This is a genomic window from Alteromonas sp. MmMcT2-2 (genome assembly GCF_022348305.1).
Lineage (GTDB): Bacteria > Pseudomonadota > Gammaproteobacteria > Enterobacterales > Alteromonadaceae > Alteromonas > Alteromonas macleodii.
Window position 1 is genome coordinate 1 of the sequence record NZ_JAKRFA010000031.1, and the last position, 48,440, is coordinate 48,440.

At 45.2% G+C, this 48,440-nt stretch carries 42 protein-coding genes and 6 tRNA genes; 37 read left to right on the forward strand and 11 right to left on the reverse strand.

Translation table 11 applies throughout. The features are described 5' to 3' along the window. Window positions 1-140: 140 nt before the first annotated feature. Window positions 141-1,037: a LytTR family DNA-binding domain-containing protein gene (locus MHM99_RS21405; protein ID WP_014950185.1), complete on the reverse strand. Its 897-nt coding sequence runs from the start codon at window positions 1,035-1,037 to the stop codon at window positions 141-143. Between the two features lie 100 nt (window positions 1,038-1,137). Here MHM99_RS21405 and MHM99_RS15770 point away from each other — a divergent pair, with 100 nt between their 5' ends. Further along, the gene (locus MHM99_RS15770; RefSeq protein WP_239220131.1) at window positions 1,138-2,424 is read left to right on the forward strand and encodes an acyltransferase family protein; all 1,287 of its coding nucleotides are present in this window, start codon (window positions 1,138-1,140) and stop codon (window positions 2,422-2,424) included. Window positions 2,425-2,607: 183 nt separating this feature from the next. Here the strand turns inward: MHM99_RS15770 and suhB are convergent, their stop codons facing one another. Then, window positions 2,608-3,384 carry an inositol-1-monophosphatase gene (suhB, locus tag MHM99_RS15775; protein WP_014950183.1) on the reverse strand — a complete coding sequence of 259 codons (777 nt, stop codon included), beginning with the start codon at window positions 3,382-3,384 and terminating at the stop codon, window positions 2,608-2,610. A gap of 255 nt (window positions 3,385-3,639) precedes the next feature. Between suhB and trmJ the strand changes: the two genes are divergently transcribed. The 23 genes from trmJ to MHM99_RS15890 all read left to right on the forward strand — a co-directional run bounded on the left by trmJ (window position 3,640) and on the right by MHM99_RS15890 (window position 27,954). Then, on the forward strand, window positions 3,640-4,404 hold the full coding sequence (trmJ, locus tag MHM99_RS15780) for a tRNA (cytosine(32)/uridine(32)-2'-O)-methyltransferase TrmJ (RefSeq protein WP_239220132.1): 765 nt from the start codon (window positions 3,640-3,642) through the stop codon (window positions 4,402-4,404). Between the two features lie 5 nt (window positions 4,405-4,409). Further along, entirely contained in the window at window positions 4,410-5,234 is an 825-nt protein-coding gene (cysE, locus tag MHM99_RS15785; RefSeq protein WP_239220133.1) for a serine O-acetyltransferase, read from the forward strand. Between the two features lie 168 nt (window positions 5,235-5,402). Beyond that, window positions 5,403-6,857: an NAD(P)/FAD-dependent oxidoreductase gene (locus tag MHM99_RS15790; RefSeq protein ID WP_239220134.1), complete on the forward strand. Its 1,455-nt coding sequence runs from the start codon at window positions 5,403-5,405 to the stop codon at window positions 6,855-6,857. A gap of 49 nt (window positions 6,858-6,906) precedes the next feature. After that, window positions 6,907-7,818 carry an alpha/beta hydrolase gene (locus tag MHM99_RS15795; RefSeq protein ID WP_101565283.1) on the forward strand — a complete coding sequence of 304 codons (912 nt, stop codon included), beginning with the start codon at window positions 6,907-6,909 and terminating at the stop codon, window positions 7,816-7,818. Between the two features lie 257 nt (window positions 7,819-8,075). Further along, the gene (iscR, locus tag MHM99_RS15800) at window positions 8,076-8,561 is read left to right on the forward strand and encodes a Fe-S cluster assembly transcriptional regulator IscR (protein WP_014950178.1); all 486 of its coding nucleotides are present in this window, start codon (window positions 8,076-8,078) and stop codon (window positions 8,559-8,561) included. Window positions 8,562-8,579: 18 nt separating this feature from the next. Then, window positions 8,580-9,746 carry an IscS subfamily cysteine desulfurase gene (locus MHM99_RS15805; RefSeq protein WP_239220135.1) on the forward strand — a complete coding sequence of 389 codons (1,167 nt, stop codon included), beginning with the start codon at window positions 8,580-8,582 and terminating at the stop codon, window positions 9,744-9,746. 394 nt (window positions 9,747-10,140) lie between these two features. After that, entirely contained in the window at window positions 10,141-11,577 is a 1,437-nt protein-coding gene (gene sufB, locus MHM99_RS15810; RefSeq protein WP_239220136.1) for a Fe-S cluster assembly protein SufB, read from the forward strand. A 3-nt stretch (window positions 11,578-11,580) separates the two neighbouring features. Then, entirely contained in the window at window positions 11,581-12,342 is a 762-nt protein-coding gene (gene sufC / locus MHM99_RS15815) for a Fe-S cluster assembly ATPase SufC (RefSeq protein WP_239220137.1), read from the forward strand. Continuing rightward, entirely contained in the window at window positions 12,339-13,595 is a 1,257-nt protein-coding gene (sufD, locus tag MHM99_RS15820; RefSeq protein WP_075177056.1) for a Fe-S cluster assembly protein SufD, read from the forward strand. The genes sufC and sufD overlap by 4 nt, the downstream gene beginning before the upstream one ends. Next, window positions 13,592-14,809 carry a cysteine desulfurase gene (locus MHM99_RS15825; protein WP_239220138.1) on the forward strand — a complete coding sequence of 406 codons (1,218 nt, stop codon included), beginning with the start codon at window positions 13,592-13,594 and terminating at the stop codon, window positions 14,807-14,809. The genes sufD and MHM99_RS15825 overlap by 4 nt, the downstream gene beginning before the upstream one ends. Before the next feature lie 9 nt (window positions 14,810-14,818). Further along, window positions 14,819-15,175 carry an iron-sulfur cluster assembly accessory protein gene (locus MHM99_RS15830; protein WP_014979828.1) on the forward strand — a complete coding sequence of 119 codons (357 nt, stop codon included), beginning with the start codon at window positions 14,819-14,821 and terminating at the stop codon, window positions 15,173-15,175. Between the two features lie 50 nt (window positions 15,176-15,225). Then, window positions 15,226-15,759 (forward strand): putative Fe-S cluster assembly protein SufT, encoded by a 534-nt coding sequence (gene sufT, locus MHM99_RS15835; protein ID WP_014977033.1) that lies wholly within the window; start codon window positions 15,226-15,228, stop codon window positions 15,757-15,759. 59 nt (window positions 15,760-15,818) lie between these two features. Further along, entirely contained in the window at window positions 15,819-16,229 is a 411-nt protein-coding gene (locus MHM99_RS15840; RefSeq protein ID WP_049588020.1) for a SufE family protein, read from the forward strand. A 271-nt stretch (window positions 16,230-16,500) separates the two neighbouring features. Then, a complete protein-coding gene (gene ndk / locus MHM99_RS15845) occupies window positions 16,501-16,932 on the forward strand; it encodes a nucleoside-diphosphate kinase (protein ID WP_049588021.1) in 432 nt (143 codons plus the stop codon). A 314-nt stretch (window positions 16,933-17,246) separates the two neighbouring features. Next, window positions 17,247-18,365, forward strand: coding sequence for a bifunctional tRNA (adenosine(37)-C2)-methyltransferase TrmG/ribosomal RNA large subunit methyltransferase RlmN (locus MHM99_RS15850; protein ID WP_014977032.1), 1,119 nt, complete (start codon window positions 17,247-17,249; stop codon window positions 18,363-18,365). Window positions 18,366-18,389: 24 nt separating this feature from the next. Then, a complete protein-coding gene (pilW, locus tag MHM99_RS15855; RefSeq protein ID WP_049588935.1) occupies window positions 18,390-19,580 on the forward strand; it encodes a type IV pilus biogenesis/stability protein PilW in 1,191 nt (396 codons plus the stop codon). 6 nt (window positions 19,581-19,586) lie between these two features. After that, window positions 19,587-20,624: a RodZ domain-containing protein gene (locus MHM99_RS15860; RefSeq protein WP_049588934.1), complete on the forward strand. Its 1,038-nt coding sequence runs from the start codon at window positions 19,587-19,589 to the stop codon at window positions 20,622-20,624. An 8-nt stretch (window positions 20,625-20,632) separates the two neighbouring features. Then, window positions 20,633-21,751, forward strand: a complete 1,119-nt coding sequence (gene ispG / locus MHM99_RS15865) for a flavodoxin-dependent (E)-4-hydroxy-3-methylbut-2-enyl-diphosphate synthase (RefSeq protein ID WP_014950167.1) — start codon at window positions 20,633-20,635, stop codon at window positions 21,749-21,751. Window positions 21,752-21,833: 82 nt separating this feature from the next. Further along, complete coding sequence (gene hisS / locus MHM99_RS15870) at window positions 21,834-23,117, forward strand: histidine--tRNA ligase (protein ID WP_014979825.1); 1,284 nt, start codon at window positions 21,834-21,836, stop codon at window positions 23,115-23,117. Window positions 23,118-23,129: 12 nt separating this feature from the next. Beyond that, a complete protein-coding gene (locus MHM99_RS15875; RefSeq protein ID WP_014977028.1) occupies window positions 23,130-23,750 on the forward strand; it encodes a tetratricopeptide repeat protein in 621 nt (206 codons plus the stop codon). 44 nt (window positions 23,751-23,794) lie between these two features. Beyond that, a complete protein-coding gene (gene bamB / locus MHM99_RS15880) occupies window positions 23,795-25,054 on the forward strand; it encodes an outer membrane protein assembly factor BamB (protein ID WP_080752359.1) in 1,260 nt (419 codons plus the stop codon). A gap of 309 nt (window positions 25,055-25,363) precedes the next feature. Continuing rightward, window positions 25,364-26,809 carry a ribosome biogenesis GTPase Der gene (gene der, locus MHM99_RS15885; protein WP_014979823.1) on the forward strand — a complete coding sequence of 482 codons (1,446 nt, stop codon included), beginning with the start codon at window positions 25,364-25,366 and terminating at the stop codon, window positions 26,807-26,809. A gap of 419 nt (window positions 26,810-27,228) precedes the next feature. Further along, the gene (locus MHM99_RS15890) at window positions 27,229-27,954 is read left to right on the forward strand and encodes a choice-of-anchor E domain-containing protein (RefSeq protein ID WP_014950162.1); all 726 of its coding nucleotides are present in this window, start codon (window positions 27,229-27,231) and stop codon (window positions 27,952-27,954) included. 299 nt (window positions 27,955-28,253) lie between these two features. On the opposite strand, the gene MHM99_RS15895 is transcribed toward MHM99_RS15890, so the two are convergent. Then, on the reverse strand, window positions 28,254-29,411 hold the full coding sequence (locus MHM99_RS15895; protein WP_239220139.1) for a hypothetical protein: 1,158 nt from the start codon (window positions 29,409-29,411) through the stop codon (window positions 28,254-28,256). A 15-nt stretch (window positions 29,412-29,426) separates the two neighbouring features. Further along, entirely contained in the window at window positions 29,427-30,779 is a 1,353-nt protein-coding gene (xseA, locus tag MHM99_RS15900) for an exodeoxyribonuclease VII large subunit (RefSeq protein WP_239220140.1), read from the reverse strand. Between the two features lie 100 nt (window positions 30,780-30,879). Here xseA and guaB point away from each other — a divergent pair, with 100 nt between their 5' ends. From guaB to MHM99_RS15920, 4 genes are all read left to right on the forward strand, one after another. Next, window positions 30,880-32,349, forward strand: a complete 1,470-nt coding sequence (gene guaB / locus MHM99_RS15905; protein WP_014950158.1) for an IMP dehydrogenase — start codon at window positions 30,880-30,882, stop codon at window positions 32,347-32,349. A 70-nt stretch (window positions 32,350-32,419) separates the two neighbouring features. Then, window positions 32,420-33,997, forward strand: a complete 1,578-nt coding sequence (guaA, locus tag MHM99_RS15910; protein WP_014950157.1) for a glutamine-hydrolyzing GMP synthase — start codon at window positions 32,420-32,422, stop codon at window positions 33,995-33,997. A 212-nt stretch (window positions 33,998-34,209) separates the two neighbouring features. Next, a complete protein-coding gene (locus MHM99_RS15915; protein WP_014950156.1) occupies window positions 34,210-35,832 on the forward strand; it encodes a methyl-accepting chemotaxis protein in 1,623 nt (540 codons plus the stop codon). 109 nt (window positions 35,833-35,941) lie between these two features. Beyond that, complete coding sequence (locus MHM99_RS15920; RefSeq protein ID WP_239220141.1) at window positions 35,942-36,844, forward strand: histone deacetylase; 903 nt, start codon at window positions 35,942-35,944, stop codon at window positions 36,842-36,844. 81 nt (window positions 36,845-36,925) lie between these two features. Here the strand turns inward: MHM99_RS15920 and MHM99_RS15925 are convergent, their stop codons facing one another. From MHM99_RS15925 to folD, 6 genes are all read right to left on the reverse strand, one after another. After that, window positions 36,926-37,942 carry a phospholipase A gene (locus MHM99_RS15925; protein WP_239220142.1) on the reverse strand — a complete coding sequence of 339 codons (1,017 nt, stop codon included), beginning with the start codon at window positions 37,940-37,942 and terminating at the stop codon, window positions 36,926-36,928. A 35-nt stretch (window positions 37,943-37,977) separates the two neighbouring features. Continuing rightward, the gene (locus MHM99_RS15930; protein WP_239220143.1) at window positions 37,978-38,820 is read right to left on the reverse strand and encodes an MBL fold metallo-hydrolase; all 843 of its coding nucleotides are present in this window, start codon (window positions 38,818-38,820) and stop codon (window positions 37,978-37,980) included. Window positions 38,821-38,857: 37 nt separating this feature from the next. Continuing rightward, window positions 38,858-40,576: a proline--tRNA ligase gene (locus tag MHM99_RS15935; protein ID WP_239220144.1), complete on the reverse strand. Its 1,719-nt coding sequence runs from the start codon at window positions 40,574-40,576 to the stop codon at window positions 38,858-38,860. Between the two features lie 182 nt (window positions 40,577-40,758). Beyond that, window positions 40,759-41,478, reverse strand: coding sequence for a tRNA (N6-threonylcarbamoyladenosine(37)-N6)-methyltransferase TrmO (gene tsaA / locus MHM99_RS15940; protein WP_239220145.1), 720 nt, complete (start codon window positions 41,476-41,478; stop codon window positions 40,759-40,761). A gap of 237 nt (window positions 41,479-41,715) precedes the next feature. Next, window positions 41,716-42,294, reverse strand: a complete 579-nt coding sequence (locus tag MHM99_RS15945; protein WP_014950150.1) for a DUF1415 domain-containing protein — start codon at window positions 42,292-42,294, stop codon at window positions 41,716-41,718. 106 nt (window positions 42,295-42,400) lie between these two features. Then, window positions 42,401-43,255 (reverse strand): bifunctional methylenetetrahydrofolate dehydrogenase/methenyltetrahydrofolate cyclohydrolase FolD, encoded by an 855-nt coding sequence (folD, locus tag MHM99_RS15950; protein WP_014950149.1) that lies wholly within the window; start codon window positions 43,253-43,255, stop codon window positions 42,401-42,403. 346 nt (window positions 43,256-43,601) lie between these two features. Between folD and MHM99_RS15955 the strand changes: the two genes are divergently transcribed. The 9 genes from MHM99_RS15955 (at window position 43,602) to clpX (ending at window position 48,126) form a co-directional block, all read left to right on the forward strand. Beyond that, window positions 43,602-43,678: transfer RNA gene (locus tag MHM99_RS15955), tRNA-Pro, on the forward strand. A gap of 24 nt (window positions 43,679-43,702) precedes the next feature. Continuing rightward, a tRNA-Arg gene (locus MHM99_RS15960) sits at window positions 43,703-43,779 on the forward strand. A gap of 88 nt (window positions 43,780-43,867) precedes the next feature. Beyond that, window positions 43,868-43,943: transfer RNA gene (locus tag MHM99_RS15965), tRNA-His, on the forward strand. Window positions 43,944-43,973: 30 nt separating this feature from the next. Further along, a tRNA-Pro gene (locus tag MHM99_RS15970) sits at window positions 43,974-44,050 on the forward strand. 169 nt (window positions 44,051-44,219) lie between these two features. Continuing rightward, window positions 44,220-44,295: transfer RNA gene (locus MHM99_RS15975), tRNA-His, on the forward strand. A gap of 26 nt (window positions 44,296-44,321) precedes the next feature. Next, window positions 44,322-44,398, forward strand: a tRNA-Pro gene (locus MHM99_RS15980). Between the two features lie 346 nt (window positions 44,399-44,744). Further along, the gene (gene tig / locus MHM99_RS15985) at window positions 44,745-46,049 is read left to right on the forward strand and encodes a trigger factor (protein WP_014950148.1); all 1,305 of its coding nucleotides are present in this window, start codon (window positions 44,745-44,747) and stop codon (window positions 46,047-46,049) included. 98 nt (window positions 46,050-46,147) lie between these two features. Beyond that, window positions 46,148-46,777, forward strand: coding sequence for an ATP-dependent Clp endopeptidase proteolytic subunit ClpP (clpP, locus tag MHM99_RS15990; RefSeq protein WP_014950147.1), 630 nt, complete (start codon window positions 46,148-46,150; stop codon window positions 46,775-46,777). A 74-nt stretch (window positions 46,778-46,851) separates the two neighbouring features. Beyond that, complete coding sequence (gene clpX, locus MHM99_RS15995; RefSeq protein WP_014950146.1) at window positions 46,852-48,126, forward strand: ATP-dependent protease ATP-binding subunit ClpX; 1,275 nt, start codon at window positions 46,852-46,854, stop codon at window positions 48,124-48,126. A 74-nt stretch (window positions 48,127-48,200) separates the two neighbouring features. Here clpX and MHM99_RS16000 read toward each other — a convergent pair. Beyond that, on the reverse strand, window positions 48,201-48,440 hold a 240-nt coding region (locus MHM99_RS16000), incomplete at its 5' end, for a hypothetical protein (protein WP_239220146.1).

Here is a 48,440-nt window from a genome sequence, read left to right on the forward strand (position 1 = left end):
AAACGACCTGACAGGTATTACCCCAGAGTAGTGAGGAAAAGACCGACTAAATACCCCACAAAGAAAAATGCCAGTCAGCTTAACTGACTGGCATTACATCTACGATGCGGTTTTTTATGCTTTATCAAAAGTGGAATTTACTATTGATTGGGGGCTAATGCTTGTTTCAGATCATCTTTATATCGCCTGGAAAGCGCTACTGATTGACCGTTATTGAGCATTATTGTTCCATCCCCTGTTTCTTCATAACTTATAGACACAATGGCAGGTATTCGCACTGCGTGCGACCGGTGCACTCGCATAAAGCCTTGATGCGCTCCTTCTTCACAAAACCGGCCAAGGGTATAACGCAAGGGGTAAACGCCCACGTGAGTATGAAGGTTAATGTAATTTCCTGAGGCTTCTACTCGCTGTATGTCAGTGACTTGAACCAAAAACTCCTTATTGAGCTTTTTCACCAATAAATAGTCAGGTAAGGTGCTGGCCACGTTGTCATTCGTTATCTGTGATGTGTCGCGTGTAATAGGTGATGCTTCACCAATTAAGCGTTGATAGCCAAACCGTGCAATATAGTAAAAAGTAATCAGAGTAATATAGCCCCATACATCCTTTCGATATTCGTAGATGAACTCATTGAGCCATATCCCAAAGTCATAATTGCGTTCAGAGAATAAATAGACGAGCTTTCGAAATGCTACCATTAATGATACATGGGCTACCGAAAATAAACTGGCGAAGGCAAAATGCCACCCAAGCCATGTCGCTCCCACTTTTACCTTCTGATCGAGTATACGTATAGCGATAATTAATGGGATGACGAGCAAAGCGGTGCTCAAAGCACTCGAGTATTCCCAAACGTACGGCTCCCAAAGTGCTACGCTGTTATTGTCGCTTCGAGAAAATTCAGTCCAACTAGACGCAGCATTGATTGAATTGTTTATAAACAAATAGGCTGTAAGCAAAACAAATGCAGCGTATTTATGTTTTGATTCAGAATCCCTAAGAAACTGACTCCATTTTTCATCCCAGTTATTCACCGCTTAACCCTTTTTCCCTTAATTCTCGTCACTTAGGCGTTTGCTGTCGGACGTCTATCACATTAGATGCAACACGTTAGTTAAACACTATTGAATAGGAGTGAGGACATTGACGCAAGCATATGTTGGTCAGGAAGCAACGTTTGTTAATAGAACATCAAAGGGGGAGGCGAGAGAGACGGCCGTGGTCGAGAGTCCTGTCACTCAGCGTTATTTCGAGTTGGATGCGCTGCGTGTCATCGCATTTGGTGTACTCATTTTTTATCACATCGGAATGTATTACGTTTTAGAGTGGGGCTGGCATATAAAAAGCGACGTGCAATTTCCACTACTACAAGACGTGATGATATTGACCAACCAATGGCGTATGTCTTTATTATTTTTGATCTCTGCCATGGTATTTACCGTCGTGCTGCGCCGCGCTTATGGCCAAACGACCTCTCGCTGGCGTGTATCCCTTTCACTACTGGGGAAGAGGGCGTTGCGGATATTAATTCCACTTGTATTCGGTATGTTTTTTATCGTCGCGCCACAAGTTTATGTAGAGTGGACAGTAAGCGGAGCACTAGCCATGCCGTTTAGCGAGTTCTACGTTGCTTACATTAATCCAAATACTGACTTGTTTATCGACAAACAATCGGTAATTGGCTTACTGACGTGGAATCACCTTTGGTTTTTACCTTACCTTTTTGTGTATAGCGCTTTCATATTGCTGTTTTTCCCGCTTATCAGATTTGTGGAAGTAAGGGCGTTGAGAGTACTCGATAGTTTGGCGCTGTTTAGCGTGTTAGTGGTTACGATCATGACTGCCATATGGCTGGAGCTACGAGTAGCATATCCCACGTCTCACGACTTGCTTAATGATTGGTATAGTCATGCAAAGTACTTTTTTGTGATGTTGGTAGGTATTGTGATTGTGCTTAGACCCGCATTGTATGCTGCAATTTTGAGGTCCCGTTACGTAAGCTTAACCATTGCGATAGTACTTTACAGCGTCATAATTTTAGACCGTCACGACTTGCTAGGCCCTACAGGGCAGTTAATAGAGTCGTCGCCTGGGTTTCGTGTTTTGGTTGGTGTAATCGTTGTACTTAATCACTGGGCATGGTTGGCAGCAATATTGGGGTTCGGTCGAAAATATTTGTCTAACCCGAGTAAGGTGGTGAGCTATTTGAACAAAGGCGTGTTGCCATACTATATGGTGCATCAAACGATAATTGTGGTGGCGGCGTTCTTTTTGAGCTCCCGTGTATCGTCGACACTCGGAGAATTTATTTTAATAACACTAATAACCGTTGTGGGGTGCGCACTGACATACGAAGTCGCCAAGCGCTTTTTAATACTTAGATTTTTGTTTGGCTTAAAGTTAAACGAAAACTATAAGTGAGAAAAAGAAAAAGAAAAAGAAAAAGAAAAAGAAAAAGAAAAAGAAAAAGGCGCTATGTCACGTCATTCGTGTCATAGCGCCTTTACTGTCTAACTGTGCTTGGTTTATCGGCTCAGTTTATATGCTTACGGGCGATTTATTTAAGCTGCTTTTACTTAAGGTGCTTCTTACTTAAGATGCTTCTTATTTAAGATGCTTAACTAGGCCTTGAACCACCTTCACGCTACCAGCAACAATTTCGCCTTTGTGAAGCGGGTCGTTTCCGCCTTTAAAGTCTGTTACCAATCCGCCAGCTTCACGAACAATAAGCTCACCTGCTGCGATATCCCAAGATTTAATGCCGCGCTCCCAGTAACCGTCGTGGCGGCCAGCTGCAACGTAAGCAAGGTCTAGCGCAGCACTACCTGCGCGGCGAATGTCACCCACTTCGTGGAAAATCTTGTTTAAGCTTAGTGCATACTCGCCAAACTGAGATTTGTTCTTAAACGGTAAGCCAGTAGCAATAATGGTTTCAGAAAGGTCACGAGGCTTAGAAGCACGAATACGATAACCGTTAAGCTGCGCGCCTTGACCACGGCTCGCGGTGAATAGTTCGCTGCGAATTGGGTCGAAAACAACCGCTTGATCTAAGCGACCTTTGTGAAGAAGTGCAATTGAAACGGCAAAGTGAGGAATGCCTTTTACAAAGTTAGTGGTGCCATCTAGTGGATCGATGATCCACTGATAATCAGTTTCTGTGCCCAAAACTTCACCCGATTCTTCACCTAGGAAGCAATGGTTCGGGTAAGACTGCTGAATTTTGGCAATAATTGCTTGTTCTGCTTCTTTATCAACTTGAGTAACGAAGTCGTTTAAGCCTTTTGACTCTGTTGCTACTTCATTATGTTTTTCAAAACCACGAACAATAACTGTTCCAGCCGCACGCGCAGCGCGCACCGCAATATTCAGCATAGGATGCATAGATAAACCACCAATTGTAAAAGACCAATGAAACAAACTAACTGTACAAAAAATAGCTAGTTGTTTTCGAAAACGGGCGGAGTCTACCAGAATCTATGCGCGATGCAAATGAAATCCCAGCACAATAGCGTGAATAGCCATCTATACTGCCGCTGTGTTAAACTTCACGCTATTAAGGTCTGTAAGATAGTACTCCAAAAGCGCGTATTATCGAATTAAAGACGCTATCCAAATAAGTACGTAGGTATTACACGCATGCTCGAGAATATTCGCATTATTTTAGTTAACACGTCTCACACGGGAAACATCGGCTCGACAGCAAGAGCTATGAAAACCATGGGGCTGAGCAGCTTATATCTTGTCGACCCAGTAAATGAGCCAGACGGCCAAGCCAGTGCATTGGCGGCAGGGGCTGGTGATGTGCTTGCTAACGCGAAAATTGTAAGCACGCTGGAAGAGGCAGTTAAAGACTGTGGCTTGGTAGTGGGGACGTCTGCACGCTCTCGCACTCATTCATGGCCTATGTTAGGCCCGCGCGACTGTGGAGAGAAGCTGGTCCAAGAAGTAGAAAAGTATCCGGTAGCCTTGGTCTTTGGGCGTGAGAACAGTGGTTTAACTAATGAAGAGCTGCAGCAGTGTCACTTCCATATGTGTATTCCAGCCAACCCTGAATACAGCTCACTAAACTTAGCAGCAGCAGTGCAAACCCTTTGTTATGAGATTCGCATGGCCTATCTAAATCGCGAAACCTATCCAAGTGTTGAGGAAGAATATCCACTGAATGACGATTTAGAGCGTTTTTATACGCATTTGGAAACCACGCTGGAAGGCACGTCGTTCATTCGCAAAAGTCACCCGGGTGTGGTTATGACTAAGCTGCGTCGCTTGTTTAACCGAGCACGCCCTGAGTCTCAAGAGCTTAATATATTACGCGGTATATTGGCGTCTATCGATAAATCGGTGAAGAATGGTAACTCAGGCGATGCAGACCCTGCACCAGCGATAGAAGAAAAAGAGTAAACACTATGTTCGCCCGTATAAAAGATGATATTCAAGGTGTATTTCATCGCGACCCAGCGGCCAGAAACACCTTTGAAGTGCTCACCAACTATCCTGGCCTCCATGCAGTGTGGCTGCATCGCATTAGTCACAAACTATGGAAGGCTGAATGGAAATGGTTGGCACGCAGTTTATCAACCTTTAGCCGTTGGCTTACGGGGATTGAAATTCACCCTGGTGCCACGTTAGGACGACGGGTATTTATCGACCACGGTATGGGTGTGGTCATTGGTGAAACAGCAGAAATTGGCGATGATGTCACCCTTTACCACGGCGTTACTCTTGGAGGCACTAGCTGGAGAGCAGGCAAGCGCCACCCAACCCTTAAAAAAGGCGCTGTAGTTGGGGCTGGTGCCAAAGTGTTGGGGCCTATTATTATAGGTGAAAACGCTAAAGTAGGGTCTAACTCTGTGGTCGTAAAAGATATTCCTGATGGCGCTACGGCAGTGGGGATCCCGGGTCGTATCATTATCTCGAAGCAAAAAGAGATGAATGCGTCGGTAAACCCCAAGCGAGATAAAATTGCCCAGAAATATGGTTTTGATGCCTATGCTGTCGCGCCAGATAACCCTGATCCTGTGGCCAATGCGATGGGCATAATGCTAGAGCACATGCACCAAATGGACACCAAAGTGGAAGAGATGTGCAAGGTCATTCAGTCACTAGGTGGCGATGTCTGTACCGATAATTTACACAATATTAGCGCTGAAGATTTCGCAGAAACGGGTTTCGACCTAACGGAAACCCAAGAGCGAGAGAAGGCTCATTCTTCTTTCGACCCCGCTATTTAACTCTAATTTCGCATACTATTTTCGGGTGCTAAGGCCGAGAACCTTCACCCTTATATAGTAAAAATTCACAAAGGCTTGTTTTTACAAAACATTAACAAGCACATTGACTCATGCATAACTCCAACATACATTGAGATGGAAGGTTGATTATCACTTTTCAGGGACGTTATGCAAGAAACAGCGCCATTACTCGACGTACTAATTGTTGGAGCCGGAATTTCGGGTATCGGCTGCGCCTACCACATTCAAAAAAAATGTCCTGACCTTTCATATTCTATTATAGAAGCCCGCGGTGATTTGGGCGGCACATGGGATTTATTCAAATACCCGGGAATACGCTCAGATTCTGATTTATTCACCTTTGGCTACGAATTCAAACCTTGGAAAGAGAAAAAGGCCATTGCTGATGGTCGTTCAATAAAGGCTTACGTAGAAGAAACCGCGGCTGAAAACGGTATTAAAGAGCACATACGTTTTTTAACTCGTGTGGTAGATATAGATTGGCAAAGCGATAAACACTATTGGCGGGTTACGTTAAAGTCAGAAGAGAGTGGGCAGCATGAGCACATTGCCGCCAGATGGATATTTAACGCTTCGGGTTATTATCGATACGATAAAGGTTATGCACCACATTTCAAAGGGCAATCACAATTTAACGGCCAGATTGTACATCCTCAGCATTGGCCTGAAGATCTGGAATACAAAAACAAACGCGTCGTGGTAATCGGAAGCGGTGCAACGGCGGTAACGCTGGTTCCCGCACTAGCGAAAAGCGCATCGCACGTGGCTATGCTGCAAAGAACGCCATCCTACGTATTGCCTGTGCCCGTAGATGACCCAATCGCAAAACATTTACGCGCGTGGTTTAGCGAGGATACAGCGTTTAAAGCTGCGCGTTGGTTTAACATAGCGAAACAGCGTTGGGTGTACGCATTTTGTCAGCGCTTTCCGCATCGTGCGCGCAAAATAATACGCAGTCTTAATGCAAAAATGTTACCCGAAGGGTATCCAGTAGATATACACTTTAACCCACCTTACAATCCTTGGGAGCAGCGACTGTGTGCAGTTCCGGGTGGAGATTTATTCGAGTCAATTTCGAAAGGTAAGGCGTCGGTTGCAACAGATACTATAGATACGTTTACTGAAACAGGAATTAAACTTGATTCGGGCCAGCATATTGAAGCAGATATTATAGTAACAGCCACTGGATTAAACCTTCTGCCTTTAGGAGGGATAGTGCCAAAAATTGATGGTGAAGCTATTTCGCTTCCAGAATGTGTTACGTATAAAGGTATGTTACTCAGTGGTGTGCCTAATTTTGCTATTGCGGTGGGCTATACAGCTTCATCGTGGACACTAAAAATTGGCCTTCTATGTGAACATTTCACGCGATTGCTCAATCATATGGAAGAGCACGGCTTTACACAGTGTACACCTGTAGCAGACCCAAATATGGAAACACAACCGTTGCTAAACTTTGGCGCTGGCTACATCCAACGCTCTTTAGAACAGTTGCCACGTCAAGGCATGCAGTTTCCTTGGTCTATGTCGTTCAATTATGCACAAGACGTGAAAATTTTTCGGAAAGGCAGTGTAGACGATCCAGCGCTTAAGTTTGAATAGAAATTTTAATAGACGCACACTTACTTTTATTAAATCACGAGAGCTTTAAATGAGTTTAGCCCAGCATCATGAGCAATACGTAACGCTTAAAAGCGGTGATAGGTTTTGCTATGCCGAACATGGTGTCGGAAATACCGACACCATTGTACTTATTGTGGGTTTAGGTCTTCAGTTGGTTTATTGGCCAAACGCGCTTATTGAGCGTTTAGTTTCTAGTGGATTTCGCGTTATTTGCTTTGACAATCGTGATGCAGGAAGGTCAGTACGCAGCGACACACCGCATCCCAGCCTATTACAGCAGTTAAGAGGAAGGTCGCCGAAAGGTGCATATGGACTTGAACGGATGGCTGAAGATACTGCACAGTTGTTAGAGGCGCTAAATATATCAAGCGCACATATCGCAGGAATGTCTATGGGAGGGATGATTGCACAGACTCTTGCAAGTCTGCATCCTGAAAAAGTGATATCTATGACGTCTATTTTCTCAACGACAGGGAATCGCCGCGTAGGGCAACCCTCTTATTCAACGCTATGGCGAATGGCAAGAGCTAAAGCGCCAATGAACGAAAAAGACGCAGTAAAAAACTATCAGGCAATGATGACGCATATTGGCGATGTAGCTGCAAACGGAGCCGTAAATCAATGGCATCAGTACGCGCGTTTGGCATGGCAGCGAAATGGTGGCAAAAGTGATGCAAAAGCGATGTTCCGGCAAATCGGTGCTATTTTGAAATCCGGGGACCGAACGCCAATGCTTCAAAATGTCAAAGCCCCAACATTAGTGATACACGGAGATGTTGATCACATGGTGCATCCCAGTGGCGGTGTTGCGACAGCCAGGGCTATATCAGGTGCTAAACATCAAATATTGCGCGGGTTGCGCCATCAAATAGATACCGTTCAATCACATCGGATAGCAGACAGTATTCTTGCTCATATTCACTTAAATGCAAACAAATAGCGCTTATGGTCGACGTTATCATTCATTTGCAGAATAAACGATTTCTTAGCATTTAGCGTAGAAGTAACCACGCTAATTCGGCACCTATTAGCGTCTATTAGTGCTTATTTGGATCGGGCTAAAATGAAACGAAAGCCTTGATGTACAAAAGCGATTACTCGAATCAATAATACCTGACTAATTTACTGGGTCTTATACTTGACCATTTTAGTCGGGTATGTGAAAATTCCCGCACTATAAAACGGCGGGAGAATCCAATGAAACTCACTTCGAAAGGGCGCTATGCGGTTACCGCAATGCTTGATGTCGCTTTGCATTCAAAGCGTGGTCCAGTGCCTCTTGCCGACATTTCAGAACGACAAGAAATTTCTTTATCTTACCTTGAACAGCTTTTTTCTCGATTGCGTAAAGAGCAATTAGTAGACAGTGTTCGCGGGCCTGGCGGCGGCTATTTGTTAGGCCGTGAAGCAAGCAAAATTGCGATAGGCGAAGTCATTCGCGCCGTCGACGAGTCCATTGATGCGACACGTTGCCAAGGACAAGCAGACTGTCAAGGCGGCGATCGCTGCCTAACGCACAGCTTGTGGCAAGACCTAAGTGATCGCATTGCGGCGTTTTTGAATTCAATTACGTTGGGCGAATTAATGGCAAAGCGTGATGTGCAAGAGGTAGCCGACCGTCAAGACGGTAATGCATCACTTCGTCATATCACCAAAGATATCGAAGTTAGTATTCAACTTTAAATTGGTATTGAGTAACGCATGGCTTTATCAACACCCATTTATTTAGATTACGCAGCAACAACACCAGTAGACCCGAATGTGGCCGAGGCAATGGCAAAATGCCTAACCCTGGATGGCAACTTTGGTAACCCAGCTTCTCGTAGCTATCGCTTCGGCTGGATGGCAGAAGAAGCGGTTGATGTTGCTAGAAATCAAATCAGCGACGCGCTTAATTGCGACCCTAGAGAAATTGTTTTTACTTCGGGGGCCACTGAATCGAACAATCTTGCTATAAAAGGCGTCGCCCAAGGTTATGCCAATAAAGGCAAACATATCATTACCGTTAATACCGAACACAAAGCGGTTTTAGATACCTGTGAGTACTTACAAAGCCAAGGCTTTGAGGTTACGTATCTTGAAGTACAGCCGAACGGGTTAATTGATTTATATGCGCTTGAAAATGCGTTGCGCGACGACACTATTTTGGTGTCGGTGATGCACGTTAACAATGAACTTGGGGTTATCCAAGACATTCAAGCTATTGGCCAGCTTTGTCGTGACAAAGGCATTCTTTTTCATGTGGATGGTGCGCAAAGTGTGGGCAAAATTGCCATTGATTTAGCTGAGCTTCCTATAGATTTGCTGTCTATATCGGCGCACAAGATATACGGCCCGAAAGGTATGGGGGCACTATATGTGCGTCGCCGTCCCAAAATTAATCTGGTGGCACAAATTCATGGCGGTGGCCACGAGCGCGGCATGCGGTCGGGTACATTAGCCACCCATCAAATTGTTGGAATGGGTGAAGCCATCGCGCTAGCCTCCTCAAAAATGGAAGAGGACAGTGCGCGCATATTAGCGCTGCGTGAATCGCTGTGGCAGGGCCTTCAGCAGCTCGACGATGTCTATTTAAACGGACACGCCACACAGCGAATCCCAGGCATTCTAAATGTGAGTTTTGCGGGTGTAGACGGCGAAAGCTTGATGATGGGCTTAAATGATATTGCCGTATCTTCAGGGTCGGCATGTACGTCAGCGAGTTTAGAGCCTTCGTATGTGTTAAAAGCGATTGGCCGCAGCAATGAATTGGCACATGCAGGAATTAGATTCAGCGTGGGGCGTTTTACGACCCAAGAAGACATCGATTACGTAATACAAAAAGTAGTGGATGTAACAACAAGACTACGCCAAGCGGTTTCAGCATAAACGCCTATACCGTCGTTGAGCGCGGGTTTTTGTAGTAGGCAAAGCGTAGTTAGTGTTAGCGCATTCTTTTTTATTTTAGTGAATGTGGAAGAAAATTAATGCGCGTTTGAAGGAAATTGACCTTTAAGCAGCGTTTAAAACGCGTAAGTGGCCATAAATTAATGGCTGAATATTTGAGTGAAATAGTCGGGTATTATATACTACGGCACCAAAATTTTAGGCTGTCCGCAATGTAACTGGCAGTTTTGGCAACTCTTTTGGGCGTAAACCCAAATAAATGACGTTGTTGAAGTTGAAAGTCGATATAAATTACCAAGACCGTGGGGTGATTTATTTGCCAGTTAAATAGAAAGGTTAGTGGCAGCAAATGCAGGCAAACAAGTGAGATCCCAACATGAGTGAACAGATCGAACAGGCGTTAGAAAGAAAGTACGATGCGGGTTTCTATTCAGAAATCGAATCGGAAACGTTTGAAAGCGGCCTGGACGAGTCGGTTATCCGCCGCATATCAGCAATGAAAAACGAGCCTGAATGGATGCTTGAATGGCGTTTGAAGTCTTATCATGCATGGCTAGAAATGGAAGAGCCTGATTGGGCGCATGTCGACTATCCGAAAATCGATTATCAGGCCATTTCTTATTACTCGGCACCAAAGAGTATGAAAGATAAGCCTAAGTCGCTAGATGAAGTTGACCCTGAGCTACTTCGCACCTATGAAAAGCTGGGCATTCCTCTACATGAGCAGGAAATGCTGGCAGGCGTTGCGGTAGATGCGGTATTCGACTCGGTATCGGTTGTCACTACGTTCCGCGATAAGCTTGAAGAAGCGGGAGTGATCTTTTGCCCAATTTCCGAGGCAGTACAGAAGTACCCAGACCTTGTAAAGAAATACATCGGTTCGGTAGTGCCGCGCACAGATAACTATTTTGCTGCGCTTAATAGCGCTGTATTTACTGACGGTTCATTTGTTTATATTCCAAAAGGCACACGTTGCCCAATGGAGCTTTCTACTTATTTCCGTATTAACGAAATGAACACCGGTCAGTTTGAGCGTACCTTGATTGTTGCTGATGAAGGCAGCTATGTAAGCTACCTTGAAGGTTGTACCGCACCACAGCGCGATGAAAATCAGCTGCATGCGGCAGTGGTTGAGCTAATGGCAATGGACGATGCGCAAATTAAATACTCAACGGTACAGAACTGGTACCCAGGTGACGAGAACGGTAAAGGCGGTATCTACAACTTCGTGACAAAACGTGGTGTAGCGCATACTAATGCCAAAATCTCGTGGACGCAGGTTGAAACCGGCTCTGCGGTTACGTGGAAGTACCCAAGCTGTGTACTTAAAGGCGACAACAGTGTAGGTGAATTCTATTCAGTAGCGCTAACGCGCGGTCGCCAGCAGGCTGATACCGGAACTAAGATGATCCACGTGGGTAAAAATACCAAGTCGACCATTATCTCTAAAGGTATCTCAGCGGGTAACAGTAACAACGCCTATCGCGGGCTGGTTCAAATGGGCCCTCGCGCAGACGGAGCACGTAACTTCACCGAGTGTGACTCGCTACTTATCGGTGACAAATGTGGCGCGCACACATTCCCGTATATCGAAAGCCGCAACCCTTCAGCCATTGTTGAGCACGAAGCAACAACATCGAAGGTGAGCGACGAACAATTATTCCTGTGTCAGCAGCGTGGCTTAGACACAGAAAAGGCCGTTTCTATGATTGTTAACGGTTTCTGTAAAGAAGTATTCAAAGAGCTGCCAATGGAATTTGCCGTAGAAGCCGGCAAGCTGCTCGAAATTAGTCTTGAAGGTTCAGTGGGGTAATCAATGCTTAGTATCAAGAATTTACATGCCAGCGTGGAAGAGAAAAACATCATTAAAGGTCTTAACCTTGAAGTTAAACCTGGTGAAGTACACGCTATCATGGGCCCCAACGGTGCCGGTAAAAGTACGCTAGGCTACGTCCTATCTGGTCGTGACGGCTACGAAGTAAGCGAAGGCGAAGCCACGCTTAACGGTAAAGACCTATTAGAGCTTGAAGTAGAAGAGCGTGCCCGTGAAGGCCTTTTCCTTGCGTTCCAATACCCAGTTGAAATTCCTGGCGTAAGCAATATGGAATTCATGAAAGAGTCAGTTAACGCTATGCGCGAACAGCGCGGCGAAGCGCCATTAACAGCTACTGAGTTTTTAAAGAAAGCAAAAGAAGCGTGCAAGCAGGTACAGCTTCCATTGGATTTCTTGAAGCGCGGTGTAAACGAAGGTTTCTCTGGTGGTGAGAAGAAGCGTAACGAAATCATGCAAATGATTTTGCTAGAGCCAAAGCTTTGTATTCTAGATGAATCAGACTCAGGCCTTGACGTTGATGCACTTCAGGTTGTTGCCGATGGCGTTAACAGCCAGCGCGACGGTGAGCGTAGCTTCATCGTTGTTACCCACTACCAGCGTCTTCTAGATTACATCAAGCCTGACTTTGTTCACATTCTTGCCGACGGCAAAATCGTGAAAAGCGGTGACGCGTCACTAGCGCTAGAAGTAGAGAAGAGCGGATACGCATTCCTAGGTAAAGCGTACGAGGAGGCTGAAGCATGAGTCAATGGCTAGAACAGGTCATTGATGCGGCGCAAATCTCCGATTACTTAGCGCCCGTGCGTCAGCAGGCCTTAGAAAAGTTAAAAGCTGATGGTTGGCCAGCCCGTAGAAACGAAAGCTGGCGCTTTACACCGTTAACGCCACTTGAGAAGCGTGAAGCGAAGCAAGCGGTTCAGGCAGATAGTCTACCGGTACCCGCTATCGATAACCTAGATGCTATCGACCTTGTATTTGTAGACGGTGTCTTGGTCACGCAGGTTAACACGTTAGATGTGCCAGCGGGCATGAGCATCACGTCGCTTAATAATGATGATACTGCCACGCAGCAAGCGATCAGCAGTGTATACGGTCAAGTTAAGCCAACCCGTCATATGTTTGGTCTAGTTAACGACGCGCTGTGCCAACACGGTATATTTATTAATGTTGAAGCGGGCGCGAAAATCGACACGCCAGTGCGCATTGTGAACATGGCGTCGCAAAATGTCGATGCACATACGCGTGTGGTGGTAAAACTAGCTGAAGGCGCAAGCGCCACCGTTATTGAGCAAGGTTTTGGCGATACGGAAAGCTTAACCACAGCGTTTGCTGAATATGACCTGGCTGATGATGCACATCTAGAACACTATCGTTTTGCTATGTTTACTGGCAAAGCTAAGCAATTAGGCGGCAGCCACTTTAAGCTACATAACCGCACCACGCTTAACAGCACCATGGTGGGCTATGGAAGTGAGCTTTCGCGTTTAGATGTAGATATTCATCACGCTGGCGAATTTGCCGATGCGAAAATGAATGCCATTTATCTTCTAGCGGAAGGCGAGCTATTCGACCTTCACTCTACCATTGAGCACGCGATGCCTAATGGTACGACAGAAGAAAACGCGCGTGGGATTGTAGGCGATAAAGCACGTGCCGTGTTCAATGGTCGCATTCATATTCATCGTGACGCGCAAAAAACTTTGGCTGAACTAAATAACCGCAACTTGTTGCTATCTCGCCGTGGTGTAATCAACACCAAGCCTGAGCTTGAAATTTATGCTGATGACGTAAAATGTGCTCACGGTGCAACGGTTGCTGAAATTGAAGAAGAAGCCTTGTATTACATGCTTACCCGCGGCGTTTCTCGCAGTAAAGCACTGGTAATGCTTAACTTTGGCTTCATTCAAGAGCTTATAAATGACGTGCCTAATGCGGCAGTCCGTGAATGGCTAGCACCAATTTTAAGTGAGCGCTTCGCCCAAATGGAGGTGAAATGAGCTTAGACGTTGCAGCACTTCGTGCCCAGTTTCCTATTTTATCTAAAACGGTAGACGGCAAGTCGCTGGTCTACCTAGATAATGCGGCAACAACACAAAAACCTCAGGCCGTTATCGACGCCTTAGTAGATTTTTACACGGTGACGAATGCAAACGTGCACCGCGGTGCGCACCATTTATCGGATGAAGCCACGCGCCGTTACGAAAATGCACGTACCAGCGTTGCAAAGTTCATTAACGCGAAAGCGCGTGAAGAAGTTATCTGGACATCCGGCACTACAGAAGCCATCAATATAGTCGCCAATGGTCTTGGACAGCTACTAAGCGAAGGTGACGAAGTGATGGTGACTGAGCTTGAGCACCACGCAAACTTGGTTACTTGGCAACAAGCGTGTCGCCGTTCTGGTGCAACGCTAAATGTTGTGCCTATTTTTGACAGCGGAGAGTTAGACTTAGACGCTTTCGATAGACTGCTGTCTGAAAACACTAAGCTAGTGGCGTTTCCTCACGTATCGAATGCATTAGGAACGGTTAACCCAATTAAACTGCTGACTGAAAAAGCGAAAGCGGTTGGCGCATGGGTGCTGGTTGATGGTGCACAAGGCATTGCTCATGGCGGTGTTGACGTACAAGACATTGGCTGTGATTTTTATGCATTTTCAGGCCACAAGCTATTCGGTCCAACAGGCATTGGCTGTCTGTGGGGCAAAAAAGAGGTGCTAGAAACCTGGCCTGTTTGGCAGGTAGGCGGCGAGATGATTAAAGACGTGACTTACCATGAAGCCACATGGGGTGCATTGCCAAATCGTTTAGAAGCCGGTACGCCAAACATCGCAGGTGCCATTGGTATGGGCGCTGCAGTAGATTGGTTTAGTACCCTTGATGTCAATGCTTTGCAAGAACATGAACAAAAGCTGCTTGCCTATGCTACCGAGCAGGCCGAAGCGTTTGACGGTATGCGGATAATCGGTACAGCACCTAAAAAGGTAGGCGTGCTGAGCTTTCTACTGGAAGGCGCGCACCCGGCGGACGTAGGCTTTATTCTAGACAGGCAAGGCGTTGCAATTCGTACCGGTGATAACTGTGCACAGCCGCTAATGAAGCGCTTTGGTATTCCGGGTACTGCTCGTGCTTCGTTCTCAATTTACAATACGCTTGAAGAAGTCGACAGCTTATTTGCTGCGCTTAAAAAAGCAAAAATGATGTTGGCCTAAGGAGGCATTATGAGTGTTGAAACTTTCGTACCTAGTACAAAACTCATTTCGCTAACTGACAGTGCCGTTAAGCATTTCGAAAGTAAGCTTAAAGACAAGCCTGGTCAGTTAATTCGTTTATCGACAAAAGTAAGCGGCTGTACAGGTTACGCCTATGTGCTTGATTTCGCAGATAGTGCGCAAGCCGATGACGAAATTGTTGAAATTTCGCCAGTACTTAACGTAGCCGTGGCTGCAGATGCCACCGACCTACTGCGTAATACAGAAATTGATTACGTTACAGAAGGTGTGAACGGCGTCATTAAATACAACAACCCCAACGTGGTTGATGAGTGCGGATGCGGTGAAAGCTTTAACGTAGGCTAAGTGCCACGTTAAAGGCCATCAGTGGTAGAACAAAGAGTACTAAGTAGTTTATGAAGCAAAAAATGGTGACCACCGAGCGCGACTGTAAAGCGCGCTTAGTTCCTGCGGGCAATCCTACCGTGATCCCTGAAGGCGAGTTTGTGAATATCACCCAAGAGCTCGGTGGTAACTATACGGTAACGTGGCGTGGCAACATGTATCGCATCGACGGTACTGATGCAGGTGCTATTGGCCGAAAAGCGATGACATTGAGCTTTGACGCGCCAGAAGATGGCAATATTAGCGAACAGCAAGTGTGGGACGCTTTAGAAACTATCTTTGACCCTGAGATCCCTATCAATCTCGTATCCCTTGGTCTTATCTACAAAGTGGAAATTGATCAAGATACTAGCAGCGTCAATATTGATATGACCCTGACCGCACCAGGCTGTGGCATGGGCCCAGTATTGGTTGGTGATGTTGAATACCGCGTTGCCATGGTTCCCCATGTTAAAAACGTTAACGTAGAGCTTGTATTCGACCCTGCATGGTCCCGTGATATGATGAGTGAAGAAGCACAGCTTGAAGCGGGTCTGTTCTTCTAGTCATTCACGCAGTGAAATTTAATCACACAATTTTTCAAACAAATTAAGCGGAAATAGCAATGCAACTACCTAGCAGTGACGAAATTATTGATGATTTAGCGTTCTTCGACGATTGGGAACAGCGTTATCAGTACATCATTGATTTAGGGAAATCTATTCCGGGCTTGCCTGAAGATGCCAAAACACCTGAGCGTTTGGTCAAAGGATGTCAGAGCAGCGTTTGGCTGGTGGAGTCTTACGACGGCAATAAAATCAACTTTGACGTAGACAGCGATGCAGTTATCGTTCAAGGACTGCTTGCGTTAGTACTTGCCGCTTATAATGACAAAACGCCAAAAGATATTTTGACGTTTGATATCGACGGATATTTTGAAGCACTAGACCTAGAGCGTCATATAACGCCAACCCGCGGTAATGGCTTACGCGCCATCGTGGGTAAAATTCAAGAATTAGCAAAAGCCAACGCTTAACTTTTTAAGCGTTGGTTTCTTTAAGCCGTTTTAGGGTTTCATAGTAAAGGCAGTGGGGCAGGTGAGTCCTCGATAATTAGTTCTGTGCAAAATAATCTGTACGCTGTCATCATATTGTCATCGCCAACAGGCTAACCTTTCTCTACATTTGCGCATAAAAACAGTACTTTATATCTGATTTGATAAAGGCTCTGGTCAAGCTGCTATTTATTGCCTATAATTCGCGGCCAAAATTTTAAAGATACACACACTATTTGTTTGGAGAGAGAACATGGCTCTTGAGCGTACTTTTTCGATTATCAAGCCTGATGCGGTAGCTAAAAACGTAGTCGGTGCAATTTACAACCGTTTCGAATCTGCAGGTCTTCGCATCGTGGCATCTAAGATGATCCACATGAGCAAAGAGCAAGCAGAAGGCTTCTATGCAGAACACAAAGAGCGTCCTTTCTTCGGCGCACTTGTAGACTTCATGACGTCTGGTCCTGTTATGGTTCAAGTACTAGAAGGCGAAAACGCAGTTCTAGCTAACCGTGAAATCATGGGCGCAACTAACCCAGCTGATGCAGCTGCAGGTACACTTCGTTCAGACTACGCTGCGTCAATCGACGAAAACGCAGTTCACGGTTCTGACGCACCTGAGTCAGCAGCACGTGAAATTGCTTACTTCTTCTCTGAAGAAGAAATCTGCCCACGTACTCGCTAAGATTACGTAGGTAGAATTAACGGGGCTATAAGCCCCGTTTTTTGTTTCTGAGCGTCTGAGCACGCTTTATGCTGCTTTGCTCGGCGCTCATTTAGGCAAGCTAAACCACGCTTCTCGCGCATTGCCAAACTTAACGTTTCTCTGCGTTAAATCGGCTTTTTCTCAAATCTCATCTGTGGTAAAATCCGCGCAAATTTTAATCAGCGCTTTTCTTTTTCTTAAATCTCGTTCAAGACATAGTCGAATCGCTGGTTTTTACACCGTATTCAGTAGTAAGAGGGGCATCCCTCGAAGGTAAAAGGGTCATCTTATTCATGGCAAAAACTAACTTATTAAACTTAAATCGCGAAGGCTTGCGCAATTTCTTCAAAGAAATGGGCGAGAAACCGTTTCGTGCCGATCAGGTGATGAAATGGATTTACCAGCACGGTATCAGCGATTTCGAGGAAATGAGTAACCTCAATAAAAACCTTCGCGCGATGCTCATTGAAAATTGCGAAATTAAAGCGCCTGAAATTGCATACTTTCAAGAAGCGAGCGACGGCACTATTAAGTTTGCACTTACCCTTGAAGGTGGTCAGGAAGTTGAATCTGTTTGGATCCCAGAAACTGACCGTGCAACGCTTTGCGTGTCATCACAGGTAGGTTGCGCGCTAGAGTGTACTTTCTGTTCAACGGCGCAGCAGGGGTTTAACCGTAACCTAAGTGTAAGTGAAATTATTGGTCAGGTATGGCGTGTAGCTACTTTCCTTGGTCTTTCAAAAGACTCAAGCAAACGCCCTATCACTAACGTAGTAATGATGGGTATGGGTGAGCCACTGCTTAACCTTAAAAACGTTGTACCAGCCATGGATATTATGCTGGACGATTTCGGTTTCGGCCTGTCTAAACGCCGCGTTACGCTAAGTACATCTGGTGTAGTACCTGCGCTAGATATGTTGGGTGACCAAATAGACGTAGCGTTAGCTATTTCATTACACGCACCCACCGATGAGTTGCGCAACGAGATCGTGCCTATCAATAAGAAGTACAATATCGAAGCCTTCTTAGCAGGCGTACGTCGTTATCTGGCCAAATCTAAAGCGAACCAAGGCCGTGTGACGGTAGAATACGTTATGCTTTCAAACATCAATGACAGCACTGAACAAGCGCACCAGTTGGCAAAGGTATTGAAAGACACACCTAGTAAAATAAACTTAATACCATTTAACCCTTACCCGGGTTCGCCTTATACATGTTCGAGCAATTCGCGTATTGATAGATTCGCAAAAGTGCTTATGGAATATGGGTTTACAACCGTTGTGCGTAAAACACGAGGTGATGATATCGACGCAGCATGCGGTCAATTAGTGGGTGATGTGGTAGACAGAACGAAAAGAATGTTAAAAAAACAGGTGAAGGGCGAAGCAATTTCAGTAAAAATGGCCCAATAATCATTAAGATATTAGGGTAAGACTATGGTTGCGGGATTGCGAACGTCACTTAAAATTGGCTTTTTAAGCGCGATTATTTTCACTTCTGGCTGTGTCAGTAATAGCCAGTCAGGGTTGTATGGCGGTAACTTCGATCACGAAGAAGCCGCCAAAACACGCATGTCCCTTGGTCTTACCTACCTTCAAAATAACAACTACACGCAGGCAAAAAAGAACCTCGACAAAGCGCTTGAGTTTAATCCACGCTCTGCAGACGTTCAGTTCGCTATGGCATATTACTATCAACTGGTGGGCGATAACCTTCGAGCGGAAGAGTACTATGAAACTGCTATCGACCTAGCGCCTAACAATGGCGATATTGCCAACAGTTATGGCGCGTTTAAGTGCCAAAACGGCGAATACGAAAAAGCCAAAGCGTATTTCTTTGATGCGATAAATAACAGGCTTTACGCTAACGCAGCGCAAACCTACGAGAACTTGGCATTGTGCGCGCAAAGTCAAGGTAAGCTAGATGAAGCGATCGGCTATTTTCAAGACGCATTAAAACATCAGCCTGCCAGGGGCAAAAGCCTATTCTTACTCAGTGAACTTTACACGGTTTCAGAGCAATGGGAACTGGCTGAATCTACGTTACGAAAATACGAACGTGTTGCCAAAGTTACGCCAGATTCATTGTGGTTAGCTTATGAAATAGCCAAAGGGAAAGGGGACCTAGAGACTGCAAAGGGTTATGGCGAAATGATGATGTCATTGTTCCCTGAAAGTGAGCTTACTAAACGTTACATAATGCAACGTGAAAGTATGCAAAACAGAGTGGTTAAAACCGTCAAATCTACACAGTTAAACGATTCTGAAACAGAAATAAGCGCAAACCAAACAAATACCGACGGGCTTGCACAAACATCATCAAACGATAAAGAAAATGAAAAGAGCGTCGCCCAAGACAACGACGCTCTGCGTCAATCTCAGAGCAATAACACCGACAACGCTCCTACAGCCACAGCTAACACACCGGAAAAAGCACAAAATACTGAATTATCTGTGCAAAGTGATAAATTCCATGTAGTAAAAGAAGGTGAAAACTTATATCGTATTTCTTTATTGCACAATATCAAAATGGCAACACTGCAAGAGTGGAATAACCTTGAAAATACTGGCGCTATTATTGCTGGTCAGACGCTTTGGTTAGTACCACCGAGTATGCAGGAGGAATAAGGTTTAATGGTGTCGGAAGAAAAAGCGAATCAAGAAGTCACTTCGCAACAACAAGAAAACACGCCAAGTCCAGGGGCAATGCTAAAAGCGCGCCGTGAAACGCTAGGTTTGTCTCAACAAGATATTGCTGATAAATTATTTTTGAAAGCTAAACAAATCAATGATTTAGAAAATGATGTCATTGATGAAAAGTCTTCGGTGACTTTTACAAAAGGATACGTGAGAAATTATGCCAAGCAATTAGGTATGAATTCTCAAGAAGTTATTGAGGCATTCGAACGCTTCCACAATCAAACATCTGTACCGTCTTCAGAGAAATTACAGAGCTTTTCAAAGCGTGTCGCAAAACAGACACACGATGACAGGTGGATGATGGTAACTTATGTTATTTTACTTCTTATCATTGCCGCCGTTGTCGTGTGGTGGTATCAACAGCCTAGTGACGACACGGTAGCTGAACTGCCACTTAGTGAGGCTGTTAAGCGAGAAGCCGCTAATACGCCTGTCCCATCGGCGGGCACAGATACCGACAATGTAACTACTGACGCCTCGTCGTCGCAGGGTGATACGGCTGGAAACAATCAGCTAGACACGGGCGTGAGCAATAGTTCAGACTCAGAAACCAGCGGTGCGTTCAGCGACCAAGATAGCGGTTTTAACCAAGACGGTAGCTTGAATGATGGTGCAATCTCAGCACCCGATACAGAGGTGAATGATAGCAATAACCTAACCGCTCTGGTTGATTCTGCGAATAGTAACGAACCCCAACCCAACCTTAATGTGAATAGTCAGTCTGATGCAGCGCCAATTGCTATGGTTTTCACTTTCGACGATGACTGTTGGGTTAATATAAAAGACGCGTCTGGAGAAGCTATTGCCTATGGGGTAAAGCTAAAAGGACGAGTTATGGAAATTCAAGGCGTTCCTCCTGTTGAAGTTACGCTCGGTGCACCGGATAATGTGCGCATATCAGTTAACGGCGAGTCTGTTGATATTTCTTCATACCAAAACGGTAAAACAGCTCGCTTCGCACTTCCTTTATAGGTAATTAGATGTTTGCAGAAAGCCCTATTAAGCGCAGAAAGTCTACGCGTATTAATGTAGGTAACGTCCCCATTGGTGATGGCGCTCCCATTGCTGTTCAATCTATGACGAATACGCGGACCACTGATGTGGCAGCGACCGTCGATCAAATAAACCGTATTGTTGCAGTGGGTGGGGAGATCGTTCGAGTATCTGTGCCCACGATGGAAGCGGCTGAAGCATTTAAAGAAATTAAAAAGCAGGTGAGTGTGCCACTCGTTGCAGACATTCATTTTGACTACCGTATCGCACTTAAGGTTGCTGAATACGGAGTGGATTGTCTGCGCATTAACCCAGGTAACATAGGTAATATGGAGCGTGTGCGCTCTGTGGTCGATTGTGCAAAAGACAAAAATATTCCTATTCGCATTGGTGTGAACGGTGGCTCGTTAGAAAAAGACTTACAAGAGAAGTACGGTGAGCCAACGCCAGAAGCGCTGGTTGAATCCGCAATGCGTCATGTGGATATTCTCGACAAACTTAACTTTGATCAATTCAAAGTCAGCGTTAAAGCGTCAGATGTTTTCTTAGCTGTTGGCGCCTATCGTTTATTGGCACAAAAAATAGACCAGCCGCTTCACTTAGGTATTACCGAAGCCGGTGGTCAGCGCGCCGGCGCCGTGAAGAGTGCAGTTGGCTTAGGTATGCTATTGGCTGAAGGTATTGGTGATACGTTGCGCGTATCGTTAGCCGCTGATCCGGTGGAAGAAATCAAGGTAGGCTTTGATATTCTGAAGTCACTGCGTATTCGCTCGCGCGGTATAAACTTTATTGCTTGCCCGAGTTGTTCACGACAAGAATTCGATGTAATCGGCACAGTGAATGCTCTTGAGCAGCGATTGGAAGATATTCTTACGCCAATGGATGTCTCTATCATCGGTTGCGTGGTTAACGGCCCAGGCGAAGCAGAAGTATCTGATTTGGGCCTCACTGGCGCACGTAACATGAGCGGCCTATATGAAGACGGTAAGCGCGTTAAAGAACGTCTTCCTAACGACGATCTAGTGGATAAGCTTGAAGCTAAGATTCGCGCCAAAGCATCGCGTATGAGTGAACAAAATAAAATTCAGGTCTCGGTTAAAGACTGAGACATTTTTTGTTCATTGTTGTTTATTCCCAAAGCCCCTATAATGCGGGGCTTTTCACTATTTAGCAGTATGAGAATTTCACGTGGCTAAGACTATTCAGGCAATTCGAGGCATGAATGACTGCCTACCGGAGATTTCCGGTACATGGCAGAAGGTAGAATCTGTACTTCGTCAGGTTGTGGCGAGTTATGGTTACCAGGAAATACGTACTCCCATCGTTGAAAGCACCGACTTGTTCAAGCGCTCTATCGGTGAAGTTACCGATATCGTTGAAAAAGAAATGTATACCTTCGAAGATAGAAATGGCGACAGCTTAACGCTACGTCCAGAAGGTACGGCAAGTTGCGTGCGCGCAGGAAACGAGCACGGCTTATTGTACAACCAGCAGCAACGCCTGTGGTACATGGGGCCAATGTTCCGTCATGAACGTCCACAAAAAGGGCGTTATCGCCAGTTCCATCAGTTCGGTGTAGAGACCTACGGTATGGACGGCCCTGACATCGACTTAGAAGTGATTCTTCTTAGTGCACGCTTTTGGAAAGCTTTTGGTATTGAGCAGCACGTAAAACTTCAAATAAATACGTTAGGTTCAAATGAAGCGCGTGCTGCATATCGCGATACGCTGGTTGATTTCTTAAAACAGCGTGCAGACCAGCTCGACGAAGATTCTCTGCGTCGACTTGAAACGAATCCACTTCGCGTACTCGATTCAAAGAACCCTGATGTTCAAGCTGCTATTGCCGATGCGCCAGCGCTAATCGATCATCTTGATGAAGAATCTAAAGTGCATTTTGAAACCTTGTGTTCGCGCTTAACGCAAGCAGGCATTGAGTTTGAAATAAATCCTCGACTAGTGCGCGGATTAGATTACTACAACCGTACCGTGTTTGAGTGGGTGACAGACAGCCTGGGAGCCCAAGGTACAGTGTGTGCTGGAGGCCGTTACGATGGCTTGGTAGAGCAACTCGGGGGCAAAGCAACGCCTGCAGTTGGTTTTGCTATGGGCATTGAACGTTTGGTACTGTTGCTAACCACGTTAACCGAAGAAGGTCAGGACTCGAGCTTCGCAGATGTTTACGTAACGGCGATGGGCGAAGAGGCACAGTCATACGCTATTGAGGTAGCAGAACATCTTCGAAATACGCTTCCTAATACACGCATAATGATGCACTGTGGCGGCGGCAACTTTAAAAAACAACTAAAGCGTGCAGATAAAACAGGTGCACGTTTAGCGCTGCTTTTAGGCAATGACGAAATGCAGTCTCGCGAAGTAGGTGTTAAACCACTACGCGATGGTCAAGAACAAGTTACAGTCAGCTTCGACACCTTATCTGATAAGGTTGCAGAGATGCTGAGCGCAAAATAAAAAGAGGACATCATGGAACAGTTCGCAACAGAAGAACAACAAGTAGAAGCGATTAAACGTTTTTGGAAAGAGCACGGTACTGCAATTATTGTCGGTGCAGCGCTTGGTCTAGGTGGCCTTTGGGGCTGGAGAGCGTATTCAGAAGCGCAAATTGAAACTAAAGAAGCGGCATCGGTTGCCTATCAAAATGCCGTAGAAACATTCGGTACAGAAGGCAGCGACGCAAAAGTTAAAGCTTTTATCGAAGAGAACAAAGACAGTGGTTATGCGAGCATTGCCAGCCTTCTTGCTGCTAAGCAAGCGGTAGATGCCGGTGATTTAGACGCTGCAGCTTCTCACCTAAATAGCGTAGTAACCTTTGCCGAAAATGATGAATTGAAAGTGCTTGCCTCACTTCGTTTGTCGCGTGTGCAAATTGAAATGAACCAGCTGGACGCGGCGTTGTCTACGCTTAGCAATGTAACAAATGACGCATTTTCAGCAGAAGTTTCTGAATTAAAAGGCGATGTGTATCAAAAACAAGGCAAGTTTGATGATGCTCGCTTAGCTTATTCAAATGCGTTAGAAAAAAATGCCAACAATCCGCTTTTACAAATGAAGTTAGATAACCTATCGGTATCTGCTGCGCAATAAGCGAAAGCTTTAGGGCTGGTATAAATAATAAAGAGGTACGCAATTTGTTTCACAATACGTGTGGCCGTAAAGGTCGATTTGCTCGCACGATAGGTATGGCACTCGCGGTGTCTATCACAATGTCTGGCTGCTCAACTATTTCAGACTGGTTTGCAGATGACGAAGAATTAGAGATTCGTCGTTTAAAGCCTATTGAGGCTAAATTTACACCTAAATTAGTGTGGGATCGCGATATTGGTGATGGCGTTAATCATTACTTCTCTCGTCTTCGCCCTGTTTATGCCTATGACAAGCTTTATGCTGCCGATCGCCATGGCGCCGTTGTCGCGATGGACCCTGAGTCGGGTAAGGTGTTGTGGGAGAAAGATTTCGCACAGTTTCGCTCTGAGGGCATGCTAAGCTCAGTCACTAATTTGTGGCGTAGCGGTGAGACTGCACGTATTGGTGGTATCGCCGTAGCAGACAGACACGTATTCATTGGTACAGAAAACGGCTATGTAGCTGCAATGGATGCAGAAACCGGAGAGTTGGTTTGGGATGCGTCTGTTCCCGGTGAGGTTTTAGCGGCTCCGGCAGCTGATGAAGGTATCTTAGTGGTTAACACGGGTGCTGGTAGCTTATTTGGTTTCAATACCCGCACTGGTGAACAGTTGTGGAGACACGAAGGTGATACTCCTCCGCTAACATTACGTGGTATTTCTGGCCCAATCGCATCTAACGGTGGTGCTATCATCGGCACACCTACAGGTAAAATTCAGGTTAATCTTATCGAAACAGGCGTACTTGCGTGGGAAACGGTAATTGCAACGCCTTCTGGTGCAACAGAGTTAGAGCGTATTGTTGATATCGACACAACACCTGTTTTATTTGGCGGCACGGTTTACACGGTTTCTTACAACGGAACATTAGCTGCTGTAGAGTTACGTTCAGGTCGTGTAATTTGGAAACGTGAATATGCATCGTTTCGCAATTTGAATATCGACGGCAATAAAATTTTTGTTGTAGACAACAACTCTAACGTTTATGCCCTTGATAGACGAAACGGCGTAGAGCTTTGGTCTCAAGGTTCACTTAAGCATCGCTCATTAACGGCTGCTACTCCAGTAGGCGACCATGTGGTTGTTGGTGACAACTGGGGCTTTCTACACTGGATTGAACAAGAAACAGGTGAAGTTGTTGCACGCCTAGATGTGGGGGGCGATGACGAAGATGATTCAATCTATGCTGCGCCGTTGAAGGTTGATGATAAGATTATAGCGGTAACACGTAATGGCGTAATAGCGTCGGTGCAAGTTCCAAAGTAACAGGAACGTTTCGCTAATATTTAAACAGAAAAGGTGCTTGAAGCGCCTTTTTTTATACCCCGCGGTTTTTTCGGGCCTAAACTTGGCCATTATCAATGGGTAGACGGTTTCTCTTCGTGTTATTGAACGCCATTGGTATTAGGTAGTGAACTTGGTATTAGGTAGTGAACAAGGTATAATGCGCCCATTCTCAAAAGCCTCATAGTAATTCACCTCTCGTTAGAGAATACAGCTCCCGAACGTTAGTTGTAATAGATGGTGTATGCGGCTTGTGCTTTTTTAGCTTTCATGACCCCTAGGATCTGATAAATGTTACCCGTTGTTGCTTTGGTTGGCCGCCCTAATGTTGGTAAGTCAACCTTGTTTAATCGCCTTACAAATACCCGTGATGCACTAGTTGCTGACTATCCGGGGCTAACTCGCGACCGTAAATACGGCCAAGCGAAATTTGAAAAGCGCCAGTTCATAGTAGTGGATACCGGCGGTATTACGGGCGATGAAGAGGGCATTGATGCTGAAATGGCACAACAGTCTTTGTTAGCTATAGAAGAGGCTGATGTCGTATTGTTTTTGGTTGACGCCAGAGCAGGTATGCTGCCAGCCGACCAAGGTATTGCTGATCATCTTCGACGCATAAACAAAAAAGTGTTTGTTGTGGCGAACAAGGTTGATGGAATTGACGGCGATAGCGAAAGTGCGGAATTTTACTCCTTAGGCTTAGGTGATATTAAGCAAATTGCTGCGGCGCACGGTCGCGGTGTTAGCCAATTGCTGCAGGACGCCTTAAAGCCACTTGAATCTGATTTCCCGGACATGGAAATTGTCGATGAGGAGCCTGAAGAAGAAGAGGATGCTGAAACGCAGCGTCAACGCCTTCAAGAGTTACCTATCAAACTTGCTATCGTAGGTAAGCCCAACGTGGGTAAGTCGACACTGACAAACCGCATTTTAGGTGAAGAGCGCGTGGTGGTATTCGACATGCCAGGCACCACCCGTGACAGCGTGTACATTCCAATGGAAAGGGATGAGCGTGAATATATCCTAATCGATACCGCGGGCGTGAGAAAGCGTAAGAAAATTAGTGAAGCCGTAGAGAAGTTCTCTATTGTTAAAACTCTTCAGGCAATTGAAGAAGCTAACGTAGTGCTATTGGTTATTGATGCCAGAGAAGGTATTACCGACCAAGATCTTAGCCTATTAGGCTTTGTGCTTAATTCAGGTCGTTCATTAGTAGTTGCCGTGAACAAATGGGACGGATTAAGTACTGACGTGAAAGACGACATAAAGCGCGAGATGGACCGTCGTTTAGGCTTTATCGACTTCGCTCGAATTCATTTTATTTCTGCGCTTCATGGTTCGGGTGTTGGTAATTTATTTGAGTCTGTACAAGAAGCGTATATGAGCGCGACCAAGCGTATTAATACCGCGCTGCTTACACAAATTATGGAAATGGCTCAGGATGACCATCAGCCTCCGCTGGTGCGTGGTCGCCGAGTTAAAATGAAGTATGCTCACGCAGGTGGTTACAACCCACCGGTTATTGTTATTCACGGTAATCAAGTGGATGACTTACCAAGCTCTTATAAGCGTTTCTTGATGAACTATTTCAGAAAAGCGCTAGAAATTATGGGCACGCCTATCAAGATAGAATTCAGAGAAGGCAACAACCCGTTTGAAGGTAAAAAGGCTAATTTGACCTTGGCGCAGCAGCGCAAGCGCCGTCGTATGATGTCTTATTACAAAGATAAAAAGTAGCCTTGTTAAGTACATCGCTGCGCTTATTAGCGTAGTGATGTACAAGTCCGCTATTAAAAAAAGTATTAATGTCTCTTTCTTACCACGCTAGTTTTTGCCGCGTTAACATACCCAAGTATCTATAGCGTTATCAGTGTACTGCATGCATTGCATCAGCCTACCTAAGTTTCAACCCTCCTTTGCTGATTTTACTAAAGCATCAGCCGTGCCAAACTATATTCTGTCGGTCATAATTACAACTAAAGTGTAATATTTTCTATCAGTGAATAATTTTTAGCTTTCATAATATAACCTTAAATTTTGTTAACCCATGCTACATGCGGTATTGCACATAAATTAATCTATGGTTTCTTTCTTGCAGTCACAGGGAGCCCCTTCGACCGTCGGGGTAATTCTAACTATATGAGCAGGATGAATTTATGAATAAGCGAATTATTGCCGCTGCCATCATCGCAGCGACTACAATGCCAATAAAAGCAGCAATTATTACGCAAGAAGTATCCTTTGGTGAACAAGGAAGTCCTTTCGACGTGGCAGAAGTATCGCCGCTATCGGAAAGTGTGTTTATTGACGCATTTGATCAAACACTGGGTACATTGAACGCTGTAAATATAACGGTCTATGGACAGATAGACAGCGAAGGAAGATCCGTTAATGGAAGCTCTGAAGCAGGTCGCACTGACGTAGATATCTTTCTAGCGTCGAACTGGCAAGTATCCAGTAGCGTAGCTGATACGTTTGTATTTGAACAAGCAAATTTCGTTAATCCGCTTGTCTCTGCACAAAGCTCACCAGAGGGGACATTCACAATGATTCCAGGTGAAGATTCTGCCGAATTTGAGTTTGATGTGACAACAGGCGAACGGTCGGGGATGCTAGCAAACGTAGACTTGTCGGCCTTTCTAGCCGGAACTCCAATCGAATTTTTGTTTTCAACGGATGCGAGAACGAACGTATTTAATCAAGTAGACGGGGGAACGGGTAGCTTTACAAATGAATTCTCAACGGGTTCTTGGGGTAAAGTGTTCGTAGAGTTCGATTACGCCCCGACAGCCACTAGTGTTTCTGAGCCAGCGGCATTTAGCTTATTTGGCGCGGGGCTTTTGTTCTTATTATCAAACAGAAGAAAAGTAATCAAAAAATGAGTGTAACGTCTATCGATTATTACAATTTCGACCGTTTATAATCCAGACAAAGGAAGAATGATGTCAGTGGAAAAATTACACTCAGCGAAGCAGCCGCTTCAAAAAGACCAAGTTTACAATTGGTTTGATAGGTATAAACCGAGAGAACAGGCGAAAGTTCACATTTTAAGCAGTGACGTGAAACGTAAGTCAATTAATCCTGTAATGCGGTTTATTGAAAAATAAAAACAGCAACGGTTCGCTCTTACCCATTGGCCAAAGTTTAGCAACTAGTGATACAACTAATCTTTTCTATGGTATCAATTGGCGCTTTCTAAAAGCAGAGAGCGAACCTTTTTCATCATTTCAGACTCTTGCGGAACTTCTACGTTAACAATCAATTGATTAACAATATTGTCTGAAAAGTCAGGAGGAAAAGTCGTAGACACTTTTACGATTTTATCTTGTAGCTTAAAGACATAGGTTGTCGCGTAAATTGTTGGTGATGTTTCAGATGCCGCGCTCAGCCCCAATCTCCATCCTCTTAATGCGCTGTTAACCTCGTAGCGTGAGGCTGGACTGATTTGAGACAATGTTAACTGTTGTAAATCGGCTGTAGCACTAGCTCTTTGCAGATCACTTTCTAGTTGCTTAGGAAGTAGCTCGTTTTCATCTGAAGAAAGCTGATCTAAAAAGGGATATACGGTGACATCAACGAGCGCATCTTCAAACTCAGGGTGTATATAGCGAGTAATTGCACCGTTAAACGGGTCTGGATATAACTGAGTATCTAATTTAGTGAAGTCGCCAATGGCGTTTGGTACCTGTAATCCACCCTTATAGTCGCTAGCTTCTAGCGCATCGAACAAAAACTGGCTGGTAAATAATCCAGAATGTTTGGCATGTTGAATCCAGCGGGCAATCAACGATTGAGCTTCTTCTTCGGCTAAAGCGGTTTCCGTTTTCACATCTGTGTTTTCTAGAGCACTCGCATCAAATGAAGATGAGTCAATTTCTATCCCTCGCCATTGTAAAGTGAATTCTGCAAATTGTTTTGCGTGCTGTCGATGCATGCCAGGCGCTGCGCCAACATTAGCAATCAATAGTTCGTAGTCGTTTCCTTCGCCATAAGGAAACAAATGACTGAACTCTCCTGATTCGCTTAGGAGTTTAATAAAGCTGTCGGGCGAAATAGCATCTTCAAAACACAAATTAGTGGATTGAGAAGCATTAGCTTCGCTTAATGCTCGCTGGGCTCCACAAGCCCTGAGTAACGTCTCGCTCGGGTAGGTAGAAAAAACAGAGACAGGTTGATTGACCATAGAAGCAAAGGTGAAGTCAGGCACTAGTAACAGAACAAAAACGCACAAAGGTGTCAAAATTTTTGGTACAGCGAACCGCTGTGACTTTAGGCTCCAAAATGCACAGGCCCGCTGGTAAATACTGGAAAAGGAAAACGCGTTTACATGAACGGGCATAATACTTAAGGCTACCTATTGCCGTTGAATGTGTGTCACTGTACTGGTTATTTCTCCGTCAGTCACCCGAGATTTTATCTCATCACCTACATTTACTTTATTCACGCTATTAATGGCTGCTTTGTCGGACAAAGTAATGCTGTAACCACGGGCGAGCGTTGAAAGAGGACTTACGGATTGTAAGAGGCTAACTTTACCACCAAGTTCATTTTTTTTGCTTCTAATGAGTGTATTCATGCTTGATAAGAGCTTGGTGCTAGCGTAATTCAGTTTGTCTTTTGCACGCGCCACGTTTGCTGATGGCGATTGTTTGTTTAGCCTGTAATCAAGACCTTGTAATCGCTTCTCTGCTTTTGCCAAGTCGTTTTGCATCTTATGCGCTAAACGAAGTTGTAGTCTGTCTAACGTTTGCCACTGCGACTGAATGCGACTTTGTGGATGCAATGCATTTAGCCGTTGTTTCTTTAAGACAAGCTGCTGTTTACTAGCTTGAAGGTATTGATGTATTGCCCTTGCTAAGCGTTGTTTTTGCTGATGCAACGTTTGATACAGAGCTGTAGAGTCCTGACTTAAGATTTCTGCGGCTGCAGATGGGGTAGGGGCGCGAACATCAGCGACGAAGTCGCTTATTGTGAAATCTACTTCATGACCCACGGCGCTAACTATGGGAAGGGCACTTGCAGCGACTGCTCTTGCTAAGCTTTCATCATTAAAACACCACAAGTCTTCTAATGAACCGCCGCCTCGCGTAAGTAACAGCACATCCACTTCTGCGCGGTGGTTAGCCGTTCTCAACGCATTAATTAACTGTAAAGGTGCGGTTTCACCCTGAACCATCGACGGATAAACAATGATTTCGGTTTGTGGGCTGCGTCGTTTTAATACACTTAATACATCGTGAAGCGCTGCACCGCTTGATGAAGTTATTACGCCGATGCGATTAATACGTTCAGGTAGCGCTCGCTTGTTAGCAGTATCGAACAAGCCTTCATTGTTGAGTTTGAACTTTAGGGCTTCGAACGCTTGCTTAAGTGCACCTTCGCCATCGCTTTCCATGTGTTCGACAACCAGTTGATAGTCGCCGCGTGCTTCGTAAAGGCCAACCGACGCTCGCACTAAAATTTTGTCGCCTTCTTTAGGGCGAATGCGAACATTGCGGTTTGATCCCTTGAACATGGCTGCGCGAACTTGGGCTTTGTTGTCTTTCAGCGTGAAATACCAATGCCCTGATGCGGCTGCCACAAAGTTGGATATTTCGGCAGATAGCCAAATAAGGCCAATTTCGCCTTCCAGTACGGTTCTGGCTAAGCGATTTAGCTTGGTAACTGTTAAAATTTGTCGAGACGTAGATGGCGAATTTGTAAACATAAAAAAAATCACTGGGTTTAATACATTTAGAGTTTACCTGAAAACTAAAAAACACTACAATTGCGCCGCAATTAACCCTCAACTGAATAGGTGTTGTTGCATGCTACGTATCATCCAAGAAGCCCTGACGTTCGACGATGTGTTGCTGGTTCCCGGCCACTCGACCGTCCTCCCTCACACAGCCAACTTACAAACACGCCTTACGCGTGGCGTAACGTTAAATATTCCAATGGTGTCTGCTGCCATGGACACGGTTTCTGAAGCCCGTCTAGCTATTGCGCTAGCCCAAGAGGGTGGTATTGGTTTCATTCATAAAAACATGAAGCCCGAAGAGCAAGCCAAACACGTACGTGAAGTTAAGAAATACGAAAGTGGTGTGGTATCTGACCCGGTAACGGTTGAAGAGAATGCGACCATTGGTGAAGTTATCGCGCTTTCTAAGCGTCTTGGTTACTCTGGCTTCCCGGTGACTGACAAAGATAATAACCTAATTGGTATTGTGACAGGCCGCGATCTTCGCTTTGAAAAGCGTTTGAATTTGCCTATTAGAAACGTAATGACCGGTAAGGATGATCTGGTTACCGTTAAAGAAGGTGCAAGCTCTGATGTGGTGTTAGACCTTATGCACGAACACCGCATTGAGAAAATTCTTGTCGTCGACGACGCGTTTAAGCTTACAGGCCTGATCACTGTTAAAGACTTCCAGAAAGCAGAAAACAAGCCTAATGCATGTAAAGACTCGCTTGGTCGCCTACGTGTTGGTGCTGCGGTAAGCGTTGGACCAGGTACTGACGAACGTATTGCACTGCTTGTAGATGCAGGCGTTGACGTTCTACTTATCGATACCTCTCACGGTCACTCACAAGGCGTTATTGATCGCGTGAAAAAGGTACGTGCAGACTATCCAGATGTACAAATTATTGCGGGTAACGTTGCGACGGGCGATGGCGCGAAAGCACTTGCCGATGCCGGCGTAGATGCTGTTAAAGTGGGTATTGGTCCTGGTTCAATTTGTACTACCCGTATCGTAACCGGTTGCGGTGTGCCTCAAATTACTGCGGTATCAGATGCAGTAGAAGCGCTTAAAGATACTGACATTCCAGTAATCGCTGACGGCGGTATTCGTTTTTCGGGTGACATTGCTAAAGCGTTGGCTGCTGGCGCAAGCTGCGTAATGGTTGGCAGCATGCTAGCAGGTACTGAAGAAGCGCCAGGCGAAGTAGAACTTTTCCAAGGCCGTTATTACAAGTCATATCGCGGTATGGGTTCTCTAGGCGCTATGGATCAAAGCCACGGTTCGTCAGACCGTTACTTCCAAGATTCTGATAACGCTGAGAAATTAGTACCAGAAGGTATTGAAGGCCGCGTAGCGTACAAAGGTCCAATTGCTAATATTATCCATCAGCAAATGGGCGGCTTGCGCTCAGCCATGGGCTTAACGGGCTGTGCAACGATTGAAGAGCTCAATACCAAGGCACAATTTGTGCGCGTAACTTCAGCCGGAATGGGCGAGAGCCACGTTCACGATGTAAGCATTACCAAAGAAGCGCCAAACTACCGTTTAGGTTAAGGCGACCGACGACTGCGAGGCTGGTACTACACCAGCCTTTGTTCTTTTATTTAACGGGTAAAAATAAAACATGACCACAAATATCCACGACCAACGCATACTTATTTTGGATTTTGGCTCGCAATACACGCAGTTGATAGCACGTCGTGTTCGCGAAATAGGCGTTTACTGTGAGCTTTGGGCTTGGGATGTGACCGAAGAGCAAATCCGCGAATTTAATCCTCAAGGGATTATTCTGTCAGGTGGCCCAGAGTCAGTAACCGAAGAAGGCTCACCACGCGCGCCCGAGTACGTATTTGAAGCCGGCGTGCCAGTGCTAGGCGTGTGCTATGGCATGCAAACCATGGCACAACAGCTAGGTGGTGGCGTACTGGGTTCAGACAAGCGTGAATTTGGTTATGCGCAAGTAGAAGTGATTAAGCCAAGCCCGCTGCTGGATAAAATTGAAGATGCCATAGGTGATAACGGCGCGGCGCTGCTTGATGTATGGATGAGCCACGGCGATAAAGTGGCAGCTATTCCCGAAGGTTTTGAAACCATCGCGCAAACCGCTTCATGCCCACATGCTGCAATGTATAACGCAGAAAAGCAATTCTATGGCGTGCAGTTCCACCCTGAAGTGACTCACACTCGCCAAGGCATGCGTCTATTAACTCACTTTGTGATGGACATCTGTAAGTGTGAAAAGCTCTGGACAGCTGGCGCAATTATTGATGATGCCATTGAGCGTATAAAAGAGAAGGTGGGCGATGAAGAAGTTATTCTTGGCCTTTCAGGTGGCGTAGATTCTTCAGTAACAGCCATGCTGCTTCACCGCGCGATAGGTGACAAACTTACTTGTGTGTTTGTAGACAATGGCCTGCTTCGCTTAAATGAAGCTGATCAGGTAATGGAAATGTTTGGTGACCATTTCGGCCTTAACATTATCCGTGTAGACGCTGAAGAGCGTTTCCTTGATCGCCTAAAAGGCATTGAAGATCCTGAGCTTAAACGTAAAGCTATTGGTAATGAGTTCGTTCGTGTATTTGACGAGGAAGCGGGTAAGCGTGAAAACGCGAAGTGGTTAGCGCAAGGTACTATTTACCCAGACGTTATTGAATCAGCGGGTTCTGCAACGGGTAAAGCGCACGTAATTAAATCGCACCACAATGTGGGTGGTCTTCCAGAAGATATGGAGCTAGGTCTTGTTGAGCCACTGCGTGAACTCTTTAAAGACGAAGTACGCAAAATCGGCCTTGAGCTAGGTTTACCGTACGACATGCTTTACCGTCACCCGTTCCCTGGTCCAGGTCTAGGTGTTCGTGTACTTGGTGAAATTAAGAAAGAATATTGCGACTTACTACGTCGTGCTGACGCTATCTTCATTGAAGAGCTATATGCAGCTGACCTATACCAAAAAGTAAGCCAAGCGTTTACCGTATTCCTTCCAGTGCGCTCAGTTGGCGTAATGGGTGATGCGCGTAAATACGACTGGGTAGTAAGCCTTCGTGCAGTAGAAACCATCGATTTCATGACAGCTCACTGGGCACATTTACCCTACGACTTCCTAGGTAAAGTGTCGAATCGCATTATCAATGAAATTGACGGCATTAGTCGCGTAGTATACGACATTTCTGGTAAGCCACCTGCTACGATTGAGTGGGAATAAACGGGTGTAAATTTACCGAAATGAAAAGAGAGCCTTCGGGCTCTTTTTTTGTATCTACTTAAAAAAGAACAAGTTAATAAGCCTGTTACTATAAGGGTGTATATTTTCGCATATATTGGTATGTTGATTCATACCAAATTTGTAACCATACCGTCATAAAAATATCATTTAATGGCGGCGTCCTTCTTTAAATTTATACTAAAGGTTAAGCCGTGTTCAATTACACAAGCATCAGCCGTTTGGTGATGACGCCTGTTCTCGCCAGCTTTTTAATTCTTGTACTATTAAACGGTGCCTCAATTCTAAAGTCTTTCTCGTTACTTAATTCATTCGATGAGTTAGAAAACACCCTTGTTCAGTCAGAACGAGACGTCAATACCACGCTAAGTACTTTCAAAACTCAAGTGCAAGAGTGGAAGAACGTATTGTTGCGTGGCCACAAAAAAGACGACCGAGAAAAATACTGGGAGCGATTCAAGCAGAGAGAGGCCGACATCACTCGCCAGTTTGACCTGATGCTATCAAGTAGTGTGATAAGTGAAAGCGTGAAGTCAGATATCAGGCAATTTCAAAAAGCCCATGCAGTCATGGCCGAGAAATACCGTGAAGGATACGACGCATTTATTAACTCAGGGTTTGATCCAAAGGTTGGAGATAGCTTTGTTCGAGGTATTGATAGAGAGCCTGCTAAACTCCTCTCAGGTATCGCGGCGGAAATTGCAGCCGATTCAGCGAATGCGATTGCTGAACTTAAAGCCAATACGCGCACTATGCTCTGGATAATTCTACTGGCAGCAATTGCGCTTTCTGTGCTTTCTGTTGCTTATGTGATTGCTCGTTTACGCTCTCAGGTTATTAAACCAACGAAGCAAGTTGCGGCGTGTATATCCAACTTGGCTCATAGCCGTTACGACTACGCGTTAACGTATTCCAGCGACCATGAATTGGGCATGCTGGCAGAATCTGCCAGAGCATTACAAAACAAATTAAAAGATTCGGTTGCGCAGCTTCAACAAGCGGAGACCGAAATGGAAAAGGCGTTTGGCACCCTCGGTAACGTCAGCCAATCCATTATGGAAGGCGCCAATGGACAACGGGATGCGTCGCGCTCGCTTGATAGCAGTACGGATAAACTTAAAGAGATTGTGCAAAATTTAGTGGCAATCACCGACCAAGTTGCTGTGGCGACAAATAACTCTGAAAAGAACGTGGCAAGTTGTTATGCCACGTTTGAAAGTGCCAATGCAGGCTTTAAGCAGCTAGCAAAAACGGTAACCGAATCAAGTAATATCGTGTCAGAACTGCAAAGCCGCAGTACCAATATTCTAAAAGTGGTAAATGTTATTAATGAAATTGCCGATCAGACTAACCTGCTGGCTCTAAACGCAGCAATTGAAGCTGCTAGGGCAGGTGAGCATGGCCGTGGTTTTGCTGTGGTAGCCGACGAGGTTCGAGCACTTGCAGCTAAAACACAGCAGTCGACCAAGGAAATTAACGACATTTTAAGTAGTTTTGAAGCTGAAGCAAAAGGGGCCGTTGCGGCGATGTCGTCAGGCAAGCAGCTGTCAGACACAAACGCAGCAGAAGCAGCGACAGCGCTTGAAACACTCAATAACGTGGTGAGAGATATTCAAGAAACGGCCAGCGTAGTTGTGGCGCTTAACGAAGCCGCAGATGAGCAAGAGGCTGTACTTCAGCAGGTGGAAACAATTATCAGTAATGTGGTCACATCATCTGAAAAATATCATCAACTTGCTCAGCGTGATGACATGTCACGCTCAATGAAAAGTATGTCAGAAAATGTTGAAAAGGTGGTGAACAGTTTGACCCGCTAACTTTGCTTTGTCAGTATAAACACGTTGAAAGGGAGTGTTTGAACAATGTTCACGCTCCTTTTCTTTTATCTGTTATAGATGCGCGCGTCCTAAACCAGTATTGATAATAATGACAACACCACTCGTATTTCATCCTATTTATAGCCAGTTAGATCTTCCTGAGCGACACCGATTTCCCATCGAGAAGTACGTAGGTATTCGCGATGAATTGTTAAATCGTGGTGTGGAAGCATCGCGTTTTGTTACTCCATCACCGGTTGATCTTTCTTTTCTCACTGCCTATTACGATCCGGACTATGTTGATGCACTAAGTACTGGCGCATTAGATAGGAAAGCCATGCGCCGCATAGGCTTTCCCTGGTCGCAGCAGCTGATTGAGCGTACCCGTACTGCCGTCGCTGGGACCTGTTTAACAGCCAAGCTAGCGCTAGAGCATGGAAAAGCATTGAATTTAACGGGCGGGTATCATCACGCGTTTGCTCATTTTGGTTCAGGTTTTTGCTTGTTCAACGATTTATATTTGGCAGCGAAAACTATGCAGCAAACCCCGTCCGTTGAAAATGTGCTTATTGTCGATTTAGATGTGCATCAAGGCGATGGCACAGCAAAACTTGCCGAAAACGACCGTGATATTTTTACCTTATCTATTCATGGTGAAAAGAACTTCCCTCACAGAAAGCAGCGTTCCGATATTGATATAGGACTCGATAAGGGCACCGAAGACGATGAGTATCTAACTACGCTAGAACAAGCGCTAACGATGGTAATGAGGCAATTTCAGCCCGATGCCATCATCTATGACGCAGGCGTTGATGTGCATGTAAACGACGACCTTGGTCATTTACATATTTCTACGCAAGGCGTGTACGAGAGAGATACGCAAGTCTTTGCGTTAGCTGAGCGTTTAGGCGTTCCGATTGCTGCGGTAATTGGTGGAGGCTACCAAAGAGATATTGCAGCGCTGGTAGAGGTGCATATTCAGCTTTATCGCGCGGCAGGCGTGATTGATTAGCAAACAGTGATGTCGAAATGAGAAGAGCACGCCATGCAAAAGCGGTTTGGCGTGCCCATCCTGTGTCTACGTGGTTATTTATTACAAAAAGTGCAGCTGAAAACCGATACCAATACGTTCTTGTGAGCGGTTATAGTCGATAAGCGAATCGCCATAGCCATTGAAGTATTGAAGCAAGACTTCATAGCGGTCAGAGATAGGGTAGGTGAAGTCTAGCTGGATGCTGCCTCGGTTCTCATCTACGTCGAGGTTATTTCGTAAAAGCGCCAGTACTTTAAACGCGCCAATTTTCCTTCCATAACCAAGTTCCATTCTACCGTAATAGTCTTGTATATCAGGGTTATCGTCGCCGGTTGGATCAAGCGGGTCTGTTTTCTCGTCTTCAGGAATACGGTACCACGTCTTTAGGTAGTAGATATCGTCATCGTCGCTAAAGACAATAGAGGCAAATATACGGTTCCAGCTTCGAGAGCGCAGCCCGCTTTGACCGTTAGACATATGATTGAAACCAACTTGAAAAGTATTAAATTTGTAGCCAAGCACGGAATAATCGGCTGTTTCTTGCCAAAAGACTTCTGGTTCGTAATTGGTCTCGCGAAACGGCTTCGACGCTTCGCTGTTATAAAGCTGCCAGAAAGAGGTTAGCGTAAAGCCAAAGTAAACACCGTCGAATCCTGTATCTTCCAAATAAAGCGGCAGCTTTGCGCTTACCTGAAATTTTGCTTCTTTATTGTCTATGTTCTCGTTTGTGAGTTCTTCACTTGCCACAGAGCTTGGGTTGGAAACGTAAGTAATTGGAAGTAGATAGTTTTGTCTATGCTGAGTGATAGCAAACACATTATCCAGTGCTTCTTTATCGCCTTCTAATCGGTTATCCAGTGCACTTTCCGTGATGGTGTCACGTTTGATGATATCGATAACTTCAATACCGCTTTCATCCCGTGACGATTGATTTTCTTCATTTTCAACAGTGCGCTCTTGTTCACTATTTTCTGAAGATGACGCTTGTTCGCCTACCACTTCTTGTGATTGTTGAGCGCAAACAGGCGTGCAAGCAGCAAATGCTGCCAAAAATACAAAAGGCTTTAACACAGACACCTTTAATTCTCCGTAACGTGGGGTTGTTGTTATGCTTAACTGAAGTCCAGTGCTTGGCCTTCTGAAGATGCAAATACTTGTAGATTAGACTCTGCCACTGTGACGTATACATTACAATGGTTTACAACATCATCTATATCGTCATCAGTCCGTTCTGGATCATGACTATATAAAGCTAATTTTTTTGCGTTACATGCCATTGCTAGTTTCACCGCTTCTTCCGCGACCGAATGACCCCATCCGTTCTTAGCTGGCATGTCAGACAACATGTACTGTGCATCGTGTATTAGCAGATCGGCATTTTGTGCAAATTTTGCGAAATCGATAAAGTCTGTTTCTTTTTTGTAGGGGGGGTAAAGCTCATTATCTGTTATGTAAGCCACCTTTGCTTCATCGGCTTCAATACAATAAGCACTGCCACGGCCGGGGTGGTTCATGGCTAAGCGAGTTATGGTTGCGCTTCCTACTGAAAATCGGCTTGTAGACTTGGGAATATCGACAATAGAAATGTTAGCTTTCAGCGCACTTCGGGGGACTGGAAATAACGACCCTTCCATTTGCTTTAAAATTTGATCAGGTTCATCAAGGAGGGTTTGACCCGGGTATATGTTGATTTCGCGTGAAGCCTGATAGATAGGCGCAAAAAAAGGGAAGCCTTGAATATGATCCCAATGGTTGTGGCTCAACAGCAGATTAATGGGTGTATTTTTTTGAATAAGGCGCTCGCCGAGCACGCGAATCCCTGTGCCTGAGTCGAGGATGATATCGGTACCATCCTCAAGCTCAATGTGAACGCATGCAGTATTACCACCATAGCGGACGTAAGCTGCTCCCGGGGTAGGGATTGACCCTCTTACGCCATAAAATGTTAACCGCATACGCCCTCTTTTCTAATCTAATCGGCGAGATCAGGCGCTAGAGTGCGGCTACAAAGTCCTTTGCTGCGCTAATATCTAACAACTGCTTTTCACCAGTACGTCTATTCTTATACTCAACCTGTTGATTATCTAGGTTTCTTTCACCAATAACAATGCTGTGAGGTATGCCAATTAATTCCATATCATTGAACATGACACCCGGACGCTCTTTTCTGTCGTCAAACAACACTTCTACGCCAAGGGCAACAAGCTCTTCATAAAGCGCTTCCGCTGCTTCTTTAATGCGATGAGACTTATGCATATTCATTGGTATTAATGCAATTTTAAACGGTGCAATAGGATCTGGCCACTTTATGCCAAATTTATCGTGGTTTTGCTCAATAGCTGCCGCTACAATTCGAGATACGCCTATACCGTAACAACCCATAGTTAAGGTTTGGTGCTTACCTGATTCGCTTAGTACGCCGCAGTTCATGGCCTCTGAATACTTGCTGCCAAGCTGGAAGATATGACCCACTTCGATGCCGCGTTTAATATCTAGCGTGCCTTTCCCGTCAGGAGATGCATCGCCTGCTACAACGTTGCGAATATCAATGCCAGTAATATCTTCAGGCCAGTTTACGTTAATATTTATCTTACCGCCTGCGCCTGCGCCTGTAGTGAAGTCAGCAAGGGCAGCTGCACTGGCGTCAATAAAAGCGGGTACAGGCAGGTTGGTTGCATCAGCAAACAATGGTGAAACGCCAAGAATATCTTTTGCTTGTTCAAATGATGCTTCAACAAGCGGGCTTGCAACGCCGTCTAACTTCTCTGCTTTTACATCATTAAGCTCATGATCAGCACGAAGTACAAGGGCTACCCATTTGTCAGAAACTACTTCTTCGCCTTTACTGTCTACTTCATTAGCGGCTTTCACTACTGCGACTTTGACCGCGTTTGTCACTTCGGCTTCTACGCTTTTTAAGATGGCATTGAAATCTTTGCCTTTGGCATCTTTAGTCTCAACTGCAGCGCCCGATGCGACAGCTTTTTCAGGCGCAACAGCTTCAGCCATTTCAACATTGGCTGCGTAATCACTGTCGCTTGAGAAAGCGATATCGTCTTCACCTGATGCGGCAAGTACGTGGAATTCGTGAGAGTGATTACCACCAATAGAGCCAGAGTCGGCAATAACTGCTCTGAAGTCTAAGCCCATACGCGAGAATATATTGCAGTAAGCGTCGTACATTTTTTGATACGTTTCTTCTAAACAGCTGTCTTCTAAGTGGAAGCTGTACGCATCTTTCATGGTAAATTCACGACCACGCATAATACCGAAACGGGGACGCACTTCGTCGCGGAATTTAGTCTGAATCTGGTATAGATTGAGCGGAAGCTGCTTATAGCTGCTAATTTCATTACGCACAAGCGCGGTAATAACTTCTTCGTGCGTTGGACCTAATACGAAATCTCGCTGGTGGCGGTCTTTAATACGAAGTAACTCTGGGCCGTACTCTTCCCATCGTCCAGATTCTTCCCACAAATCTGCGGGCTGAACAACGGGCATTAGCACTTCAATCGCGCCTGCTTTGTTCATTTCTTCACGAACAATATTGGCTACTTTATTAAGTACACGAAGACCAGATGGCAACCATGTGTATAGACCCGAGGCAAGCTTTCTGATCATACCAGCTCTTAGCATAAGCTGGTGGCTGATAACCTCTGCATCTGCAGGTGTTTCTTTCTGCGTGGCAAGCAAATATTGACTAGTGCGCATGTAAAGCAGGTATCCTGTTATAAATGTATTTATGACGGTTAGTGTGATGCTCTTTCGCAAACGGCAATTCGCAAAACAAAACATTGCGAAATGCTTGAACCGAGATAAGGTTTCACACATTTGGGCGTATTCTAATTAACTGTGAGCTATTTCGCCACAGACTGTTAACACTAATAGTGTAATTATCCTAAATGAACCAGTTCGGTCACCTTAACGGCGGTATCTCTTATTTCAAACCCTACATCAATATCGTATAGCGTCACGCGGTAGGTTTTCTCATCATTTTCAATATGCTGTTTATAGGCTGGGCGAGGGTCTTGGGACAGTACCGCAGTCACCAAGGCAGAAAAACTACGGTGCTTTTTCTCTATTTCAGCAAGCGTGGGCTGGATTGTATCGGCGAATGATACGTCGCGATTGGGTATGGGGTTAATGTCATCAAGATTATCGCTGGCGCTAAGAACACTATCAGCGTACGCGATATAGGGCTTGATATCGACAAGTGGTGTGCCGTCGACTAAATCTACCCCTTCAACCACTAACTGTGTCTGTCCATTACTGCTAACCACACCTTTGTTTTTCACCACAGACATGCCAATCCCATTAGGTCGGTGGGTACTGCGACTTGCCAATACGCCCATAGTTGCATTACCACCTAGACGAGGGGCTTTTACCGTATTTTTCCAACCGCGTTCAATGTTTTGGTGAAAGATAAAAAGCAGCCACAGGTGACTGTAATTCTCTATCCCTTTAAGCAAATTGATATCGTTAAAGCCTTCTTTGAAGGTGATAACACCTTCGGCGTTAGCCAAGTTGGGCTGCCTTGGAATAGCAAACTTTTGCTTGAAAGGCGTAGCGACGGTCGCTATCGCCTCGAGAGAAAATGAATTGTGGGTATTCACGTTTTAGCCCTAACGAAGTCAAAATGTGTAACGTTGTCATATTACTCACATAATTTGCAGGTAAAGTGACGTTTCAAGTGAAAGCTTGAGCCAAATAAACATCCTGCTTGTTATAAGGAGCTGCTTATTTGGGTTCCCTGGAGTAATCCAATACTTTAGGCCTGCTCGCATCACGAGCTTATTCTCTTTTTAGTGCGTGTCTTTTACATTGTACAAAAAAGGTAAGCTTCCCGTGTTTTATCGAGCGGGCTTATCTTTTTTAAGCGTGTCTAACACGCCCTCAAAATAAGGGCACCCAAGCGTCCGTGCTTTTTCAATGTTATGGCTGAATATCTTTTCGGCATCTTCTTCTTTCTTCATGTAGCGTGTGATATCAGCTTCACGAATCAAATGCAAAAGCGGGTAGGGTGAACGATTGGTATAGTTTTCAGCATCGTCTACGTCGCTACCGTCGAATACATAATTGGGGTGGAAGCTGGCAAGTTGGTAAGTGCCGCTGTATCCCCAGTCGTGCAGCATATTATCGCTAATAGCCAATACATCGAGATATTCGTTGAAATCAGCAAGGGTTGAATGCGTGAGTGCAATTAGTGTTGTAGCGGTGGTGTCGTTATCTTCTAAATGCCGCAACTCATCGTATAGCGATTGAACGACATTTCCCGCATCGCCCTCAATTACCACACACCGAATTTGATGAGGTGTTCTTACATAGCGCGCAAAGGGACAAAAGTTGTGTTTTATCACAATGTCGTCAACCCATTTAAGCGTTGCATCAATTACGTGCTGTTCCCATAAAGGAGATGTTGGTTCTGCCATAAAAGGTGTAGGTCAGTTTGAGTCTGTGTTCAACTTGAGGGGGAGTATAAAACCAAAAGGCAGAAATTTGATTTCTGCCTAACATCTAGGTTGAACTAGTTGTGCTTTAAGAATGATATTTTACGTAAGCTTCCAGCGTATTCTCTATTAAACTGGCTACTGTCATCGGCCCAACTCCGCCTGGAACGGGGGTTATCCAGCCTGCGCGCTCTTTCGCTTTTTCGAAATCAACATCGCCAACAAGTGAACCATCATTAACGCGATTAATACCTACATCAATGACAATCGCGCCCTGTTTTACCCAGTCACCAGGAATAAAGTTCGGTTTACCTACTGCGACCACCAGAAGGTCTGCACGTTGAACGTGACTTTTAAGGTCTTGAGTAAACTTGTGACAGGTAGTAACGGTGCAGCCAGCTAGAAGCAGTTCCAGGCTCATAGGGCGCCCCACAATGTTCGACGCACCTACAATGACCGCGTCTAAACCTTTTACAGGGCGCTTGGTTGACTCTATCATGGTCATGATGCCTTTTGGCGTGCAGGGACGTAGTGCAGGAATACGCTGTGCAAGGCGGCCAATATTGTATGGATGAAATCCGTCGACATCTTTATGAGGGTGAATACGTTCAAGTACCTTTTCTGCATTTAACCCTGCAGGTAAAGGAAGCTGTACCAGAATTCCGTCTATCTCTTTATCTTCGTTTAGCTCGTCCACTAAATTTAGCAAGGTCTCTTCTGTGGTATCAGAAGGAAGGTCGAAAGAGCGAGAAACGAACCCCACTTCTTCGCACGCTTTACGTTTATTGGAAACATAAACTTGAGAAGCTGCATCACTGCCAACAAGGACAACGGCTAGGCCTGGTTGTCTTTTACCTGCTTGCGTAAGCGATTCAACATAGGAGGTTACGTGTTGGCGAACTTGTTTGGCAATTAGTTTGCCGTCAATAAGATGGGCGGTCATAGTCTTGTACGATTCTTATATGGTTGGGTGGTCAACAAGTGCCCTATATTGTTTCATAAAATAGGACTAATACTCTAGTAGTTATTACTCTGCAATTATTCACCACAAATGTTCAACGTAAACGACCGTTAAGGGAAAGCCTGATGCTTACCCTTTAAAAGAAGCGCAAACCTAGGCTAAAGACAGGCAAATACAAGGGTAATTGTTCAAAAAAACGTGAGAATGGATGCTTTGTGAGCGGTTGATGATTTTATTTAAAAAAGTGTTTGACGAGGTGGGGGGATGTCAGTAATATTCGCACCCCGTAACGGCACAGAGGCTAACGCTTTAAGGTCGGTACGACAGTCGGTGAGTGGCGCAGCTTGGTAGCGCACTTGTTTTGGGTACAAGGGGTCGCAGGTTCAAATCCTGTCTCACCGACCACTTTTTGCAGCGAAGATTCGCCAAGCGCCCGTAGCTCAGCTGGATAGAGCAACGGCCTTCTAAGCCGTGGGTCGCAGGTTCGAATCCTGCCGGGCGCGCCATGCGAGTCAGGTAGGTCCTGATAGCAAGGCTGAATTTTCGTATTTACACTGCTAAAATAAAGCGTGTAAATCGCAAACACACCCTATGGTGGGCGTAGCTCAGTTGGTAGAGCCCCGGATTGTGATTCCGGTTGTCGTGGGTTCAAGTCCCATCGTCCACCCCACTTTTTCGCGGAAGTGGTGGACATTCCAGTCGGTGAGTGGCGCAGCTTGGTAGCGCACTTGTTTTGGGTACAAGGGGTCGCAGGTTCAAATCCTGTCTCACCGACCATTTATGCTTTCTTCGATTCAGTAAATACTTCTAGCCAAGAGTGATAAATCATCTGTGGGCTAGGGTATGAGTCGACTTTAACTACCGAGTAGCTATGTAAGATCCTGACAGCTCGGTAGGCGCTTATGTGTTTATCAATTCACACATAAGACTGAACAGGATTACTGTGGTGGGCGTAGCTCAGTTGGTAGAGCCCCGGATTGTGATTCCGGTTGTCGTGGGTTCAAGTCCCATCGTCCACCCCACTTTTTCGCGGAAGTGGTGGATCTGTCGGTGAGTGGCGCAGCTTGGTAGCGCACTTGTTTTGGGTACAAGGGGTCGCAGGTTCAAATCCTGTCTCACCGACCATTATCTTTCTCTCCTCTTTATTCATTGCTCAATAAATTCGCATAAATTCCGTCTTTTTCGCTATTTAGGCTATTAGTTTCGCTATTTGGTCAAAATGCGTTCAAATGGTTGTTACAAACTTGTGTTTGCCTCTCGACTCTTGTGGTATGCGGCTGTATACTACCGCGTCTTTTTTTAACCAGTACGTTTGTTTCAGGTTGGCTTTTTGACACAATTTCGTGTCCTAACTTTGATTTTATAAACGTCGAATAACGACCTCTACCCCGGAGTGATATGCAACTCTTGCATGACGGGAGAGGGGATTGAGAACAAAACGCCTGTAAAGGCGTATAGTTGAGGTAACATAATGCAAGTTTCAGTCGAGACGACCCAGGGTTTAGAACGCCGTCTTACTATCACCGTTCCAGCTGACACGGTTGATTCAGCAGTTAAGTCACGTCTACAGCAATTGGCGAAAACACAACGCATCAACGGCTTCCGTCCAGGTAAAGTTCCTGTAAACGTAATCAAAAAGCGTTTCGGCCAAGCTGTTCGCCAAGAAGTTGCTGGCGATGTTATGCAGCAAAACTTCTACCAAGCAGTGATTCAAGAAAAAATTCAGCCTGCTGGTATGCCGAAGTTTGAACTGACTAAAGACGAAGACGGTCAGGACCTAGAATTCACAGCATCTTTCGAAGTTTACCCAGAAGTAGAAGTGAAAGGTGTTAGCGATATCGAAATCGAAAAGCCAGTAGTAGAAATTACTGACGAAGATCTAGATAACATGATGGAAACACTTCAGAAGCAGCACGCAACTTGGAAAGAAGTTAAGCGTAAAGCGAAGAAAGACGACAAAGTTATCATCGACTTCGTTGGTTCTATCGACGGTGAAGAGTTTGAAGGTGGTAAAGCAGAAGACTTCGCTCTTGAGCTAGGTAAAGATCGCATGATCCCTGGTTTCGAAAAGCCACTTGTTGGCGCGAAAGCGGGTGAAGAAGTGACTATCGAAGTAACTTTCCCTGAAGACTACCACGCAGAAAACCTAAAAGGTAAAGATGCAGTTTTCCAAACTACCGTTAAGAAAGTAGAAGGCCTAAACCTTCCAAAAGTTGACGAAGAGTTTGCTAAACTATTCGGTGTTGAAGAAGGCGGAGTTGACGCGCTTAAAGCAGAAGTTCGTAAGAACATGCAGCGTGAACTAAATCAAACGCTAAAAGCGCAAGTTAAAGAAGACGTTATTGCTAAGCTAGTTGAAGCTAACGAGATTGATATTCCTCAAGCGCTTATCGATCAAGAAGTGAACGCACTTCGCGAGCAAGCTAAGCAACGTTTCAGCCAGCAAGGCGGTGGTCAGAACCTTCCAGACCTACCAGCTGAATTGTTTACTGACAACGCTAAACGTCGCGTATCTATTGGTCTTCTTCTAGGTGAAGTGATCAAGCAGAACGAACTTAAAGCAGACGAAGCTAAAGTTAACGAGATGATCGAAACTGCTGCTTCAGCGTATGAAGATCCGCAAGAAGTTGTTGATTACTACAACAACAACCAAGAGCTTATGCAACAAATGCAGAACGTTGCACTAGAAGAACAAGCTATTGAGTGGGTTCTTGAGCAAGCAAAAGTTACCGAAGTAACTAAAGCTTTTGACGAGGTTATGAACAAACAGGCGTAATTTTTTACTGTCTGATTGACATTACTTGTCAGCAACTGCTTAAATGCTCGGAGCCTTCCGAGCATTTTTGTTTTTAACGCTAGATAATCAAGGTAGCTATGACTAATACCCCGTTTGACCCAATGAATGCACTTGTTCCTATGGTTGTTGAGCAAACCTCTAAAGGTGAGCGCTCATACGACATTTATTCTCGCCTATTGAAAGAAAACGTAATTTTCTTGGTAGGACAAGTTGAAGATCACATGGCCAACCTCATCGTTGCTCAAATGTTGTTCTTAGAAGCTGAAAACCCAGAGAAAGATATTTTCTTATACATTAACTCACCAGGCGGTTCGGTAACTGCTGGCATGGCAATTTACGATACGATGAAGTTTATCAAGCCAGACGTGAGTACAGTATGTATGGGCCAAGCTGCAAGCATGGGCGCATTTCTACTATCTGCAGGAGCAAAAGGTAAGCGCTACTGTCTACCTAACTCGCGCGTAATGATTCACCAACCGCTTGGTGGCTTCCAAGGTCAGGCATCTGATTTTGAAATACACGCGAAAGAAATTCTGTCTATTAAAGAGAAATTGAATCGCCTTATGGCGGACCATACTGGTCAAGACTATGAAAAAGTCGCGCGTGACACAGACCGTGATAACTTCTTGAGTGCAACTGAGGCAAAAGAATATGGCCTTGTTGACCAAGTTTTAGCAAATCGATCTGACGTAGCCGCAACTAAGTAGTATAGTTATAGTAGACCTGAGCCAGTGCATAGCACGTTTTGGTTTTCGGCTCAGGCAAGGCAGAGGCAAAAGTAATGAGTGATAAGCAAAGCGGTGACGGTGATAATAAGCTACTGTACTGTTCGTTTTGTGGCAAAAGCCAACACGAAGTAAGAAAGTTAATAGCAGGCCCGTCGGTATTCATTTGCGACGAGTGTGTTGAGTTATGTAACGATATCATTCGCGAAGAAATTAAGGAAATCGCGCCTAAGCAAAAGCAGGACGCTTTACCTAAACCAAGTGAAATTCATGCTCACTTAGACGATTACGTTATCGGGCAAGAACATGCAAAGAAGGTATTATCAGTAGCGGTATATAACCACTACAAGCGCTTGCGCAATGGCGACGTTCACGAAGGCGTAGAACTTGGCAAAAGTAATATTTTGCTAATAGGACCTACCGGTAGTGGTAAAACGCTGCTAGCGGAAACCCTAGCGCGCCTGCTTGATGTTCCGTTCACCATGGCTGACGCAACCACGCTAACTGAAGCTGGCTACGTGGGCGAAGACGTTGAGAACATCATCCAGAAGTTACTGCAGAAGTGCGACTACGACGTAGAGAAAGCGCAGCGCGGAATTGTTTACATCGATGAAATCGATAAGATTTCTCGTAAGTCAGACAACCCATCTATCACTCGTGACGTTTCGGGTGAAGGTGTACAGCAGGCGCTTCTAAAGTTGATTGAGGGTACGGTTGCGTCTGTTCCTCCGCAAGGTGGACGTAAGCACCCACAGCAGGAATTCCTGCAAGTTGATACCTCTAAGATATTGTTCATCTGTGGTGGTGCGTTTGCTGGTCTTGATAAAGTTATTGAGCAACGCGCACAAAAAGACACGGGTATTGGATTTGGTGCTACGGTTAAGTCGAAAGACAACAGCAAACAAATCAGTGAACTGTTTAAGCAAGTTGAGCCTGAAGACTTAGTGAAATATGGGTTGATTCCAGAGTTCATTGGACGTCTACCGGTAGTAACAAGCCTTGAAGAGTTGAATGAAGAAGCACTAATTCAAATTCTACGCGAGCCTAAGAATGCAATCACCAAGCAATATGGTGCATTGTTCTCGATGGAAGATGTAGAGCTAGAGTTCCGTGACGATGCACTTAATGCTATTGCTAAAAAGGCAATGGATCGTAAGACAGGCGCACGTGGTCTTCGCTCAATCGTTGAAGCGGTTTTGCTTGATACTATGTACGACCTTCCTTCAATGGAAGACGTGAGCAAAGTGGTTATAGATGAAACCGTTATTCGCGGTGAATCAAAGCCTATTTTGATTTACGACAGCAACGAAAAGAAAGCCGCCTCTGAATAGATGCTGGTTTTGTGAAAAAAGGCCCTTCAGGGCCTTTTTTTGTTTTTAACAGCCAAGGTTTCAGATCTCGCTGTCTAATCTGATCTACGTTTAACCAAAGGGTATACCTTGAAAGTGGGTGATATTTGAGCGGTTAAAACAAATCTCGCTATCCTTTCTACTAGATTTTTGAGTTTAGTATTGCCATTCGAGGCAAAATCGATAATGGTTATACTAAGGTCAACGATGGAATGGTCTCCCCCCTCAAACGGCATCGCAATGTGCCAAACTTGGAATTGAACAATCAAGTTAACAAGGTGAGGAGACCCAAATGG

Coding starts and splice junctions, on each gene's coding strand:
- suhB (WP_014950183.1), bottom strand. CDS start 3,384: ATGCATCCTATGCTGAATATTGCGGTGCGCGCTGCGCGTGCGGCTGGA.
- trmJ (WP_239220132.1), top strand. CDS start 3,640: ATGCTCGAGAATATTCGCATTATTTTAGTTAACACGTCTCACACGGGA.
- cysE (WP_239220133.1), top strand. CDS start 4,410: ATGTTCGCCCGTATAAAAGATGATATTCAAGGTGTATTTCATCGCGAC.
- MHM99_RS15790 (WP_239220134.1), top strand. CDS start 5,403: ATGCAAGAAACAGCGCCATTACTCGACGTACTAATTGTTGGAGCCGGA.
- MHM99_RS15795 (WP_101565283.1), top strand. CDS start 6,907: ATGAGTTTAGCCCAGCATCATGAGCAATACGTAACGCTTAAAAGCGGT.
- iscR (WP_014950178.1), top strand. CDS start 8,076: ATGAAACTCACTTCGAAAGGGCGCTATGCGGTTACCGCAATGCTTGAT.
- MHM99_RS15805 (WP_239220135.1), top strand. CDS start 8,580: ATGGCTTTATCAACACCCATTTATTTAGATTACGCAGCAACAACACCA.
- sufB (WP_239220136.1), top strand. CDS start 10,141: ATGAGTGAACAGATCGAACAGGCGTTAGAAAGAAAGTACGATGCGGGT.
- sufC (WP_239220137.1), top strand. CDS start 11,581: ATGCTTAGTATCAAGAATTTACATGCCAGCGTGGAAGAGAAAAACATC.
- sufD (WP_075177056.1), top strand. CDS start 12,339: ATGAGTCAATGGCTAGAACAGGTCATTGATGCGGCGCAAATCTCCGAT.
- MHM99_RS15825 (WP_239220138.1), top strand. CDS start 13,592: ATGAGCTTAGACGTTGCAGCACTTCGTGCCCAGTTTCCTATTTTATCT.
- MHM99_RS15830 (WP_014979828.1), top strand. CDS start 14,819: ATGAGTGTTGAAACTTTCGTACCTAGTACAAAACTCATTTCGCTAACT.
- sufT (WP_014977033.1), top strand. CDS start 15,226: ATGAAGCAAAAAATGGTGACCACCGAGCGCGACTGTAAAGCGCGCTTA.
- MHM99_RS15840 (WP_049588020.1), top strand. CDS start 15,819: ATGCAACTACCTAGCAGTGACGAAATTATTGATGATTTAGCGTTCTTC.
- ndk (WP_049588021.1), top strand. CDS start 16,501: ATGGCTCTTGAGCGTACTTTTTCGATTATCAAGCCTGATGCGGTAGCT.
- MHM99_RS15850 (WP_014977032.1), top strand. CDS start 17,247: ATGGCAAAAACTAACTTATTAAACTTAAATCGCGAAGGCTTGCGCAAT.
- pilW (WP_049588935.1), top strand. CDS start 18,390: ATGGTTGCGGGATTGCGAACGTCACTTAAAATTGGCTTTTTAAGCGCG.
- MHM99_RS15860 (WP_049588934.1), top strand. CDS start 19,587: ATGGTGTCGGAAGAAAAAGCGAATCAAGAAGTCACTTCGCAACAACAA.
- ispG (WP_014950167.1), top strand. CDS start 20,633: ATGTTTGCAGAAAGCCCTATTAAGCGCAGAAAGTCTACGCGTATTAAT.
- MHM99_RS15875 (WP_014977028.1), top strand. CDS start 23,130: ATGGAACAGTTCGCAACAGAAGAACAACAAGTAGAAGCGATTAAACGT.
- der (WP_014979823.1), top strand. CDS start 25,364: ATGTTACCCGTTGTTGCTTTGGTTGGCCGCCCTAATGTTGGTAAGTCA.
- MHM99_RS15890 (WP_014950162.1), top strand. CDS start 27,229: ATGAATAAGCGAATTATTGCCGCTGCCATCATCGCAGCGACTACAATG.
- MHM99_RS15895 (WP_239220139.1), bottom strand. CDS start 29,411: ATGCCCGTTCATGTAAACGCGTTTTCCTTTTCCAGTATTTACCAGCGG.
- xseA (WP_239220140.1), bottom strand. CDS start 30,779: ATGTTTACAAATTCGCCATCTACGTCTCGACAAATTTTAACAGTTACC.
- guaB (WP_014950158.1), top strand. CDS start 30,880: ATGCTACGTATCATCCAAGAAGCCCTGACGTTCGACGATGTGTTGCTG.
- guaA (WP_014950157.1), top strand. CDS start 32,420: ATGACCACAAATATCCACGACCAACGCATACTTATTTTGGATTTTGGC.
- MHM99_RS15920 (WP_239220141.1), top strand. CDS start 35,942: ATGACAACACCACTCGTATTTCATCCTATTTATAGCCAGTTAGATCTT.
- MHM99_RS15930 (WP_239220143.1), bottom strand. CDS start 38,820: ATGCGGTTAACATTTTATGGCGTAAGAGGGTCAATCCCTACCCCGGGA.
- MHM99_RS15935 (WP_239220144.1), bottom strand. CDS start 40,576: ATGCGCACTAGTCAATATTTGCTTGCCACGCAGAAAGAAACACCTGCA.
- MHM99_RS15945 (WP_014950150.1), bottom strand. CDS start 42,294: ATGGCAGAACCAACATCTCCTTTATGGGAACAGCACGTAATTGATGCA.
- folD (WP_014950149.1), bottom strand. CDS start 43,255: ATGACCGCCCATCTTATTGACGGCAAACTAATTGCCAAACAAGTTCGC.
- tig (WP_014950148.1), top strand. CDS start 44,745: ATGCAAGTTTCAGTCGAGACGACCCAGGGTTTAGAACGCCGTCTTACT.
- clpP (WP_014950147.1), top strand. CDS start 46,148: ATGACTAATACCCCGTTTGACCCAATGAATGCACTTGTTCCTATGGTT.
- clpX (WP_014950146.1), top strand. CDS start 46,852: ATGAGTGATAAGCAAAGCGGTGACGGTGATAATAAGCTACTGTACTGT.